This is a genomic window from Streptomyces sp. R44, assembly GCF_041053105.1.
In the GTDB taxonomy this organism is placed as follows: domain Bacteria; phylum Actinomycetota; class Actinomycetes; order Streptomycetales; family Streptomycetaceae; genus Streptomyces.
The window spans coordinates 8678782-8735774 of the sequence record NZ_CP163444.1; the positions used below are offsets into that span (position 1 = coordinate 8678782).

50 protein-coding genes and 3 pseudogenes (2 of these 53 only partly in view) are annotated in these 56993 nt (G+C 70.9%); 24 read left to right on the forward strand and 29 right to left on the reverse strand.

All coding sequences use genetic code 11. The features are described 5' to 3' along the window. The 6 genes from AB5J54_RS40140 to AB5J54_RS40165 form a co-directional block, all read left to right on the forward strand. A protein-coding gene (locus tag AB5J54_RS40140) for a class I SAM-dependent methyltransferase (RefSeq protein WP_369148950.1) crosses the window boundary here: on the forward strand, positions 1 to 1407 show its 3' portion. It extends 27 nt beyond the left edge of the window; only the last 1407 of its 1434 coding nucleotides appear in the window; the start codon falls outside the window, past its left edge; it ends in the stop codon at positions 1405 to 1407. Then, positions 1404 to 2615, forward strand: a complete 1212-nt coding sequence (locus tag AB5J54_RS40145) for a hypothetical protein (RefSeq protein ID WP_369148951.1) — start codon at positions 1404 to 1406, stop codon at positions 2613 to 2615. Before AB5J54_RS40140 ends, AB5J54_RS40145 begins: the two co-directional genes overlap by 4 nt. 115 nt (positions 2616 to 2730) lie before the next feature. Further along, positions 2731 to 3510, forward strand: coding sequence for a metallophosphoesterase (locus tag AB5J54_RS40150; protein WP_369148952.1), 780 nt, complete (start codon positions 2731 to 2733; stop codon positions 3508 to 3510). Next, positions 3507 to 4256 (forward strand): SDR family NAD(P)-dependent oxidoreductase, encoded by a 750-nt coding sequence (locus tag AB5J54_RS40155; protein WP_369148953.1) that lies wholly within the window; start codon positions 3507 to 3509, stop codon positions 4254 to 4256. The genes AB5J54_RS40150 and AB5J54_RS40155 overlap by 4 nt, the downstream gene beginning before the upstream one ends. After that, positions 4253 to 5278 (forward strand): hypothetical protein, encoded by a 1026-nt coding sequence (locus AB5J54_RS40160; protein ID WP_369148954.1) that lies wholly within the window; start codon positions 4253 to 4255, stop codon positions 5276 to 5278. Before AB5J54_RS40155 ends, AB5J54_RS40160 begins: the two co-directional genes overlap by 4 nt. A gap of 41 nt (positions 5279 to 5319) precedes the next feature. Continuing rightward, positions 5320 to 6396: a nucleotidyltransferase family protein gene (locus AB5J54_RS40165; RefSeq protein ID WP_369148955.1), complete on the forward strand. Its 1077-nt coding sequence runs from the start codon at positions 5320 to 5322 to the stop codon at positions 6394 to 6396. A gap of 105 nt (positions 6397 to 6501) precedes the next feature. On the opposite strand, the gene AB5J54_RS40170 is transcribed toward AB5J54_RS40165, so the two are convergent. Further along, complete coding sequence (locus AB5J54_RS40170; RefSeq protein ID WP_369148956.1) at positions 6502 to 8352, reverse strand: nucleobase:cation symporter-2 family protein; 1851 nt, start codon at positions 8350 to 8352, stop codon at positions 6502 to 6504. Between the two features lie 314 nt (positions 8353 to 8666). Here AB5J54_RS40170 and AB5J54_RS40175 point away from each other — a divergent pair, with 314 nt between their 5' ends. Together AB5J54_RS40175 and AB5J54_RS40180 are read left to right on the forward strand one after the other, a co-directional pair. Beyond that, positions 8667 to 9398: an XRE family transcriptional regulator gene (locus AB5J54_RS40175; protein WP_369148957.1), complete on the forward strand. Its 732-nt coding sequence runs from the start codon at positions 8667 to 8669 to the stop codon at positions 9396 to 9398. A 379-nt stretch (positions 9399 to 9777) separates the two neighbouring features. Beyond that, a complete protein-coding gene (locus AB5J54_RS40180) occupies positions 9778 to 11097 on the forward strand; it encodes a nucleobase:cation symporter-2 family protein (protein ID WP_369149613.1) in 1320 nt (439 codons plus the stop codon). A 150-nt stretch (positions 11098 to 11247) separates the two neighbouring features. Here the strand turns inward: AB5J54_RS40180 and AB5J54_RS40185 are convergent, their stop codons facing one another. From AB5J54_RS40185 to AB5J54_RS40205, 5 genes are all read right to left on the reverse strand, one after another. After that, the gene (locus tag AB5J54_RS40185; RefSeq protein ID WP_369148958.1) at positions 11248 to 11991 is read right to left on the reverse strand and encodes an amino acid ABC transporter ATP-binding protein; all 744 of its coding nucleotides are present in this window, start codon (positions 11989 to 11991) and stop codon (positions 11248 to 11250) included. Next, positions 11988 to 12878, reverse strand: a complete 891-nt coding sequence (locus AB5J54_RS40190) for an amino acid ABC transporter permease (RefSeq protein WP_369148959.1) — start codon at positions 12876 to 12878, stop codon at positions 11988 to 11990. Before AB5J54_RS40190 ends, AB5J54_RS40185 begins: the two co-directional genes overlap by 4 nt. A gap of 10 nt (positions 12879 to 12888) precedes the next feature. Then, positions 12889 to 13767 carry an ABC transporter substrate-binding protein gene (locus AB5J54_RS40195; RefSeq protein WP_369148960.1) on the reverse strand — a complete coding sequence of 293 codons (879 nt, stop codon included), beginning with the start codon at positions 13765 to 13767 and terminating at the stop codon, positions 12889 to 12891. Positions 13768 to 13818: 51 nt separating this feature from the next. Further along, a complete protein-coding gene (locus AB5J54_RS40200) occupies positions 13819 to 14655 on the reverse strand; it encodes an SAM hydroxide adenosyltransferase (protein WP_369148961.1) in 837 nt (278 codons plus the stop codon). A gap of 453 nt (positions 14656 to 15108) precedes the next feature. Next, entirely contained in the window at positions 15109 to 15504 is a 396-nt protein-coding gene (locus AB5J54_RS40205) for a hypothetical protein (RefSeq protein WP_369148962.1), read from the reverse strand. 81 nt (positions 15505 to 15585) lie between these two features. Here AB5J54_RS40205 and AB5J54_RS40210 point away from each other — a divergent pair, with 81 nt between their 5' ends. Further along, on the forward strand, positions 15586 to 18876 hold the full coding sequence (locus tag AB5J54_RS40210; protein WP_369148963.1) for a caspase family protein: 3291 nt from the start codon (positions 15586 to 15588) through the stop codon (positions 18874 to 18876). A gap of 28 nt (positions 18877 to 18904) precedes the next feature. Here the strand turns inward: AB5J54_RS40210 and AB5J54_RS40215 are convergent, their stop codons facing one another. From AB5J54_RS40215 to AB5J54_RS40225, 3 genes are all read right to left on the reverse strand, one after another. Further along, complete coding sequence (locus tag AB5J54_RS40215; protein WP_369148964.1) at positions 18905 to 21268, reverse strand: SpoIIE family protein phosphatase; 2364 nt, start codon at positions 21266 to 21268, stop codon at positions 18905 to 18907. Between the two features lie 499 nt (positions 21269 to 21767). Then, entirely contained in the window at positions 21768 to 23042 is a 1275-nt protein-coding gene (locus tag AB5J54_RS40220) for an extracellular solute-binding protein (RefSeq protein WP_369148965.1), read from the reverse strand. Between the two features lie 498 nt (positions 23043 to 23540). Beyond that, positions 23541 to 24341, reverse strand: coding sequence for an SDR family NAD(P)-dependent oxidoreductase (locus AB5J54_RS40225; RefSeq protein WP_369148966.1), 801 nt, complete (start codon positions 24339 to 24341; stop codon positions 23541 to 23543). Positions 24342 to 24594: 253 nt separating this feature from the next. Between AB5J54_RS40225 and AB5J54_RS40230 the strand changes: the two genes are divergently transcribed. Beyond that, positions 24595 to 25469 (forward strand): IS5 family transposase gene (locus AB5J54_RS40230; RefSeq protein WP_369148967.1). Its coding sequence is split into 2 segments (ribosomal slippage): positions 24595 to 24988 and positions 24988 to 25469, totalling 876 coding nucleotides; the frame shifts between segments, so codons are not numbered across the junction. 587 nt (positions 25470 to 26056) lie between these two features. Here AB5J54_RS40230 and AB5J54_RS40235 read toward each other — a convergent pair. From AB5J54_RS40235 to AB5J54_RS40260, 6 genes are all read right to left on the reverse strand, one after another. Continuing rightward, complete coding sequence (locus AB5J54_RS40235; protein WP_369148968.1) at positions 26057 to 26437, reverse strand: toxin Doc; 381 nt, start codon at positions 26435 to 26437, stop codon at positions 26057 to 26059. A gap of 3 nt (positions 26438 to 26440) precedes the next feature. Continuing rightward, the gene (locus AB5J54_RS40240; RefSeq protein ID WP_369148969.1) at positions 26441 to 26689 is read right to left on the reverse strand and encodes an antitoxin MazE7; all 249 of its coding nucleotides are present in this window, start codon (positions 26687 to 26689) and stop codon (positions 26441 to 26443) included. Positions 26690 to 27032: 343 nt separating this feature from the next. After that, positions 27033 to 28289, reverse strand: coding sequence for a methyltransferase, FxLD system (fxlM, locus tag AB5J54_RS40245; RefSeq protein WP_369149614.1), 1257 nt, complete (start codon positions 28287 to 28289; stop codon positions 27033 to 27035). Next, positions 28177 to 29397, reverse strand: a complete 1221-nt coding sequence (locus AB5J54_RS40250; RefSeq protein ID WP_369148970.1) for a methyltransferase — start codon at positions 29395 to 29397, stop codon at positions 28177 to 28179. The genes fxlM and AB5J54_RS40250 overlap by 113 nt, the downstream gene beginning before the upstream one ends. A gap of 126 nt (positions 29398 to 29523) precedes the next feature. Continuing rightward, complete coding sequence (locus AB5J54_RS40255) at positions 29524 to 30972, reverse strand: phosphotransferase (RefSeq protein WP_369148971.1); 1449 nt, start codon at positions 30970 to 30972, stop codon at positions 29524 to 29526. 366 nt (positions 30973 to 31338) lie between these two features. After that, positions 31339 to 31902: a dihydrofolate reductase family protein gene (locus AB5J54_RS40260; RefSeq protein WP_369148972.1), complete on the reverse strand. Its 564-nt coding sequence runs from the start codon at positions 31900 to 31902 to the stop codon at positions 31339 to 31341. A gap of 225 nt (positions 31903 to 32127) precedes the next feature. On the opposite strand from AB5J54_RS40260, the gene AB5J54_RS40265 reads away from it, so the two are divergent. Then, complete coding sequence (locus AB5J54_RS40265) at positions 32128 to 32910, forward strand: SAM-dependent methyltransferase (protein WP_369148973.1); 783 nt, start codon at positions 32128 to 32130, stop codon at positions 32908 to 32910. Between the two features lie 24 nt (positions 32911 to 32934). Here AB5J54_RS40265 and AB5J54_RS40270 read toward each other — a convergent pair whose 3' ends face one another. The 5 genes from AB5J54_RS40270 to AB5J54_RS40290 form a co-directional block, all read right to left on the reverse strand. Continuing rightward, positions 32935 to 33753 (reverse strand): isocitrate lyase/phosphoenolpyruvate mutase family protein, encoded by an 819-nt coding sequence (locus tag AB5J54_RS40270; protein WP_369148974.1) that lies wholly within the window; start codon positions 33751 to 33753, stop codon positions 32935 to 32937. 158 nt (positions 33754 to 33911) lie between these two features. Then, positions 33912 to 34598 (reverse strand): hypothetical protein, encoded by a 687-nt coding sequence (locus tag AB5J54_RS40275; RefSeq protein ID WP_369148975.1) that lies wholly within the window; start codon positions 34596 to 34598, stop codon positions 33912 to 33914. Positions 34599 to 34845: 247 nt separating this feature from the next. Then, the gene (locus tag AB5J54_RS40280; RefSeq protein ID WP_369149615.1) at positions 34846 to 35871 is read right to left on the reverse strand and encodes a TolB-like translocation protein; all 1026 of its coding nucleotides are present in this window, start codon (positions 35869 to 35871) and stop codon (positions 34846 to 34848) included. 5 nt (positions 35872 to 35876) lie between these two features. Further along, a complete protein-coding gene (locus tag AB5J54_RS40285) occupies positions 35877 to 37190 on the reverse strand; it encodes an MFS transporter (protein ID WP_369148976.1) in 1314 nt (437 codons plus the stop codon). Position 37191: 1 nt separating this feature from the next. Beyond that, positions 37192 to 38073: an alkaline phosphatase family protein gene (locus AB5J54_RS40290; protein WP_369148977.1), complete on the reverse strand. Its 882-nt coding sequence runs from the start codon at positions 38071 to 38073 to the stop codon at positions 37192 to 37194. A gap of 358 nt (positions 38074 to 38431) precedes the next feature. On the opposite strand from AB5J54_RS40290, the gene AB5J54_RS40295 reads away from it, so the two are divergent. Further along, positions 38432 to 38890: a group II truncated hemoglobin gene (locus tag AB5J54_RS40295; protein ID WP_369148978.1), complete on the forward strand. Its 459-nt coding sequence runs from the start codon at positions 38432 to 38434 to the stop codon at positions 38888 to 38890. A gap of 141 nt (positions 38891 to 39031) precedes the next feature. Here AB5J54_RS40295 and AB5J54_RS40300 read toward each other — a convergent pair whose 3' ends face one another. From AB5J54_RS40300 to AB5J54_RS40320, 5 genes are all read right to left on the reverse strand, one after another. After that, on the reverse strand, positions 39032 to 39925 hold the full coding sequence (locus tag AB5J54_RS40300) for a GyrI-like domain-containing protein (RefSeq protein WP_369148979.1): 894 nt from the start codon (positions 39923 to 39925) through the stop codon (positions 39032 to 39034). Positions 39926 to 40167: 242 nt separating this feature from the next. Continuing rightward, positions 40168 to 40545, reverse strand: coding sequence for an FKBP-type peptidyl-prolyl cis-trans isomerase (locus AB5J54_RS40305; protein WP_369148980.1), 378 nt, complete (start codon positions 40543 to 40545; stop codon positions 40168 to 40170). A gap of 153 nt (positions 40546 to 40698) precedes the next feature. After that, positions 40699 to 41208 carry a hypothetical protein gene (locus AB5J54_RS40310; protein ID WP_369148981.1) on the reverse strand — a complete coding sequence of 170 codons (510 nt, stop codon included), beginning with the start codon at positions 41206 to 41208 and terminating at the stop codon, positions 40699 to 40701. Between the two features lie 121 nt (positions 41209 to 41329). Next, positions 41330 to 42028, reverse strand: coding sequence for a nucleotidyltransferase domain-containing protein (locus AB5J54_RS40315; RefSeq protein WP_369148982.1), 699 nt, complete (start codon positions 42026 to 42028; stop codon positions 41330 to 41332). 94 nt (positions 42029 to 42122) lie between these two features. After that, the gene (locus tag AB5J54_RS40320; RefSeq protein ID WP_369148983.1) at positions 42123 to 42863 is read right to left on the reverse strand and encodes a class I SAM-dependent methyltransferase; all 741 of its coding nucleotides are present in this window, start codon (positions 42861 to 42863) and stop codon (positions 42123 to 42125) included. A 191-nt stretch (positions 42864 to 43054) separates the two neighbouring features. Here AB5J54_RS40320 and AB5J54_RS40325 point away from each other — a divergent pair, with 191 nt between their 5' ends. The 6 genes and pseudogenes from AB5J54_RS40325 to AB5J54_RS40350 all read left to right on the forward strand — a co-directional run. Beyond that, positions 43055 to 43393 (forward strand): thioredoxin family protein, encoded by a 339-nt coding sequence (locus AB5J54_RS40325; RefSeq protein ID WP_369148984.1) that lies wholly within the window; start codon positions 43055 to 43057, stop codon positions 43391 to 43393. Between the two features lie 177 nt (positions 43394 to 43570). After that, a complete protein-coding gene (locus AB5J54_RS40330; protein ID WP_369148985.1) occupies positions 43571 to 44221 on the forward strand; it encodes a helix-turn-helix transcriptional regulator in 651 nt (216 codons plus the stop codon). Further along, the gene (locus tag AB5J54_RS40335; RefSeq protein ID WP_369148986.1) at positions 44218 to 45981 is read left to right on the forward strand and encodes a sulfatase-like hydrolase/transferase; all 1764 of its coding nucleotides are present in this window, start codon (positions 44218 to 44220) and stop codon (positions 45979 to 45981) included. Before AB5J54_RS40330 ends, AB5J54_RS40335 begins: the two co-directional genes overlap by 4 nt. A gap of 175 nt (positions 45982 to 46156) precedes the next feature. After that, positions 46157 to 47053: an alpha/beta hydrolase gene (locus tag AB5J54_RS40340; RefSeq protein WP_369148987.1), complete on the forward strand. Its 897-nt coding sequence runs from the start codon at positions 46157 to 46159 to the stop codon at positions 47051 to 47053. 25 nt (positions 47054 to 47078) lie between these two features. Continuing rightward, a complete protein-coding gene (locus tag AB5J54_RS40345) occupies positions 47079 to 48257 on the forward strand; it encodes a serine hydrolase domain-containing protein (protein WP_369148988.1) in 1179 nt (392 codons plus the stop codon). Between the two features lie 259 nt (positions 48258 to 48516). Then, a pseudogene (locus AB5J54_RS40350) lies at positions 48517 to 49165 on the forward strand (IS5 family transposase); the annotation flags it as partial. Between the two features lie 497 nt (positions 49166 to 49662). Here AB5J54_RS40350 and AB5J54_RS40355 read toward each other — a convergent pair. Beyond that, a pseudogene (locus tag AB5J54_RS40355) lies at positions 49663 to 50232 on the reverse strand (transposase); the annotation flags it as partial. Between the two features lie 53 nt (positions 50233 to 50285). Here AB5J54_RS40355 and AB5J54_RS40360 point away from each other — a divergent pair. Further along, on the forward strand, positions 50286 to 50903 hold the full coding sequence (locus AB5J54_RS40360; RefSeq protein WP_369148989.1) for a hypothetical protein: 618 nt from the start codon (positions 50286 to 50288) through the stop codon (positions 50901 to 50903). An 89-nt stretch (positions 50904 to 50992) separates the two neighbouring features. Here the strand turns inward: AB5J54_RS40360 and AB5J54_RS40365 are convergent, their stop codons facing one another. After that, positions 50993 to 51352, reverse strand: a complete 360-nt coding sequence (locus tag AB5J54_RS40365; protein ID WP_369148990.1) for a hypothetical protein — start codon at positions 51350 to 51352, stop codon at positions 50993 to 50995. A gap of 490 nt (positions 51353 to 51842) precedes the next feature. On the opposite strand from AB5J54_RS40365, the gene AB5J54_RS40370 reads away from it, so the two are divergent. Further along, positions 51843 to 52136, forward strand: a complete 294-nt coding sequence (locus AB5J54_RS40370) for a putative quinol monooxygenase (protein ID WP_369148991.1) — start codon at positions 51843 to 51845, stop codon at positions 52134 to 52136. Between the two features lie 93 nt (positions 52137 to 52229). After that, the gene (locus tag AB5J54_RS40375; RefSeq protein ID WP_369148992.1) at positions 52230 to 53030 is read left to right on the forward strand and encodes a hypothetical protein; all 801 of its coding nucleotides are present in this window, start codon (positions 52230 to 52232) and stop codon (positions 53028 to 53030) included. A 34-nt stretch (positions 53031 to 53064) separates the two neighbouring features. On the opposite strand, the gene AB5J54_RS40380 is transcribed toward AB5J54_RS40375, so the two are convergent. Further along, complete coding sequence (locus tag AB5J54_RS40380; protein WP_369148993.1) at positions 53065 to 54240, reverse strand: pentapeptide repeat-containing protein; 1176 nt, start codon at positions 54238 to 54240, stop codon at positions 53065 to 53067. Between the two features lie 387 nt (positions 54241 to 54627). Between AB5J54_RS40380 and AB5J54_RS40385 the strand changes: the two genes are divergently transcribed. From AB5J54_RS40385 to AB5J54_RS40395, 3 genes and pseudogenes are all read left to right on the forward strand, one after another. Then, entirely contained in the window at positions 54628 to 54897 is a 270-nt protein-coding gene (locus tag AB5J54_RS40385; protein WP_369149634.1) for a hypothetical protein, read from the forward strand. Beyond that, positions 54780 to 55780: pseudogene (locus tag AB5J54_RS40390) on the forward strand (transposase); the annotation flags it as partial. The gene AB5J54_RS40385 and the pseudogene AB5J54_RS40390, both read left to right, overlap by 118 nt. 51 nt (positions 55781 to 55831) lie before the next feature. Further along, positions 55832 to 56706 (forward strand): IS5 family transposase gene (locus AB5J54_RS40395; RefSeq protein WP_369148994.1). Its coding sequence is split into 2 segments (ribosomal slippage): positions 55832 to 56381 and positions 56381 to 56706, totalling 876 coding nucleotides; the frame shifts between segments, so codons are not numbered across the junction. A gap of 24 nt (positions 56707 to 56730) precedes the next feature. Here AB5J54_RS40395 and AB5J54_RS40400 read toward each other — a convergent pair. Next, a protein-coding gene (locus AB5J54_RS40400; RefSeq protein WP_369148995.1) for a DUF5713 family protein crosses the window boundary here: on the reverse strand, positions 56731 to 56993 show its 3' portion. The gene runs 79 nt beyond the window's last position; the window shows 263 of its 342 coding nt (coding positions 80-342); its start codon lies off the right edge, out of view — the gene reads right to left on this strand; its stop codon occupies positions 56731 to 56733.

The following is a 56993-nucleotide window of genomic DNA, read 5'->3' on the forward strand; positions in this document are numbered from 1 at the left end:
GCACCGGCAGGGACGGACGTTCGCACGGTGCTCCTCGCGCACCCGTCCGTGGCCACGGTGCCGGAAGCACCGCTCCCCGGCGGAAGGCCCCTCGCCCGTGTGACCCTGGCGGCGCCCGGACAGCCGCCGGGGGCACGCTGGTGGAAGCGCGCGTTCGACCTCGTCTACCGCGCCGACGCCTCACCGTACGCGGGCTGGCGGTCGAGCCTGGACGGGCAGCGCTATCCCGCCGAGCACATGGCCGAGTGGGCGCACTCCGGAGCGGCCCTGGCCCGCGAGTCGCCGTTCCGCACCGTCCTGGAGATCGGGGCGGGAACGGGCCTGCTGGCCCGACGACTCGCCCCCCTCGGCGAACGGTACGTCTGCACCGACGCCTCCGCGGCGGCCCGGGACGCGCTCCGGCGGACCGCCGCCGAAGATCCGTCCCTCCCCCTGGAGGTGTCCGACTGCCCGACCGAGACCATCGGCGAACTCGCGCTCGAACCCGACCTGGTGATCCTGCACTCGGTGATCCAGTACTTCCCCGACCTGGGCCACCTCCTCCACGTCGTACGCCAGGCGCTCGACCTGCTGCGCCCCGGCGGACGCCTGCTCATCGGCGACGTACGAGCCCTGGAGGTCGCCCCCGCCCACTTCGCCATGCTGCACCAGCACGCACGGGAAGCCGGCGACGAGGACGCCACCGTGGCCGACATCGTCGGCGCGGCCCTGTCCGCCGAACGCGAACTGCTGGTCGACTCCGCCTTCTTCCAGGCCCTCCCACGGCTGCTGCCGACCGCCGCCTCGGTGGAGGTACGGCACCGCAGGGCCCGGCTCTGGAACGAGATGGCGGCCTTCCGCTTCGACGTGGTCGTACGCAAGCAGGGCACGGCCCGCGCACGCGTGACCGGCCACGGCGCGGGCCTCGCCGACACGCCCGCGCCGGTCCGGCCCGTACGAACCCTCGACCAGTGGCACGACACCAGCGGATGCGTCCTGCTGAGCGGAGTGCCGAACAGCCGGCTCGACCGGCCGACGGAGCTCCTGCGCCGACGGCTCGCGGCGGAGAGCGGCGCCGGAGCCCCGAGCCTGCCCAAGGGCGCCTCATGGCACCCGGACCACCTCCAGGAGCGGCTCGACCGCTCGCGACCGGGGACCCGGGTGCGCTGGTCCGGGGTTCCCGGTGCCATCGACGTCCTGGCCTGCGAGAACCCGGCGACGCACACCCGACACGCGCGGCCCGCCTCCCCACCCGTCCCGCTCCTGACGAACCGATGGGCCACCGACGACCCGGCGCTGCGCGCCTGGTTCGAGGACGAGCTGGCCCGGTGGGCGGCCGCCCACGGAAACGCGGGGCTGCGCGTCGAGGTGGCGGACGGCCCCGCTGCCACGCACGGGCCGGACCGACCGGGAAGCGGGGACGCATGACCCGCCCCGCCGGATACGGGGAGGCCGGCATCTGGCTCGCCTCCCGCGCGCCGGGAGGCGACGACGCCTACCGGGTCACGCGGACCTTCGAGGTGCCGCCCGAACTGGGTCGGATCACCGCCCGGGAACTCCGCACGGCAGTGGACGCCGTCGGCGAGCGCCACCCCCAGCTCCGCGCCCGTTACCTGCTCGTGGACGGCGAGGTGCACAAGGCCTTCGCACCGCGGATCGAGATACGGACGGCGGGCGCGGGCGAGTCCCCGCCGACGGGCCCCGCCCCCGAAACCGGCACCGTCGACGCCTGTCACGACCCGTCGGGTGCGCTGCTCTCCCTGCGTGTCACCCTTCATCACGCCGCCTGCGACGCACACAGCCTCCACGTGCTCCGCGAGGACCTCGGCAGCGCCCTGAGCAGGGTCGCGGCCGGGGCCGAACCGCACTGGGAGAGTCGGCCGCCGTCCTACGACACGGTCGTGCGCCGGCCCGGAGACGGGCCGGCCGATCCGGCCCGGCGGGCCCACGAGGAGTACTGGGAACGCTGGGCGGCAGCAGCCGCGCGGGTGGTGTCGCCGGCCGGCGCGCACCCCGCTGCCCGTACCGCCGCGTGGCGCCCCGTGGACGTGGCAGCTCCGCGTGCTCGTCGCGACGTGCTGCCGGTCAGCGTCTACCTGGCCGCCGCCTACCTGAGCGCGGCCCGGCTGCTCGACCGGGGAGCCCTGGTGGTGGGCTTCTCCCGCAGCGGGCGCACCCCGCGCACGAAGGACGTCGTCGGATTCCTCCTCCAGCCCGTGCCGCTGCTCCTGGACCACGACGGCGGCACCACCCTCGGAGACCTGCTGACCCGGACCCAGGAGACGCTGCTGCGCGCCGACGCGCACGCGCCCGGCTACTGGCCGGTCGTCCACCGGCGCGGACACCGCCCGCCGGACGTGCACTGCCAGTACGTCGGAGCGGCGGGCCGCACCGGAGCCGTACCCCTCCTCAGGACCCGGGAGGACGCGGGTGCACCCTCTCGGGCTCCCCGCGCTCCGGTGGAACTGCGACTCACCGCCGTCGGACGCGAACGGGTGCGGGGCTGGGCCGGTACCGCCCGCACTCCCGGTGGCACGGCCGACGACTGCGCCGCCCTGTTCCGTCATCACGTGCGTCTGCTGACGACGGCGCCCGGACTGCGTGTCCACCACGTCCTCGCCGGGAGCGGCAGTTGAACCAGCCGAGCCGGGCGCGGCAATTGAACCAGCCGAGCCGGGAGCGGCAGTTGAACCAGTCGAGCCGGGAGTGGCGATGAACGAACCGACGCCCCTTCAGAACGGAGAGACCCCCGTGCCTACCCCCGCCCCCGACCGTGTGCTCCTTGCCGGCGACAGCCACGGAGACGCGGCGTTCGTCGAGGAACTGTGCCGGGTCGCGGTGGACCAGGGGTGCCGCCTGATCCTTCAGCTCGGCGACTTCGGCTACTTCCCCCGTACGGAAGCCGGCCGCGCGTTCCTCGCGTCGGTCGGCCGCAGCTGCACACGCGCCGACGTGGATCTGTGGTGGCTGGACGGCAATCACGACGACCACGACACCCTCGCGACCCTCGCCGCGGATCCGGCACACGCGGTGCCGGTGGCCGAGCGCGTGCGTCATCTGCCTCGCGGACACCGCTTCACCCTGGGCGGGGTCCGGTTCGGCTGCCTCGGCGGCGCCCACTCCATCGACCGGGCCCGCCGCACCCGGGGCGTGGACTGGTGGGAGGACGAGAACCCCCGGCCCGAGGACCTCGTCCGGCTGGGCACCGAACCGCTCGACGTGCTGCTCAGCCATGACGCGCCCCTGGGCGTGCCCGAGAGCAGCGTCCTGCGTTCCCTCCCCGAGGACGACCGGAGCACGGTACAGCGCGGAAGAAGCCTGCTCCGCCGCGCCGCGGTGGCCACCCGGCCACGGCTCTTCGTCCACGGGCACGTCCACCGCGCCTCACGGGCCGAGGTCCACCTGGAGGAGGCGGCGAACGGTGGCCTGAGGCTCCCGGTGGTGAGCCTCGCGGCCAACGGAGCCGGCGACGCCGCGTGGCGGGTCCTCGAACTGCCCTCCCTCGCCCTGCTCCCCGGCGGTGACCGATGACGGCGAGCACCGCGGAGGCCGCCTCCGGAGACGTGGTGCTCATCACCGGAGCGGGGAGGGGACTGGGCCTCGCGCTCGCCGAGGAGTGGCTGGCCAGGCCGAGCACCCGCACGGTACTCCTGGGGGTCCGGGACCCCAGGACGACCACCGTCCGTGAACTGCGCGCCCGCCACGGGGACAGGGCGGTTCCGGTGCCGATGGACGACACGGCGCGACTGCGGCGCCCCGGGGATCTCGCCTCACTCCTGGGCGAACCGGCGCGGATCGATGTGCTCGTCAACTGCGCCGGAGCGAATCAGGATCCGGCGCTCCCCGGGGAAGCCTCCAAGGGACCGGCTCCGCTCCTGGACCCCGACGCGGTCCGCGCCGTCCACGACGTCAACGTGCTCGGTCCGCTGACCGTGGTGCAGGCCTGCCTGCCGTACCTGCGCAGGTCGCCCGACGCGGTGGTGGTCAACATCGGGAGCGCCCGGGGATCGCTGCGGGCCTGCCGGGACGCCCGCTCGTACGCGTACGCGATGAGCAAGGCCGCCCTGCACATGCTCACCCGAAAACTGGCCTGCGAACTCCCGGACATGACCGTCCTCGTCTGGTCACCGGGCTGGGTCGCCACCGACATGGGCGGGGTCGGCGCACCGGCCACCCCACGGGAAGCCGCGCGGTCCCTGCTGGCCCTCCTCGCACCGGAACAGAGGCCCGCGAGCGGACAGTTCGTCGACCGTGACGGTGCGAGGATTCCGTGGTGACCCCGCACACGGCGGCGATCGGAGCGCCGACGGCGGCCGAGGCGTGCGCGGTGAGGCCCGTGGCTGTCCTCGACGCGGCCCGCCGTACCACCGCGTGTCCCGGCCGCGACCTCGTGATCGCCTCGGACCCGGAATTCAGGCTCGGACTCGCCACGGTCGGCGCGATCACGGGTGATCCGGTCGCCTTCGCGTCGACCCACGCCCTGGTGGTCTTCAAACCGGACAGCCTGATCACCGGCCAGGCGCTGCGACTGCTCGCGCTCCTGACCGAGGGCGGTTTCACGCCGACCGCGTTCCGTACCGGAAACATCTCCTCGCTGACCCAACGCGCTTTGTGGCGAAGGCAGTTCGGCTACTCCTCTCCCGAGCGGATCGCGCTGACGGAGCGGTACTTCGCCCTCGGCCCCAGCGTGGTCGCGCTCTTCCGCGCGACGACGAACGGCGACACCCTCCCGGCCTCCGTCCGGCTCACCGAGCTGAAGGGGTCCACCCATCCGGAGCGGCGCGGACCGCATCACTGGCGGAGCGTGCTCACCCCGGTCAACCGGCTGCTCAACCTCTTCCACGCCGCTGACGAACCGGCCGACGTACTGCGCGAGGCGGCGGTACTGAGCGGCGGCGGCGCGCGCCTCGCGGACCTCGTCCGCGACAGCACGGCCCGGGCAGCGGCCGGCCCATCTCCCGCGCGGGCGCTCGAAGCCCAACTGCGCGCCTTCGAGGAGCGGTTCAACGCGGCCGTGCCCGCCGCCTCCGAGCCGGCCTGCGCCGCGACCAGGCACCTCCGGGACTGCCAGGCACCGTCCTTCACCGACCTCGTCACCGTCGTACGCCATGACCACGGCGGGGAGTTCTGCCTGGAGTGCTTCGACACCAGCCTCGACGCCCTGTGCGCACCCCCCTCCGAGTGGGCACGCCTGGCCGTGGCCGGTGACGAGATCCCCGCCTTCGACCCGGCGATGCGCGAACTGGCCGACACCCGCAAGGCGTCGGCCGACGACTGGCGCGCCCGAGCCCTCTCCTGACCCCGTATCCCGTATCCGAACCGAGCGAAGAGGACCGACCCATGCCCGACAACCTCAGCGGCCCCCTGCTGGAGCTCGCCGACTCCGTCATCACCGGCAAACCGCGCCCGGGCCTGCCCCCGCAGTGGGACGCGGACGACTGGAACGAGTTCCCCGGGGTGGTCCTGCGCGGTGAACTCGACCCCCTCGTGGGCCACTGGTTCAGCGAGGAGTCCCTGAGGCCGCCGCGCTGGGCCCGGCACGCCTTCCGCGCGAGCCTCCACTACCACCGGCAGCGCAACACGGCGATGGTGGCCGAGGCCCGCCGCGTCCAGGAGGCGGCAGCCGCCGCCGGCGTACCCCTGGTCTTCCGCAAGGGAGCGGCTGTGTGCACCGACTACCCGGATCTCGGACTGCGGCCGTTCACCGATCTCGACGTCCTCATCCGGAAGGAGGACGCCCCCGCCGTCGCCGAAGCGCTCGCCGGCATCGGCTACCAGCAGGCCAGCAACGTGCCGGGCAAGCAGCTCGACCGGCAGACCCGTCTGTTCTACGCCCTCGCCACCACCGCGATACCTCCCTTCTTCCGTACCAGCGACGACCCCTTCCTCCCCTTCCTGTCGGTGGACTGCGCAACGACCATCCACCTTCCGCGATCCGAGTACGGCTTCGACTTCGACGACACGTACCGGACCGCCCGCGTGCACGAGGAGACCGGGCTCACCGTGGCGGGCGGTCTGCACCTGGCGATCGACCTCTGCGCCAACCTGTTCATCACCAACACCACCGTCCACTACCTCCGTCAGGAACGGCACCACCGGCTGACTCCGTTCCTCGACCTCCATCTCACGCTGCACCGCAACACCGGACTGCTGGAGGAGCTCGTCGACCACGCGCTCCGCCACCGGAACGTCGAACCGGTGGCGTTCTCGCTCGGGAACCTCCACAGGCTCTTCCCGTCCGACGAGCTGAACCGGGCGTACGAACGGCTCGCGCCGCACTCGGCCGACAGCCGGCTCCTCGACCGGTACGCCCAGATGGAGGTCGCCCCCGGCCTGGTGTGGGACAAGGATCTGCGCGCGAGGATGTTCAGCACGGCGACCCCTCCGGAGCTGCCCGAGGCTGCGGTGGCCCTGTAACCGGAGGGGTGGCCAGGACGACCTGCGGGACGCGGGGGCCGTGCCTGCGGTACGACGAGGTCCGGGCCGGGGTCGCCGCGCCCGGACGGCGACCGTACGGGCACCTCAGCCGGATGTGGTGTCCCGGCCGTGCACGGTCGGGTCGTCGGGGTGTCCGGTCCGGTGCCGCAGCGGGTGCAGCGGGCCGGGGAAGCCGAGGGCTTCGCCCGCGGGGTCGTAGGCCGCGCCGGGAACGTCGTCGGTCTCGGGGCCACTGGTGACGAGGTCGGTGTCGTAGGCCGGCCAGTCTCCGTCCGGCGCGGTGTGCGGCGGGGGCTGGGTGACGGGCCGGGGGCGCGGCGGTGCCGTGTCACCGAAGGGCGACCAGGCGGGCCCGGGGGCGTACGAAGGGACCGCGCCGACGGGGGGAGTGCCGTCGAATGCGGTGACCTGCTCGGCGGGTATGGCGTCGAGGTCGGCTTCGGTGCCGCGGCCGAGGTGGTTGAGCAGGTAGTTCAGCAGGATGGCGACCAGACAGCCGGCCGTGATGCCGGAGCCCAGCACGGTGGCGGCGGGGGCGGGCAGGTGCTCGTAGAAGTCGGGGTGGGCGACGGGGAAGAGCCCGAAGGCGAGGGTGACGGAGACGATCAGGCTGTTGTGGCCGGTGCCGAGGGCCGCCTTGGCGAGGGTCCGTATGCCCGCCACCGCCACCGATCCGAAGAAGACGACGCCGGCGCCGCCGAGGACGGGCAGCGGGACGAGGGCGACCAGGGAACCGAGGACCGGGACCAGGCCCATCAGGACGAGGAGGGCGCCGCAGAGGGTGACGACGTAACGGCTGCGGATCCGGCTGAGGGCGACCAGACCCACGTTCTGGGCGTACGACGTGCTGATGAACGAGCCGAGGACGCCGCCGAGCGCCGTGGTCAGGCCCAGCGCGCGGAGGCTGCCGGTGAGGGTGCGGTCCTGGGTCGGGCGGCCGGTCACGGCGCCGAGGGCGAGCAGGGAGGCGGTGGACTCCATCATCGACACGAGCATGACCACCACCGTGGTGGCGATCACGGTCGGCACGAGGCGGGGCATGCCGAAGGCGAAGGGTTCGGGCAGGGCGAACAGGGACGCGTGCGCGAGGGAGCCGGCGTCGACCTTGCCGAAGGGGATCGCGATCAGGGTGCCCGCGACCATGCCGAGGAGGATCGCGACGCGGCCGAGGAAGCGGCCCGACAGCGCCCGGTGGATGACCAGGGTGATGACGAGGGTGGCACCGGCGAGGGCGAGGTTGGAGGGGGAGCCGAAGTCCGCGGCCTCGGTGTCGCCGCCGCGGGCCCAGACGCTGGCCACGGGCAGCAGGGAGATGCCGACGAGGGTGATGACGCAACCGCTGACCACGGGCGGGAAGAACCTGATGAGCCGGCGGAAGGCGGGGGCGAGGAGCAGACAGACGATCCCGGCGATCACGGTGGCGCCGAAGATCTCGGCCAGGCCGTCGGTGCCCTTCGACGCGGTCGTCGCCAGGGCCGGGGAGACCACGGCGAAGGAGACGCCGTTGGTCATGGGAAGCCGGGCGCCGATGCCGAACAGGTCGAGGGTCTGGGCGATGGTGCCGAGACCGGCGACCACGAGGGCCGCCGCGAGCAGGGTGGAGAGTTCGGCGGAGGTCAGGCCGAGGGCGCTGCCGATGATCAGGGGCGGGGCGGTGAGGCCGGCGTACATGCTGGCCACGTGTTGGAGCGCGGCGGGTACCAGACGGCGGGCGGGAAGGATCTCATCGACCGGGTGCGGGGCCGTGGCCGCGGTTCGTGCAGAGGCGCGGGGCGACAAAGTTGTTCCTTGCGACACCACCCGTCGGAAGGCGGTTTCCGGCAGGTGCGCGGGGTCAGGGGCGGGCTGGACGAGGAACGGCTCATCCCGGGAGTGAGCAGGTGGCGGTGGGCCGCAAGGGATGGAAGAACAGCCTCCCGCCACCTGGGTCCGCATCGTGGAAAATAAATTCCACTGACGGACGCAGCGGACTCTAGGGAGCCGTGCGGGCAGTCGTCAACAGCCCTTCTCGCCCCGCCAGTTCGAGATCAACTTTGGATGATCTGCCAGTTCGGGACCGGCGCCGGATGTCCGAGGAACTGCTCGGTGGCGACGAAAGAGCAGGTGGCGGGCGGTCGCCAGGCGTGGAGGATGCTACAAATAACTGTCCGTCATGTTGTGCGTTCAGCCTGTTGGGCCGCGCCTGCACCGCCGTGGACATGATCCCGAGCCCTTGGCGAAAGCCTGACAGCTCCTTACGGTGTGCCGCTATGTCTTCCGCAGACGACCCTTCCCCACTCCCACCCTTCCACCCCGCCCGTGCCGCGGCGGTCCGAAGACGGCTGGGGCTGACGCTCGGCCAGGTCGCCTGGGCCATCGCCGCCTACCGCGGCGAACCGCTGCATCCCTCCGCCCTCGAGGCCTGGGAGGCAGGCGCCCTCGTACCGGACGCCGCCCACATCCAGGCGCTCGCCGCCGCGCTGTGGTGTTCGCCCGTCGACCTCGTCGGGGAGGCGACGACCCTCGCCCAGTGCCGTGCCGTCGCCGGACTCTCGGTCGGCCAGACCGCGGCCGCACTCGGCATGACCCATGCCCGCTGGGAGGAGGCCGAGCGCCGCAACCGGTGGCGGGGCACGGCCGACCAGACCCGTGCCCTGCTCCACACCCTGCGCCCGCCGCCGGCCTGCTTCGTGGCCGCGTGCGGCAGGACCGGTCAACTGCGGGTCCTGTTGCGCGAGGCGGTGAGCAGCTGGTGGCCCAACTACGTCTCCCCGGTCAGCCGGATCGTGCCCCTTCCGCGCGAGCTGATCAGCCGCGCCCTGGAGCAACTCCACCTGATCTACCAGCAGTTCGAAGGGTCCCTCGGTGCCTCCCCCCGAGTGGCGGCCGCGGCCGAAGCGCAGGCCGCCGACTTCCTGGACCGCATCGACCTGCACCTGTGGCAACAGGTCCGCGCCGCGAGCCGGCAAGCGGCTCCGGACCCGGACTTTCCCGCCTCTTGACACCCGAAGTCCAGCCATGAGCAACTAGAAGAACTCCACGATGCGGAGAGCAAGTTCCGAATCGTGGATGAATGCGAAGTGATCGTTCGAAGCCGCGGGAACGTACGGGACACGATTCCGCCCCCGCAGCCACAGAACCACCCGCCGGCCCCAGCAGCCGCACGCGCTGCCACCGGCCGCCTCCCGACGCAGCCCCTCTGTGTCGCCCCTCAGCAATCCCCCCGGAGCAGGCCCCTCGCGGGCCGGCTCCTTCTGCCCGCGACCCGCCAGCCCTGCTGCCAGGAGGCACGCCACCATGTCGGAAACCGCCCCCGCGGTCGAGCCCTCGCCCGAGGCGAGACCCGCCGCCGAGCCGGCCGCTCCCCACCCCGTCGACCAGATGCTCCCGCCGCTCAAACTCCTCGGCGCCGGTCTCCAGCACGTCGCCGCCATGTACGCCGGCGTCGTCGCGCCCCCGCTCGTCGTCGGCATCGGAGTGGGCCTGTCCACCACGGAGATCGCGTTCCTGATGAGCGCGAGCCTGTTCACCTCCGGCATCGCCACCCTGCTGCAGACCCTCGGCTTCTGGAAGGTCGGCGCACGCCTCCCGTTCGTCAACGGCGTCTCCTTCGCCGGCGTCGCCCCCATGCTCGCCATCGCGAAGGCCGAAGCGCCCGAGGACGCCCTGCCCGTCATCTACGGCGCCGTCATCGTCGCCGGAGTCTTCGGATTCCTCCTCGCCCCCTTCTTCTGCAAACTCATCCGCTTCTTCCCACCCGTCGTCACCGGCACCGTCATCACCCTCATCGGCGTGTCCCTGCTGCCCGTCGCCTTCAACTGGTCCCAGGGCGGCAACCGCCAGGCAGCCGACTACGGCAGCCTCACGTACATCGGCCTGGCCGCCGCCACCCTCCTGATCACCGTCGCCCTGCGACGCCTGCTGCGCGGATTCCTCAAGCAGATCTCCATCCTGCTCGGCCTCGTCGCCGGCACCCTGATCTCCTTCCCCCTCGGCGTCGCGGACTTCAGCGCCGTCACCGATGCCGACATCGTCGGCATCCCCACCCCCTTCCACTTCGGTGCTCCCCAGTTCGCGGCCGCAGCGATCATCTCCATGTGCATCGTGATGCTCGTGTCGATGACCGAGTCCACCGCCGACGTCCTGGCCCTCGGTGAGATCGTCGAGCGGCCCGCCGACGAGAAGACCCTCGCCGCCGCGCTGCGCGCCGACGGCCTCGGCACCGCCCTCAGCCCCCTCTTCAACGGCTTCGCCGCCAGCGCCTTCGCCCAGAACGTCGGTCTGGTCGCCATCACGAAGGTGCGCAGCCGGTACGTCGTCGCGGCCGCAGGCGGCATCCTCATCCTGCTCGGCCTGTGCCCGGTGCTGGCCTCCGTCGTCGCCCTCATCCCGCAGCCCGTCCTGGGCGGAGTCGGCATCGCCCTCTTCGGCACCGTCGCCGCCAGCGGCATCCAGACCCTCGCCGGCGCGGCGCTCGAACGCGGCGACAACGTCCTCATCGTCGCCATCTCGCTCGGCGCCGGCATCATCCCGATCGCGGCCCCCGACTTCTACCACGCCTTCCCCGAAGGTGCCCGCATCGTCCTGGACTCCGGCATCAGCACCGGCTGCGTCGTCGCGGTCCTGCTCAACCTCGCCTTCAACCACCTCGGCCAAAGGCCCGCCACCACCGCCGAAGCGGCCCCGGCCCTTCACCACTGACAGCGAGAGCCGGTCTTCTCCCCCCGGACACGGAGGGAGAAGACCGGCTTCGGTCGTACGCGTAGACGAGTGCACGGAGTACACACGGTCGCAGCGAGGCAACTCCTCGAACAGCTGCCCCGGTGGTTCGGTCCACACACCTCGCCGGGATCAGCTGCGGTGGAGTGCCCGTGCGAGGAAGCGCTGGGTGGCTTGTTCGCGGGGTGCGGTGAGCACTTGTTCCGCGGTGCCCTGTTCCACGATGACTCCGTTCTCGAGGAAGCAGACCTGGTCGGCGACCTGTCGGGCGAAGTCCATTTCGTGGGTGGCCATGAGGATGGTCAGGCCCCGCTGCTTGAGGTCGGCGACGACGTCGAGGACCTCACCGACGAGTTCGGGGTCGAGGGCGGACGTGATCTCGTCGAAGAGGAGGAGTTCGGGTTCGGTGGCCAGGGCGCGGGCGATCGCCGCGCGTTGCTGCTGTCCTCCGGAGAGCCGGTCGGGGTGTTCGTCGGCCTTGTCGGCGAGCCCGAGGCGGGCGAGGAGTTCGCGGGCCGTGGCTTCGGCCTGCTTGCGCGGGGTGCGGTGGACCTGGCGTGGGGCGAGGGTGATGTTGTCGAGGACGGTGAGGTGGGGGAAGAGGTTGTAGGCCTGGAAGACGATGCCGATGCGGCGACGCGCGATGTCGGGGTCCAGACGGGGGTCGGTGAGTTCGCTGTCGCCGAGGTGGATGGTGCCGTCGTCGACGACTTCCAGCAGGTCGGCGCAGCGCAGCAGGGTGGACTTGCCGGAGCCGGAACCGCCGATGAGGCAGACGACCTGGTGTTCGGCGACGTCGAGGTCGATCGAGCGCAGGACGAGCCGTGATCCGTACTGCTTGCGGAGTCCGCGGATGCGCAGGAGGGGCTGGCTCATCGGCTGGTCTCCGCCCAGGTGCGCTGGGCCGCACGCCGCTGGAGCCGGTCGGCGAAGCGGGTGAGGGGGATGGTGACGGCGATGAACAACAGGGCCGCTCCGAGGTAGGGGGTGTAGTTGAAGTCGTAGTCGGCCTTGATCTGGGCTGCGCGCAGGGCTTCGAGGGGGCCGAGGACGGAGACGAGGGCGGTGTCCTTCTGCAGGGCGATGAAGTCGTTGAGCAGGGGCGGCAGGACGTTGCGGACGGCTTGGGGCAGGACGACGTGCCGAAGCGTCTGGCGTTCGTTCAGTCCGAGCGCACGTGCGGCGTTGCGCTGTGCGGGGTGCACGGAGTTGAGCCCGGCTCGCAGGACCTCGCCGACGTAGGCGGCGTACGACAGGACCAGGGCGATCACGCCGAGGACCCACGGGTCGGAAGGGGTTCCCTGCAGCTGCAGCGCCGGCAGCCCGAAGCCGACGAGGAAGACAAGGAGCAGGGTGGGGACGCCGCGGAAGACGTCGACGTAGACGGTCGCGGCGAGGCGGAGGGGCTGCAGCCCCGGCGCCCGGGTCACCCGCACCAGCGCGATCAGCAGTCCGAGGACCAGGATGAGGACCTCGGCGACCAGGAACATCTGGATGTTCAGCCAGAAACCCCGGAGGAGTTCGGGGAACGCCGTCCGCAGTTCGGTCCAGTCCAGGAACAGGCTCCGGACACGGTCCCAGCCGGGTGAGGCGACCGCCCCCGCACCCACCGCGACCAGCGCGGCGAGGGTGCACAGGGAGGAGGTCCAGGTCTGACGGCGCTTGCGCAGGCGCCGGAAGCGCTGCCGCTCCAGCTCATGGCCGCTCGGCACGTAGGTGTCGTCGTCCGTCGCCGGGGACGCGGGTGTCTTTGTCAGTTCCACTGTCGGCCCGTCACTGCTTCAGCTCGGGCACGTTCGCCGACGCGGACAGCCACGTCGACGTCAGCTTCGCCAGGGTCCCGTCCGCCTTGAGGGCGTCGAGGGCCTGGTTCACGCAGGAGGTGTAGCCGCTGTTCTTCGGCAGCAGCAGGCCGAAGTTCTCCGGCGTGCCACCCGCGTAGCCGAACTGGCCCACGATCTTCCCGTTGTCCAGCTCCGCGCCGGCCAGGTAGAACACGGTCGGCAGGTCGGTGACGATCGCATCGATCTGGCCGTTCGTCAGCGCCGTGACCTCGTCCTTCGTAGTGTTGAAGACACTCGGCTTCTGCGACGGCTTCAGCCGCTCCAGCACCGCCTGGTAGCTGGTCGTGGCGACCTGCACGCCCATCTTCGCGTCCTTGAACGCGCTCAGCGAGGTGGCGCCGGCGAACTTCGAGCCGTCCAGGGTCAGGATGGCCTGGTTGGCGGTGTAGTAACTGGAGGAGAAGTCGACGGCCTTCGCGCGCTGCGGGGTGATGGAGATCTGGTTGATGTCGAAATCGAAGTTCTTCGCGCCGGGGGCATAGGAGTGCGAGAAGGGCTCGACGACCCACTTCACCTGATCCTTCTTGAAGCCCAGCTTCCCGGCGACCGCGTAGGCCACCGCGCTCTCGAAGCCCTTGCCGTTCGACGGAGTGTTGCTGTCGAACCACGGCTCGTACGCCGGAGAGTCCGTCGCGATCGTCAACTGACCCGGCTTGTGAAGACTCGCGCTGTCGGTCGCGCACGCGGCAGCGGGTGCGGCGGAGCCGGACGCCTTGGGAGTCGCCTGCGGCTGCGGCGCGCAGGCGGCTGCCGCCAGGACGACGACGGTGGCGGCGGAAGCCGAAAGAGCTATTCGGGTACGGGACATCAGAAGTCCTTAGAAAGAGAAGTCCGGGAGGGATGAGAAGAGGGAAATGCGTCAGCTGGCGAGGCGGAGGACCTGGTCGCCCTGGTTGAGGCCGAAGAGTTCGGCCGCGGAGCCGCCGCGGACGACGAGTTCGGCGAAGCCGATGCCGGAGCTGCCGATGGTGATGCCGGGTTCGCCGAGGGGGACGTCGGGGAGACGGTCGTAACAGCGGACCTCGATGTCGCGGCCCTCGTGGCGGTTGTGGACGAGCAGGCTCTTGGCGGTGGTGTAGCCGGGGAGCTCGGTGGCGGGGCGGTCGAGCTTGCAGTTGCCGAAGTTGTCCACGACCGCGACCCGGACATCGTCCTCGGCGGGCTGGATCACCGCCGTCGGCTGGGCGGGGACCGCGCGGCCGTCCGCGAGCCAGCGGGCCAGCAGCGGCACGTACCACAGGCTGCGGAACTGGGTCCGTACCATCTCCTCGATCTCGGCCGGCGTGAGCTCGGCCCATCCGGCGGCTGCGGCCTCCAGGACTTCGCGGACGTCGGTGACGTGGACCTCGGTGATGCCCAGGTACGTCGCGAGCGGGGCGAGGACCCGGTGGTTGAGGGTGCTGATGACCAGGTGGTCGCCGTGGCGGAACCAGCAGAACGGCACACCGTTGGGCCAGTGCCCGTCCCTCGGCGCGATGTTGACCAGGACCACCACCGGCTGGGTCGGACCGCCGATCAGATCCGTGGAACGCAGGAGGTCGAGCAGGGTCAGGGCGGCGGCGCCCTCCGGGTCCGGTCCGCCCAGCGGCAGAACCGTGGGGGTGGCGCCGAAGAGGGTCGCGATCCGGGTGGACTGCCGGGCCAGCGCGTTGGGGTCGGCACAGTCGGTGAGTGAAACGACCGGCAGGAGGGTCATGGCAGATACTTCACATTTCTGTCGAATGAGGGCGGGGGAGGTGGGGGGACGGGCGGGGTGGGGCTGATTCGGGGTAACAAAAAAGGACCCTCCGTCTCCGGAGGGTCCGTCGCATCCTGTGCGCACACGGCTTCGCTAGCGAAGCGCCTCCGAGGTTCGGGGCATCATTCGCATCATGGCGAGGCCGGTGATGTTCTGCATGGGTGGCACGCTAGCACCAGAGGGAAGCGTCTCAAACCACTGTCCACACTGTGGACACTCGCCGCCGTGCGACCCGGCCGTGCCGGCTCTCCTGCCTGCTGCGCTCGATCACCGTCGGCGGATCCGCCTGCCGGCCTGATCGGCTCGTGGCGTGCCTTCCCGCGCCGGTACGGGCGGGCACCGCCAGGACCGCGAGAAGGACACCGCCCGGTGGGCCTCACGCCGAGGCCCTTCTCTTCCGCCCTCGGTCCGTCACGCGGAGGCGGCGGGCTGCTCCTCTGCGGCGGGCGGCTCCTCCTGCCCGTTGAGGGCCGCCGCCAAGACGTCGTTCGAGATGGCGTCCCCCTCGATCCGAACCACCTTCCCGGTCTCGGTCTCGGTGACGGTCACCGTCACCGATCGCCGGCGGTCCCGCTGCAGCCAGGCCTTCACGATCTGCACGACGGCGGTGGCACCGCCAGCCCCGGTGAGCCCCATGACCAGCTCCGAGGCCACGCCCTTGGCCCCTTCGGTCGGGACGTCCCGCTCCATCACCCGAGCACCCGCCGCACCACGCAGGTCGGCCATCAGTTCGGCGCGTGCGTCGAGCACGGCCTCGTGGTCGGCGTCGAGCCCTGCCAGTCGGCCCTCGATGCCAACTTCCGTCACACGTGACATGGTTGCCCTCTCCCGTTCTAAGCTGAGGCCCGGCGCATATCGCGGGTGACAGCCGGGGGTGGACAGGATCGCATGTACCGGGCCTTGATCGTCTGCAACTCCCGATACCCCAAAGACCCCGGCATCCTGCCCGAGCTGAACGGACCGAAAGCGGACGGGATGCTGCTCCGGGACGCCCTCACCGATCCGGCCACAGGACTCTTCGACCGCAGCGAAGTGAGGCTGCTCCCGGAGGCCGACGCGCCGGAGATCCTGGACGTGGCCGACGAGTTCTTCGGCGAGGCCGAGGCGGACGACGTCCTGCTCTTCTACTTCAGCGGTCACGGCCGCAGCCTGAGCCAGGAGTTGTTCCTGTGCGCGGGCAACACCAGGACGAACCGGTTGGAGTCGTCGGCCGTCGCGTCGAGCACCCTGTCCCGGATCATCACGCGGAGCTTCGCCCAGGTGAAGATCGTGGTCCTGGACTGCTGCCACGGCGGCGGTTTCAAGGGCGGCGATCTGATCGGAGGGCTTTCGGGGAAGGGCCGGTTCGTCATCGCGGCGGCGTCCGCCACGGACCAGGCCGGCGACGCGGAGACCCGCGGCGAACCGAGCCCGTTCACGAAGGCACTGGTCGCAGGACTGCTCGCGGAGGCACGGGACGGCGACGGAGACGGCGCGGTCGATCTCGACGACCTGTTCACTCATGTGTCGGGCACCCGCTTCAACGGGCACGAGCCGCAACGCAAGTTCGACGGCGCCGGGGCGGTCCCCATCGCCCGTCGGGCGCCGGAGGCCGTCCCGGCCTGCTTGCCGCCCGCCATCGATCCGGGCGGCCGACCCGCGCCGGAACTTCTCCCGCAGCCGACCACCACCGTCATGCCCCCGCGCGCATCCGCCCCCGCGCGAGACAGCGTCGACAGCCTGGAGGCCGCCGCACCGCAGGCGGTCCTCGACCACGCCCGGGTCCAGGCGTTCCGCAGCGAGCTGCGGGAGGACGTGGCCGCCGCCTACCCTCCCCAACTGACGATGAACGAGTTCCTCGCGCGGTCAGGGCTGGTGAAGGAAGGCGTGCCGACGCTGTCGGGCGCGCTGCTCTTCGGCGAGAACCCCACCGCGGTCCAGCCCACCGCCATGGTCCGCTGCGTGCGCTTCCGGGGCACCGACAAGACCGACCCGACGACCAGCGCGGAACTCCACGGGACCCTTCCCGAACTGATCGTGCAGGCCCGGGACTTCGTCGCCGCCGCCGCCCGGCTCGGGGAACTGCCGACGACCGAGGCCGCGCACGCCGACGCGCTCTACCGATTTCCGATGATCGCGGCACGCGAGATCATCGCCAACGCCCTCGTCCACCGCGACTACGCCCGCACCGACGCGTGTGTCGCCGTGCACGTCTACGACGACCGCGTCGAGGTGATCAGCCCCGGGGCGTGGGGCGGCGGCGACCGTCCCGTGCCCGACGGTCTGCAGCGGCTCGGCATGCTGGAGAGCCATTCCCAGCCGCACAATTTCCGGCTGGCGCGGGTGCTGACCTGGGCGAAGCTGGTGGAGTCGGTGGGGGCCGGGCTGCCGCGGTCGGTGGCCGACTGCCGCGCGGTGGGGGCGCCGGAGCCGGTGGTGAGGCTCCGGCACGGGATGGTCGCGGTGACCCTGTTCCCCCTGGCGGACCGTACGGTGGAGCCCGCCCGGTCACCCCGTGCGACCGTCGTACCCCCGGAGCGGACGGAGCGAACGGAGCGGTCGCGCGGCATCGATCCACGCCGGATCGCGAGGGTGTTCTGCGACACCACGCGCTCCTTCGGCACGGGATACAGGATCTCGAACGACACCGTGCTGACGGCCGCTCACCTCGTGACGGAGGGAGCTCGGTGCCTCCTCGGCTTTCCGCTCGGATCGGCGACCTGGGAAGCGACCGCCGACGTGGCCGTTCTCGACGAGACCACGGATCTCGCGGTGCTGCGCTTCTCGCCGCCCGGCGAGGCCGAGGTCGTCCCGCCCGTGCGCTTCGGCCGGGTCACCCGGGAGGCCGCCGTCCTGAACGTGGAGACGGCCGGATTCCCCGACTTCAAACGTCGTGACGTGGGTGGCAGGGAGTACCAGGATCTGGTTCATCTCTTCGGCACGACATCGAGTCTGACGAACGTCAGCAGCGGCACGCTGAGCGTCCAGTTCCCCGCGGCGCCCCAGCGGGACAAGTACGCGTCGAGCCCGTGGGGAGGCATGGCCGGTGCTCCGGTCTGGTCCGACGGCGTGCTCATCGGAGTCGTCAACGCGGATCTGTCCCATGAGGGGCAGGGAACACTGGGCGCGGCCCGAGTCGACCGCTTCCTGGCCGGTGCCGCCCCCGACCTGTCGGGAATCCTCGGCATCCCCGGCCTGGGCGACCTCCCCGAGGTCCCGGCACCGCGGCTCCGTCCCGTCTCGCCGTACCTGACCCACGTCCAGGACATCGCCCCACAGCGCCTCGTGGGCAGGGACGGGGAACTGGCCGCGCTCGCGGAGTTCTGCCACGGTGACCAGCCCTATGCGCTGTGGCGAGGAAAGCCCTGGTCGGGCAAGACGGCACTGATGGCATGGTTCGCCCTGCATCCCCCTCACGATGTGGACGTGGTCTCCTTCTTCGTCACCGCCCGGCTGACGGGCCAGAGTGACAGCGGCGCGTACACGGACGCCCTCGCGGACCAGCTCAGCTGGTACCTGGGCCAGGAGCCCGCCTCCTCCTCGCTGTATTCCGGGGCGATGGAGAGGCTCCGTAGCCAGCTCCTCGACACCGCCGCCCGCAAGGCGCAGCAGGAGGGCCGCAGGCTGCTGCTCGTCGTGGACGGAATCGACGAGGACCGGGGGCCGGCGTCCGGCCTGCCGAGCATCGCCTCCCTGCTGCCGGGGAATCCGCCCCCCGGTCTGCGCGTTCTGGTCACCGGCCGGGAGCTGCCGCTGCCCGATGACGTCCCCGCCGGGCATCCGTTGCGCCGGTGCGTGGCTGGCTTCCTCGCCCCCGGACCCCTCTCCACGCAACGCGAGGTCACCCATGAGCTGCTGAATCTGCTCGCCGCCTCGGAAGCCCATCGCGACGTGCTGGGCCTGATCGCCCTTGCCGAGGACCTGCCGCTGCCGGAACTCGCGGAAGTGGCCGGCCTGGCGCCGTACGAGCTGGCGCGGCTGATGCAGGGGCCGCTCGGCCGCGTGCTGACCCTCTCCGACGGCGGAGCGCCGACGAACGGCCTCGTGAGGTTCGCACACCCCGCACTGGGGGAGGAGGTGAAGCAGATGCTGGGCGCGCGGCTGTTGCGCGCGTACGCGGGGCGGCTCGAAGCCCACAGCCAGGAATCGTGGGGCCGACCGAGCCAGGATCCGTGGATCCCGAAGAGCCCGGGCCAGTGATCCCGGTGCGCGGCCGGCCGCACGGCTGTCAGGCTTCCGGCAGGTTCTGCTCCGTCCAGATCGTCTTGCCGCGCGCCGTGTAGCGGCTGCCCCAGCGGGACGTCAGCTGGGCGACGAGGAACAGCCCCCGACCGCCCTCGTCCGTGGCGAGCGCGCGGCGGAGGCGGGGCTGTGTGCTGCTCGGGTCCGACACCTCGCACACCAGCACACGGTCCCGCACGAGCCGGAGGGTGACGGGCCCGCCGGCGTACCGCATGGCGTTGGTCACGAGCTCGCTCACGATGAGCTCGGTGCTGAACAGCAGCTCCTCGAGCCCCCATGCCTCCAGCCGCGCCTGGACGTGCGCGCGTGCGTCGGCCACCGCGGAGAGGTCCGCGGGATACTCCCACACCGCCGTGGACTCTTCCGCCACCACGTGCGTACGGGCGAGCAGGACGCTGATGTCGTCCACCGGGTTCTTCGTGTGCGGACTCCGCGCGACGAGGGCGTCGCCGAGGGCCGCCGGCGTCCCATGAGCGCCGCTCAGCGCGGCGAGGTCCGCCTTCAGGCGTTCCGTGCCGGCGGCCACGTCCCGCCCGAGCAGACCGTCGGTGTAGCAGACCAGGGTGCTTCCCGGGGGCAGGGTCAGGGTGGTGACCTCGAAGGGATTGTCACCCACCCCGAGCAGCGGCCCCGGCGTGACGGGCACGAAGGACACCTTGCCGTCGGGCGTGACGAGCGCCGGGGGAGGATTGCCGGCCGACGCCATCTGACAGGTGCGCCCGACCGGGTCGTACACCGCGAACAGACACGAGCCGCCGACGGTGTCCGGCTGCTCGGCCTCGATCTGCATGCGCCGGACCAGGTCGTCGACGCGCGTCAGCAACTCGTCGGGAGGCAGGTCGAGTTCCGCGAGCGTCTGCACCGCGGTACGCAGCCGGGCCATGGTGGCCGCCGCCTCGAGCCCGTGCCCCACGACGTCACCGACGACGAGCCCGACCCGCAGCGAGGACAGGTCGAAGGCGTCGTACCAGTCACCTCCCACGCTGACCGAACCACCGGCGGGCAGGTAGATGCCCGCCGTCTCGGCGGCGGTGCTGCGCGTCGCCGCCGGGGGCAGCAGGCTCCGCTGGAGGACGACCGCCGTCTGGTGCTCGCGGGCGAAGCGGAAGGCGTTGTCGATGGCCGTCGCGGTACGCGCGCACAGATCGTGCATCAGCTTGACGTCGGTCTCGTCGAAGGCCGCGGCGGTGCGCGTCCGGTGGACCACCGCGTACCCGAAGAACCGCCCGCGCCGGTAGAGCGGGCAGCCGAGGGAGGCGTGCACGCCCTCGGGCAGGAACCTGGCGATCACCTCCGGATCCCCGCCGAAGATCCGCCGGGCCTGCTCCGCGTCGGCGACGAGCACGTCGCCGACGAGCTTGGCCGCGATATCCGGCGTCTCCGCCACCGGGGGGATGGCCTCGCCCACCTGGATCAGCCGGGCCGGCCACACGCCGTCGGCTGCCCGCACCGCCACCCGGCGCGGGGCGGACGCCTCCTGCCCCGGGTAGCCGGTCGGCGGGTCCCGGCCCTCCAGTACGTCGTCGGGGTAGTCGACCGTCGCGTAGTCACCCAGCGCCGGCACCAGGACGCGGGTGAGATCCTGCGCCACCTGGACCACGTCGAGGGACTGCCCGATCTCGAAGGCCCCGCGGTACGCGGCGTCCAGCTGCGGGCCCGTGCCCGTGACCCTGGAGGCCTCGACCATGATGCCCAGGGGTGCGCCGAGGACGTCGTCGATCCGGAAACAGGACATCGACAGCGCCACCGCGCCGCCGTCGGACCCCAGGTCGTAGACGCGTGCCGCGAGTGGCGTCCCCGTCGCGGCGACCCGCTCGAACGCCGCCCGCGCCGAACCCCCACCGTCCCGTGCGGCCAGCCCGTCCAGCCAGTCGTCCCCGGCCCCCGGTGGACGCAACGCCTCCATGGCCGCGTTCGTCCGTACGAGCCGCCCCGCCATGTCGTACTGGGCGACGCCGATGCCGTCCTGCGCCAGGAGAGCCCGGGCGATGTCCCGCTCCTGGTCCCAGCCGCCGGGCTCGCCGGGCAGCCGCATCAGCACCAGCCGCGCGTCCGAGCCCTCCGCCTCCGAGACCCGCACGTCCGCCTCGACGACGTGCCCCGCCCGGTGCCGCAGCCGTACGCGGCGGACCCCCGCCGAGGATTCCGGGTACGTCTCCACCTCGCCGAGGACGTCACGGGCGGACCGCCCGGCCACCTCCTCGCCGCTCCAGCCGAGCAACCACCGCGCGGTCCGCGACCACCACACGACCCGGCCGTGGGCGTCGAGCAGCGCGGCCGCCACGCCCTTGAGCGCGGAGCCGCCCTCAGCACGGGAGCCGTCGCTCCCCGCCTGGTCCCTCGGTCCCACACGGCCTCCTCGTCGGCCAGGAGGAATCCGCCCCTGCTGCCAGGATGCGCCCCGTCGGCCGGGCGGGCACCTCAGGAGGCGGGGGGCGGCGGGGGAGATCGGCAGGAACCTGACCCTGTCGGCGGGCGCACCGGTGCTGAGGACCCCGGGGTGCGAGCCCCCGCTTCCGGCCGACACGGAGGAGCGGCATGCACGCGCCGGACGGCTGTACGCACGCCTCGCATGCGACCCTCGGCAGAAGGGGGAAGTGGGCTGTCTTCCTGGAGAACGGTTCCGAGAGCAGTTCTACGGGGCGTCCGGCGGCGGCATGCCGCGCGCCCCATGGGCGCTCACGAACCGTCAGAAGGTGCATGGCGTCGGCGTGCGCTCACCGTGACGGGAGGATCCTCGACGCGCGGACCGCTGTGCGGGAAGGTGGATGGTCGTCGCTCGCGCACCTTGTGGGTGCTTGGTGAGCGACGGGAAGGGCTTCATGGGCCCGGGGAAGCGGAGACCGCTCCTACCGCTGGGTTGCGTCCTTGGCCTGCTGGGCGATCTGCTCCAGCACCGCCTTCGGGTCGGCGGACGGCGCGACGGCCTTGCCGATGTTGCGCTTGATGGTGTTGCTGATCTCGAGCCAGGACGGCTCGTCGACCGGGTAGAGCTGGGCACTGCGCAGGGCGGCCAGGAACTGCTCGGCGCTGTGGTCGGCCGCCGCGTACTGGGAGGCCTCGGTGGCGGACACCGTCGCCGGCAGCAGGTGGTAGCGGCCCGCGAATTCGTTGAGGTTCTTGTCCTCGTAGACGAAGTTCAGGAACTCGGTCACCAGTTCGCGGTTGTCGCCGTGCCGGAAGGCCATCATCCAGTCGGCGACGCCCGCCGCCGGCGGGGTCTCCTCGTCAGCCAGCGTGTCCGACACCGGCATGCGCAGGGTGCCGACCTTCATGCCCTTCGCCCTCGCCTCGTGCAGGAGGGAGGGGTAGCCGTTGACCATGCCGACATCGCCACGTAGGAAGGCGTCGAAGGCGTCCTGCCGGTTGAGACTGGCGGGAGCGACCGGGCCGGTGAGCCCGGGCACGACCAGGTTCTCCTTGATCCAGCGGAACGTCTGCGCGTTCTGCTCGGAGGCGATGTTGTAGCCGCCGCTGTCGTCGGTGTACCCGCCGCCGTTGCTCAGCTCCCAGATCAGGGCCTCGGCGTGCGCCTCCTCGGGGCCGAGCGGCAGGGCGTACGGGTAGCGCACGCCCCGCTTCTTCAGCGCCTCGGCCGCCTCCTTCAGCTCCGACCAGGTCTTCGGGGGCTTGGCCCCGGCCTTGTCGAACAGCTCCTCGTTGTAGAAGAGCAGCCGGCTGCTGGCCACGAAGGGCAGGCCGTAGAGGCTGCCGTCGACCGAGCCGGCGTCCGCGAGCGGCCGCAGGAAATTCGCCTCCGCTCGCACCGACATCACCTCATCGGCGGGATAGAGGCTGCCCTGCGCGGCGAAGTCGGAGTAGGCGCCCATCAGGGCCACGTCGGGGGCGTCGTCCTCCTTGACCATGCGCGTGACCTCGCGGTCGACGTCGGCCCACGGGTAGACCGTCACCTCGACCTTCTTGTCGGGGTGGGTGGCGGTGAAGGCGGAGATCAGTTTGTCCCAGTACGCCTTGGAGCTGGTCGCCGGGCTGGTGCCGTACTCGGGGACCACCAGCCGCAGCGTGGTCGCGTCGCCCTCGGACGAGCCGCAGGCGGTGGCGAGGGAGCCGAGTAGTCCGAATGCGGCCAGGGAGGCGGTCATGCCGAAAGGTCTTGGGCGCATGGGTCGTTCCTCTTGTTCTTTCTGGACAGTGCGTCCGAAAGTCTCTCCCGGCCCGGGCTTGATTGGGCTCCTGGGGGAACGGTTGTGGTCGAAGATCTAAACGGGCGCTTTCCGAATGGTGCTTTCCGATAAAAGGGCGCTGCATTCCTCGCGCGTAGAACTCTCCGCGATGTCCAGAAAGGCTCCGGCCAGGAGCATTGACATCAGAGTGCGGCGATCGGCCATTCCTGCCCGTCCGAGCAGTCGCCCAGCATCTGGACGGCCCTCACGCACGAGGTCTTCCAGCTCGCCGACCGTGACGCCGTCCGGAACCTCACGGCCGAGGACGTCACGGACATCGCGCTGCGGGTGCGCGCCGGCGACCTCGTAGGCGCCGCACCGGGAGCCTCCTCATGGTCCTCACCAGCACGCCTCCTGGGGTGCGGAAACCGGGATGAGACCGGCGGGCCGGCGGATCGCAAGCTCACGACCCGAGCGGGCGCATACGTACCGAAGCCCTCAACGTCCCCGCTCCGCACCGCCGTTGACCTGGACGATCTGAGCCGTGACATGCCCGCTGTCGGGGGACGCGAGCCAGTGCATGGTGCGAGCGATGTCGTGCGGGGTGGCGGCGCGGCCGTTGAGGGTCTGGTCGATGAGGGTGCGCTCACGCTCCGGGGCGAGCTGGCCGCGGAAGAACTCGGTGTCCGCGACGTAGCCGGGGGCGACGGCGTTGACCGTGATGCCGGTCGGGCCGAGCGATGCGGCGAGGTCGTACATGTACGGGTGGAGTGCCGCCTTGCTGGCGCCGTACGAACCGGAGCCCGATCCCCGGTAGGCGGCGATCGAGCTCACGAAGACCACTCGCCCGCCTGGGGCGGTCAGCAGATCGCGCAGTGCCTCGGTGAGCAGGACGGCGGTGAGGACGTTGGAGCGGAAGTTGCCCACCCAGTGCTCGGCGGCCTGCTCGACGGCGTCGCCGTCCCCGGCCGGGGAGCCCAGGGCGGCATTCCCGCCCGCGCTGTTGACGAGCACGTCCACCCGTCCGAAGCGCTCGCTCACGACATCCCGTACGTGGCGTGCTCCGTGCGTCTCCGCGACGTCGGCGGCGATCGTGACCACCTCGCCGGTGCCTGTGCCACGGGGGCCGTCGTCCCCGGGGTGGCGGGCGAGGGCGTCGGCGAGTTCGTCGGCCGTGCGCTTGAGGACGTCGGAGCGCCGGCCGACCAGGACGACGCGGTCCCCGGCACGGGCGAAGACATCCGCGGTGGCCCGGCCGATGCCGGTCCCGCCACCACTGATCACCACAGTTCGGGACATGACTACCTCCTTGCGGCCGGCCACCCGGTCCGGACCGTCGGCTCGATCGACCTGTCGCTCGGCGGTGTCGAGCCTGTGCGCCTTGACGGCGAGCCGGTCCCCGACCCCGTACCGGAAACGATCAGACCACCGAGGCTACCGCCCAGCCGCTACACGCGGGTGACGATCCACAGGAGGTTCTCGTGTGTGCCTGGTGGGCCCGGAACTAGGGTCTGTTGTGAAAGTGGATCTTGGTCATGAATGATCACCTTCTGTGGGACGCGGGGATCTGACGAATGGCCAGTGGGCCCGGCTTGAGCCGTTGCTGCCGCGGGGCATAAAGCCGGGCCGTCCGCCGGTGTGGACGCGGCGGCAGCTGATAGACGGCATACGGTGGCGGACCCCGGACCGGCGCCCGTGGCGGGACGTGCCCGAGAGGTACGGCCCGTGGGACAGGGGCTACGACCTGTTCCGGCGCTGGCAGCGGGACGGCACCTGGGCCCGGATCGTCACCCGGCTGCAGGCCGAGGCGGACGCGAAGGGCCTGATCGTGTGGGACGTGAACGTCGACTCCACGGTCTGCCGGGCCCATCAGCACGCCGCCGGGGCGGCGAAAAGGGGGACCTCCAGAAGGAGCCGCCGGGCGGGATCACCGTCGAGCCGGCCGACCACGGACTCGGACGGTCACGCGCCGGCCTGACCAGCAAGATCCACCTCGCTGTCGAGCAGGGACAGAAGCCGCTGTCCGGCGTGATCACGGCCGGTCAACGGGGTGACTCCCCGCAATTCGAGCCGGTCCTGGAAGCGATCCGAGTTCCCCGCCTCGGTGTGGGACGGCCGCGCAAGCGACCGGACCGAGTCCGGGCCGACAAGGCATACGACTCCCGCAAAAACCGCTCCTACCTGCGCAGACGCGGTATCAAGGCCACGATCCCGGTCCCTGCGGACCGCGTCCGCAACCGGCAGAAACTCGGCTCCCGCGGCGGTCGGCCGCCGAGGTTCGACAAGACCGACTACAAGCAGCGGCACGCGGTCGAGTGCGGTATCAACCGGCTCAAGCGCCACCGCGCGGTCGCCACCCGGTACGACAGACTTGCCGTCCGCTACGAAGCGACCGTGCTGGTCGCGGTCCTCAACGAGTGGCTGTGACGTACTTCGTCGGTCTGTTGCCCGTCAGCAGCGGCTCTCGGGCTACCTTCCGCTGCCGTCCCCGTGCAGCGCGGCACGGACCAGAGCAACGTCCGCAGCGGGAAGGGCGAGTTCCCAGTAGCGATCAGCGGCGTGCAGGGACAACAGACGGAACACCCCCTTGTCAACCACCCCGCTTCCAGGGCCGGCGACCGGACCCGTCCCATGAACGTGGAACGGAGCAACCAAGGCGACCTCTTGACCGGACCTGCCGAGCACTCGAAACGGCCGCCACACCACTGGCGACGCGGCGGCAGGATCCAGGATCAGCGACCCTTGCCGGAAACGATGGTCGTCACGGACGAACGCGGAGACCTCGCGAGCCTCTCCAGCGTTCAACGCTGCGACGTCCGCCTCACCGCGGTGTCGCGCGTCCCCTACGAGCTGGTCGATGAGGCGACTCGGATGCAGGAGCAGGTCCGTGAAGGACTGCGTCCCGGCGGCCCGTCGTGCCTTTCGTCCCACCCTTGCCCCCAGCGTCGCGGTCATATCCAGGGTAGCGACGAGGGCGTGTGGGATCGCCTCCTCAGCCACTTTCACAACAGGCCCTAGGCCTGCTGCGCGAACGACCGGAGGCGGTCGGCGATGTCGTAGCTCGTGAGCCGCAGGGCCTGGATGTCGCGGATGAGGTCCCGCCAGGGCTCGTACGAGGTGTCGACGCGGTGGCCGGAGGCTTCCAGGTAGGCGATGGCGACGCCGTAGCCGTACAGCTCATTGCGGGCGGGCAGCGGGCGGAGCAGGACGCACTCCTGCAGGAAGACCGCGGCGCGCCAGAACGCGTCCGGGTCGGCCTGGTCGATGTGCGGTGTGTTCACCCGGTGGCGGGCGGCCATGCCGGCCAGGACCGAGTAGTCGCTGACCGTGAGGTCCCGGCGGAGGATGTCTTCCTGGCGGTCGAGCAGCCAGCGCGCGTCGACGAGCAGCTGCACGGGTCAGGCCGCCCGCGGAGTCTCGTGCTTGGCCGGCGGCAGCCCGCCGAAGTCGGCGTCGAAGCGGCTCACGATGCCGGGGGCGTCGATGGCACGGCGGAAGGCGGCCGTGGCGGTGTCGAGGAGCTGCTCGCGCTCCTTCTCGTCGGCGACGCGCTCCAGGTAGTCCTTCACGGACAGTCCGGCGGCGTCGGCGAGGGCCTTGAACCGGTCCCGCGTGGCTTCGTCGATCCTGACGCTGGTGTCTGGCATACGGAAAGTATGCCGCAGAGTATGCAGCCGTGACCAGATGCCGGTCACGCGGGAGGCCGCGACCATCGCGCCCAGGGGGGGATCACCCGGTAGCGGTACGGAAGCGTCGGTCGTCATGGCTCCTCGAACTTCGTCGGGCCGGCGCTACCAGGTGTGCGAACCGGTGAGCTCGGTGACCGGCCGACTCGCTTCGGGGACCTCGCGGCTGGAGGGGGAGACCCAGCCGACCGCGAGGCCGCGGTTGACGGTGTTGGCGTTGCCGAGTTCCTCCTGGACTTCGCGGACGGCGGCCTGGGCGGGGGAGGGCAGGCGACGACGCCGGGGGGTGTCGGTCGGTGTGGGGTCAGGCGGTAGCGGGGGGACGTCCTGTGCAGGGGGCTACGGGGGAGGGCAGGAGGGCGTCACGGCCGGGCCACTGCACCACGATGCGGCAGTGGTCCTTGTCCACCACATCGCCCCGGGGCAGCAGGCGGTCAGGTGTGTCGGCCGGATGCACGGTGGCGGCCGGGTCGGTGCTCCTGTCACCGTCGCCCCGTACGTCCCGGTCCCAGGCCCTGACGGTCTCCGCGAACTTCTCCGCGAGCTGCGGGCCCTGGGGGCCGAAGGCGTGGACGTGCCACTCCCATAGCCGCTCCGTACGGATCTCGCTGTGCCGGGTCTGCACGTACGTGACGTACGCGAGCGAGGCGTCCCCGAGGACCGCCGGGGCATCGGATCCGGCGTTGATCCCCACCACCGATGTGCCCTGGCCGGGAGCGGAGACGAGGCGGCAGAACCCGGGCGACGTCGTGGCCGCGTACAGCAGCAGCGACCCGAAGTCGAGGCCGGGACCCATGGTGACCCCGGTGGCGATCTCGTGCCGGCGCCCGCGCAGCGCCTCCTCCAGGCCTTCGGCGCTCCGGGCGGGGCCGTCGTCGAAGCGGAGCTGCAGCTGCCCGTCCAGAAGCCCGACGACGGGTGCCGTACGGGCGTCCGCCCCCTGGGCGGGGACGAACCCGCAGTGCGTGAACCGCCGGGCGACCAGCACATCACCCCGTCGCTGGAAGGTGATCGCACGCGTGTAGCCGCCGACCTCGAGCGGCAGCACCAGGCGGCCGCCCTCCGCCAGCTGTTCGCGCCACGCCGGGGCGACATCCCAGCAGTTGTACGTCATCACGATGGCGTCGAACCCGCCGCGGGGGACCAGACCGGCCGGCGCTCCGTGGGCGGCGTCGCCGTGGACGACGGTGACGCGCCCGCTGCCGGCCTCGGTGGTGAAGCGGCGCGCGCGGCGCACGACATAGGGGTCGATGTCGCTCGTGACGACGCGCCCGCCGGGGCCGACGACATGGGCGAGCAATTCGGCGTTGTACCCGCCGGATCCCGCCTCCCACACGACGGCCCCCGGCTTCAGATCGAGACCCTCGATCATGTCCGCCTGCAGCCACGCCGCGGACACCGAACTGGTCGCCCTCCCCGACTCGTTCCTGCGGGTGACGATCGCGAAGTCACCGGCGTCGTAAGCCGTCCTCAGGTTCTTCTCGGGGGCGAACCGGTGGCGGGGCACCGACCGAAGCGCCTCCCGGACCGGCGCCGACGGGGCCCAGCCGTCGGCGGCCACGGTCTCCGCCATGACCTGCCGGAGCCGAACGGCCTCGGCAGGCTCGCCGGGCACTGCTGGTTGTGCCGCGTCGATCGCGTACCGGGTCACCGGGGGCAGGTCCGGGAGGATCCCGGGCCAGACGGCCTCCAGCGCCTGCGCGGCCGGTGCGAACACGTCCCCGGCGCAGGCCAGAGCGTTCGAAGAACTCCCAGCGGACGAACCCGTCGTGCTCGGGCCTGCTGAGCGCGCCGGTCCAGCTGGTGATGCGGACCACCGCCGTGAGCCGGGGGACGTCGCCTACGGCGTCGCCGAGCATCGTGACCACATGCGCGTCCTCGACCTCGGCGGCGAGCCCGGTGTCCTCGGCGAGTCCCCGGACCGCTGCCGCCGCGAAGGTCTCCGAGCCGACGCCCTCACCACCGGGCAGTTCCCACACGCCCCGGCGCGAGCGCCCCAGAAGAACCCGGCCGGTCTCGTCGGTGACGACGGCGAGCGCGGTGGCCGCCTCCGGACCGGACGGCGCCGGCCGCCGCTCCACAGCCCGGGTGCCGCCATGACAGGGGCCACGCAGGACCAGGACCGCGAGCCGGTCGGCGTCGAACCGCTCCGCCCGCTCCCAGTGCCCGGTCAGCAGGACGATCTCGTCCTCGTCCAGCGCGGTGCCACGCCGCTCCTCCGGGGTGTGCTCGGCCACCGGAGTGATGACGACGAGCGCACCACCGGGCCGCAGCCGCTCGCCGAGACCGTGCAGGGTGGACACGCGGTTCGCGAGGAACGGGATCACCAGACGGAGCACGATCAGGTCGTAGCCGCCCTCATGGAGGGCCACCGGGTCGTCACGCTCGACGTCCATGCGGATCCACCTCACCCGCGGGGCGTCCGGATGTTCCTCCCGGGCGCGGGCGATCGCGCTGTCGGCGAAGTCGACGGCGTCCACGGTGTAGTCGAGCGACGTGAGGTGGACGGACAGCTCGCCGGTCCCGCACCCCACTTCCAGCGCCCGCCCGCCTCCCTCCGGTGCGGGCACGTGCGTGGCCAGCAGCTTCCGCTCCACGTCCCCGAGCAACCGGAACCCCTTGCCCTCGGCGTAGTGGCGGTGCCACTCGGTGCGCTCGACGTACTCCAACGGGTCTCTCCTCATGTGACGGTGTCGAACAGGTCGTGGCGCGGGGCGGTCGGGCGCATCGGACAGACCGGGCACCGGCGCACCGCGAGCGCCGTCAGCGGCGGGCGCTGCTGGCGCGGCGGGGACTCACGAGGTGTCCGCAGCCGGCGCGCCGATGCCGGGATTCATCGCGGGACTCCCTGTGGACGGAGGGAGGGCCAAGGTGAGTCCGGTACGGAGCCGGGCGAGGGTGCGGCGGCCGCGCTCGACGAGTTCCGGGTCCCCCGCCCGAGTCCCGAAGGCGATGCCGGAGACCGAGTCCAGTGCGGCGCTCGCGACCAGATGCGCCTCCTCCGAGTCGTCCAACGGGCGGCCGTAGCCGGCGAAGAACGCCGCGGCGAGGTCGGGGCGGCCGTCGAAGTGATCCAGGATGCGGACGAAGTCCCGTACCCGGGGCTGGGGTTCACTGCGCTCGAAGTCGATGACCCGCACCGTGCCGTCGTCACCGAGGAGCAGGTTGCGCAGCTGGAAGTCGCCGTGGGTCACCACCGGCGTCAGCGGCCCGAGCTCCTGGGCAGCGGCGACGGCCGAGCGGACGAGCTCCTCGTCGCCCGGTGCGAGCAGCGGTCGCGCAGCGTCCACATGGCGGTCCATCCGGTCGTACGGTCCAAGGGGAGCGGCACCAGGCGGCTTCTCGGGGGCAGGGCTTGCGTGGATGCGGGCCGCGAGGGTGCCGATGGCCGTGAACACCGCGCGCTCCTCGGCGCCGTTCAGCACCCTGCCGTGCAGGGTCCGGCCCTCGACCGCGGTCACCACGACCGCCAGGAGGCCCGGGTCGGCGGCCACGAGGCGGGGCCCGCCACCGCCGAGACCGGGTACCCAGCCGCGCAGCGCGGACGTCTCGCGGTGGTGGAACTTCTCATTCTGGTGAAGCTTCACGAACCACGTGCCGCCCGCCGCCCCGCGCACGCGCCACACACGGCTGTTCTCCCGGGCCCAGGACACATCCGCCCAGGTGGCGATGCGGCCGACGGTGCGCTCGGCGAAGTCCCGCACGGCCGGCTCCGGCCCCCGGTCCGCAGGCCCCGGGCCGTGGACGAGGCGGAGGCGGTCGAGCTCCGCGTCGTAGGCGATCGGATCGTCCGGGCTCTGGAAGTGCAGTGCCACCGGCGCACCGGCCCGGTAGGCATCGAGACCGGCACGGCAGTAGGCGACCATCGGCTCCGGGAGCCGGTCGAGCGGGAACCACCGCATCGCGTCGCACTTGTCCCGCTCCCGCACCCGCGCGGTGCCCCGCCACCGGCGGACCTCGAAGAAGAACCCGACGCGCTCCTTCCCGCCCGGCGGCCGGTGGTGCACCGTGACAGCCGCGCGCACGTCAGCCGGTGCCACGACGAGACCGGTCTCCTCCAGCGTCTCGCGCACGACGGCGTCCACGACGGTCTCCCGCTCCAAGTGGCCGGACGGGGCGTGCCACAGGCCCGAGGCGTAGACGTCGCCGGCCCGCCGCGACAGCAGCACTTCCGGCCCCTGCGCTCCGTCACGTACGGCGATCAGGTGCACGTCCACCGGCACGGTGTGCCGCCCGCCGCTCACGCGCCGCCTCCCGGCAGCAAGGAGAGCAGCAGGAGCCGGAGGTGACGGCGATGGATCCCGGTCAACATTGGTCCCCCTGACGGTCGTCCAGCGTGGTCGTGAAGCTCAACGACCGGACCGGGATATCGAACGCACGTATTTCGGTCGGTCCCTGGCCCCCGGGACAGAGCGCGTGTCGAAGGATGGGGAATGCATGGACCCAGCCTTTACAACAGGTGTGCGGGTCGGAGGGGTTGGCCGAAACGCCGATGACCGTGCGATGGCCCGCGCGCGTCGGTGCGCCGCGGTGCGCCGATTTCCGGGGTCGTCGGGGCGACGTCGAACAACCACACGGCGTGCTCGACGGCCGTGAGGTGAAGAACCCCGCTAGCGCGCCACGCGGTAGTGGAGGTAGACGACGTTCGAGCTGAAGTTGCGGGTCTCGACGAGTTCGAGATCCACCCGGCGCTCGTCGCGGGGGAAGAACGGAGTGCCACCGCCGACCAGCACCGGATGGACCATGGCCCGGTACTCGTCGATCAGACCCGACGCGGCCGCCTCGGCCGCCAGCGTCGCGCCGCCGATCGCGATCTCGCCCTCCCCGGGCTCGGCTCGCAGCCGCTCGATCTCCTCCGCCAGGCTGCCGGAAGCCAGGCGGGCGTTGCCCTGCACCTCCGACAAGGTGGTGGAGAACACCACCTTCGGGAGCGGATTCCAGAGCGAGATCCACTCGCGCGTGGCGTCGTCGAGCGAGGGATCCTGGTCGGCGGTCTCCCAGTAGAGCATCGTCTCGTACAGCCGTCGTCCCAGCAGGTGGACGTCGACCTTTTTGATGTCCTCGATCCAGAAGCGAAACACCTCGTCGTCGGGAGCCGTCCAGTCGAATTGTCCGTCCGGCCCGACGATGTAGCCGTCAAGTGAGGTGCCCATCGAATAGGTCACGCTGCGCATCAGAAGTCCTCCTCGGTGACGGGCTTCGACAGTACGACCGCCGGGCTGCGGGACTCATCACGGCTCGCGGGGCCGCTGCGCCGAGTCACCTCACGGCACCATCGCGTCGAGAGAACGTGCGATCGGTCGTACGGGGTGTGGCGGCGGAGGTGGATGAAGTGACGAACGAGGTCAATGCGCCATCGCGCCACGGGAGTTGCCGGAGCGCTGCGATACGTTGGAGACGTGACCGACATCGAATCGCGCATTGACACGTCCCGGCCGCACACCGCCCGGATATGGAACTACTGGACCGGCGGCAAGGACAACTACCCGGTCGATCGGGAGGCCGGCGACCAGATCCGTGCGCTGCATCCCGGCATCGGGGAGTACGCGAAGGCGGACCGGCTGTTCCTGGGGCGGGCGGTGCGGTACCTGGCGGAACAGGAGGGCATCCGGCAGTTCCTGGACATCGGCACGGGGCTGCCGAGTGCCGACAACACGCACGAGGTCGCCCAGCGCGTCGCCCCCGACGCGCGTGTCGTGTACGTGGACAACGACCCGCTCGTCCTCGCGCACGCCCGCGCCCTGCTGGTCGGGACGCCCGAGGGCCGCACCGACTACCTGGACGCCGATCTGCGGGACGTCGACACGATCCTGGCCGCCGCGGCGAAGACCCTCGACCTCTCCCAGCCGGTCGCGCTGATGCTGCTCGGGGTCGTCATCTTCGTCGAGGACGACGAGGAGTCGTACGCGATCGTCCGCCGGCTCATGGACGCCCTCGCCCCCGGCAGCCACCTCGTCCTGTCCCACACGGTCACCCACCCCGACATGCCGGACGTCGACGCGGCCGTGGCGTTCTGGAACGAGCACGGCACCCCGAAGCTCACCCAGCGCACCCCCGCGGCCGTCGCGCGCTACTTCGACGGCCTGGAGCTGCTGGAGCCCGGCGTGGTCTCCTGCTCCGCGTGGCGGCCGCAGACGCCGACGCCGGACGTCGCGATGTACGCGGGCGTCGGCCGCAAGTGAGGTCGGGCGACTGCTCCTGCGTGGTCAGTGAGGGGCGCGGAACAGGCCGTTGAGCTGAGGGAAGGGGATGGCGTCGGCGAGCGGCTGGTAGCCGCCCGCGTCGTACAGCTGCTGCGCGGCGTGGCGGGTGGCGGTGTAGGCGGTCTGGGCGACACCCGCGCCGAGGCTGACGCGGGCGACACCGAGGCCGCCGAGCGCGGTGACGTCCGGTGCTCCGGGGCCGGCCATGACGTTCAGCGGGGCGGAGATGCCCGAGGCCAGCTCCGTGATGGTCGCCGGGTCGGTCACGCCCGGGACGAAGACGCCGTCGGCGCCGGCGTCGATGTACCCACGCGCCCGCTCCAGGGTGTCCTCCAGTCGGGTGGCGGGGTCGCCGAGGCCGAACAGGTACGTGTCCGTACGGGCGTTGAGGAAGAGGGCCACACCGGCTCGTTCCGCGGCGGCCCGGGCCGCCGCGAGGCGTGCCCTCAGCTCGGCCGGGGGACGCGTGCCGTCCTCGATGTTGATGCCCACGGCACCCGCTTCCAGCACCCGTGCGACGGTGTCGGCGACGCCCGCCGCGTCCTGTCCGTATCCGCCTTCGATATCGGCCGTGACCGGTACGTCGACCGCCGCGACGATGCGGGCGATCAGGTCCACCGCCAGGCCGGGGGAGAGGTGGTCCCCGTCCGGAAGACCGAGCGACCAGGCGATCCCGGCGCTGGTGGTGGCGATCGCGGGTGCCCCCGCAGCCTCGATGACACGGGCGCTTGCCACGTCCCAGGCGTTGGCGAGCGCGAGGGGGCGCGAGGAGCTGTGGAGGGAGCGGAACAACAGGGCCTTGTCCACGTGTGCGGTGATCATGCGGTCAGCCAACCAGCGGCCCGAGCCTGCTGTCTGGCAGGTTTCCGACACCACCGTCCTCGGAGCGTTTCGGCGTTGCCGTGCGGGCGAGAGCCGCGGCCACACGGAGAACGCTCACGCATCGCTCCTGGTCGGTCGTGTACAGCGCCGTATCGCCGTCAGCGGGGTGGTGGGGGCAGGACACCGAGCCGGACACCGTGGAGAGCCCCCAGCCGGTGGATTTCCCACAGGGCGATCAGGGTGGCTGTCGCGGCCCCGCCGAGAGGGAGCAGCGGTGAGACGTCCGGCCATTGCAGGAAGGGGAACAGCAAGTCCTGCGCGGCCATCTCCCAGACGTATCCGATGGTGATCAGGGCGGGCAGGGCGGGATGGATCTCCATCGTGCGGAACATGTACCGGTGGATGGCCGGTATGGCGTGGATGAAGAAGCCGATCATGCGGGCCGTCGCGTAGATGGCGAGGACCGCCGCGGCGATGAACAGCACCGCGCCCAGCGCCTCGGGGAAGCCGTCCACCGTGATGCGGCCGGTGATGAAGACGGCCAGTCCGACCCAGAGCGCGCACACGACCAGCAGGTGCCCGAAGAACGCGGTGAACGCGGTCAGCGGACCCCATAAGCGGGAGAGTAGTTCGCCGTGGATCTGGTGGCGGACGAGTGTGAGAAAGACCGTCACGGCGACGAGCGCGGACAGGGCCAAGGCCACGGGTGCCATGAGGAGGCGCAGTCCGGCGTCCGCCGCCCACGTCAGCAGGTGGACCTGGCCCTGGAGGGCCAGCGGGACCTTGATCACCGCCATGATCGCAAGCCCCGCCCAGAAGCGAACGGTCGGCAGCATGCTGGTCATCGCCGGAAGCACGGTCTGCGGCAATGGCTCCATCCAACGGCGCGCCAGAACCCCGTCCTTGTCCAGGACCCGACCCCCGCCGCCACGCCGATCACTCGTGTCATCGTCCACGGGCCGATCGTGGCATCAGGGATGGCCCGGACGGAATCGCTCCGCAAAATCGCCCCGGAGCGGAGCGCTCGTCATGCCTTACACCTTCCCGTCCGCTGCTCCGTCTGCGCTGTGCAGACGCGGCGACCCCCGCTCCTCACTCCAGGAACGCCGGTGCCAGTGCCGCCGTCATCAAGCGTTTCGGGCTGCCCGAGCCGTCGGCCGGGACGGTGTAGAGGTCGGCGCCGTAATCCCCCGGCAGGGAGTACGAGACCGTGTGGTCGTCGAGCCAGACGGCCTGGTCGTCGACACTGCGGGGCTCGGCGAGCGCGGTCTCCCGCAGGGTGGCCAGATCCAGGACGTACTCGTGCCAGGGCGCGTCCGCGGAGGCGCCCGCGACGCGCTTCTTGTAGACGATCCTGGTCTCGTCGGGGGAGAGGGACGGGCACTCGACGTTCCGGTGGACCGTGGTGACGGTACGGGCGGTCAGATCGCCCCGCACCAGGTAGGTCTGGCCGGCGGTCGCCATGGTGGCGTAGAAGTGCCGGTCGTCGCGGGAGAAGGTGACGCCCCAGAAGTTGGTGTCGGCGGCGCGGTGGTCCTTGCCGTCCTTCACGACCCGGAACTCCTCCAGGGACGTGGTGAGCCGGCCCGTCGTGGTGTCCAGGACGGCCGTACGGGTGGAGAAGCTGGCGCTGGCGTACGAGTCGCCGCCGACGAAGACCGTCCACGCGACCAGCCGGCCCGAAGGCGAGACCCGGGCGCGGGTCGGGATGCCGGGGAGCGGGTAGTGGGCCCGCTCTTTGAGCGCCGCGTCCAGGACGACCGCCCGGTACGCGTCCTCCACCGTGCCGCGCACGGCCTGCAGGCAGATGCCGGTGCCGCCGGCCGCGTGGAAGCGCAGGCACTTCACCCCGGACGCGGTCCGCGGACCTGCGGGGACGCCCGCCGGCACCGTGGCCAGCTCGTCGCGGTGCGGGCCCCAGGCCATGTTGCGGAACACGATCCGGCGGTCGGCCCCGGCCGCGAGCGAGATCCGCCCGGACCCGATCGCCGGCCCGCCCGCCTGCGGGCGGTCCTTCTCGGCCGCCCGGTCGGCCGCGTGCAGCAGCGACGCGACCGCCACACCGCCGAGCACGGCGAGCGCCGCGAGCAGGAGGAGCAGCTTGCCGCGCAGGGTCAGCGGGGTCATGCGGGGGTTTCCTCCGAAACCTTGTCGGTGGTGGTGCCGGCGTGCGGGGGCGTGGCCGACGGTCGCAGGGCGAACGCCGCCGTCGCGCACACCGCGAGCACGGCCGTCGCCGCGCCGACCGCCCAGCGGTCGCCCCACGCGGTCCAGGCCGCGCCGAAGGCGATCGAGCAGCAGAAGCGGGCGAGCGCCTGCCCCGTCTGGATCAACGCGAGACCGGACGAGCGCAGTTCGGGCGGTACGAAGCCGGCCGCCGCGGCCATCAGGACACCGTCGGTCGCCGCGTAGAAACCGCCGTGCAGCGCCAGCACCAGCCAGGGGAGCGCCGGGCTCTGCCAGCCGCTGAGCAGCAGCCCGTACACGAGCAGCAGGGCGACATGGCCGCCCAGGAACACCCGCCAGCGGCCGACCCGGTCGGCGAGCCGACCCAGCGGGACCGCGAGCAGCAGGAAGGCTGCGGCGGTGCCGATCGGCAGCAGGGCGAACCAGCGGTCGGCGACGCCGAGGCGCCGCTGCAGCAGCAGATAGACGAAGGAGTCACTGACCGTCGCGAGCCCCAAAAGGAGGGCGCACAGGGCGAGTCGGCGTACATCGGGCAACCGGAGCAGGGCGAGTGCGGCCTTGAGGGAGGCGCGCGGCGCGCCGTCCGGCGCCGGGGTCGCGGGGGGACGGGGACGCGAAGGTACGAAGAGGAGCAGGATGAGCACGCCGACCGCGGCCACGCAGAAGCTGACCGTGAACACGGCGTCGTAGCCGTCCACCGCCTGGCGGAGGATCAGAAAGGCGACGAGCGGGCCGATCAGGGCACCCGCGGTGTCCATCGCCCGGTGCACCCCGAAGGCGCGGCCGCGCGACTCCTCCGGCGACGCCAGCGAGATCAGGGCGTCGCGCGGCGCGGTCCGCAGGCCCTTCCCGGTCCGGTCGGCGGCGAGCACGGCACCGATCAGCGGCAGCGAACTCGCCACCAGGAGCAGGGGCTTGCACAGCGCGGAGAGCCCGTAGCCGAGAGCCGCGACCGTCTTGTGCCCGCCGCCGCGGTCGGCGAGATGGCCGCCGACGAGCCGTACGAGCGCGCTGAAACCGTTGTACACACCGTCGAGCAGGCCGAAACCGAGCGGCGAGAGGCCGAGCCCGGCGACCAGATAGAGCGGCAGCACCGCCGTGACCATCTCCGAGGAGACGTCCGTGACGAGGCTGACCGTACCGAGCGCGAGCACGGTCGGTGCGACGGCGGCGCGCCGCCCGGGACCACGGTCCCGGGCGGCGGCCGTCGCGGCCGTCGCGGGGGTGCTGCGACTGTCCGCCACGTACACGTCAGGGCGTCCAGATGCCGGTGATCGGGGTCGCGTTGGCGGCCTGGCCGGCGTGCGTGGTGCCGTACATGTCCTCGATCGTGCGCAGCAGGTTGTAGTGGTTGTACGTGGTCGAGGACGTCGAGCCCGGGACCACCTGCTGGCCGTAGAGGACCGTCGCGATCTTGTTGCCGGCGAGCCGGTTGTCCTCGTCGAAGGTCACGACGAGGAGGCTGTTGTGGGTCTTCGCCCAGGTCGCGTAGGCGCCCAGGTTGTTCTTCAGCCAGGTGTCACCGGTGCCGACCGAGCAGTCGTGCATGTCGTTGCACAGGTTCGGGACCACGAAGGACACCTGCGGCAGCGTGCTGTAGTCGGTCGGGAACTGCGCCATGGTGTACGCCGACGAGGTCGGAACGTTCGAGAAGCCGAACCAGGGGTTGTGCTTGCGCGCGTACTTGCCGCTGCTGCACGTGGTCGAACCCTGGCTGGGGAGCGTCTCGTTGTAGCTCTTCCAGGACTTGCCCGCCGCGATCAGCTCGGAGGCCAGGTTCGGTGCGGACGAGAAGCCGGGCGTGTAGCAGCTGTCGTCCGTGATGCCCTGGGTGGAGCCGGAGAACATCGCGAAGTAGTTGGGCTGGCTGGGGTGGGTCTCGGCGTACGACTGGGTGAGGTTGGCGCCGCCGGCCTTCAGCGAGTTGATGTACGGGGCGCTTGAGCTGCCGATGATCTGGCTGTACGCGTGGTTCTCGAAGACCACGACGACCACGTGGTCGGGGGTGGGGACGGTCGCCGCGGCCTGGGCCTGCGACGTGCCGCCGAAACCGGCCCAGAGGCCGATCGAGGCGGCCGCGAGGCCGAGGGTGGACAGAAGGGCGGTGCGGCGTTTTCTGGGCGCGCCGGACACGACTACCTCCGGTTGAGGGTGATGACTACGGGAGCGGTGCAACCGGCAGGTTAGGAGTGGGCATGTCAACCCGGAAGGTCTTCCGGGTGAAGACCCGGCAAACCTTGCTCCCCTTCTCGGCCGCGGCCTCCTTGTCCTCCGGTTTCCCTCTCCACCAGTGTCCGCCCTCTCGGCGTCTGCCGCAGAGCGCGGCCGCGGCGCCCCGCACCGTTCCCCTCCTCGGTCCCCTTGCCGACCCCCGAGGCGACGCGACCGGACGGGGTGCTCACCGCCTCGCTCCGTGAGTGAACATGCGGGGATCCGGGCCGTGTTGTGTGAAGGTGGGGGTGACACACACCGTGGATCACTGGAGGGCTCCATGAGTGCCGAGCACACGAACACTCTGTACGAGGCTGTGGGTGGTGCCGACGCGCTGCGCCGGCTCTCCGAGACGTTCTACGAGGGGGTCCTGGCCGACCCTCTCCTCGCACCCGTCTTCGCCGACTTCACCGCCACCCACGTGGAGCACGTGGCCGTGTGGCTGGCGGAGGTCTTCTCGGGACCTGCCGAGTTCACGGCGGAGCTCGGCGGGCACCAGGCCCTGCTCCGTGCCCACCTCGGGCTCGGCATCACGGAGGAACAGCGACTGCGCTGGATGGAGCTCATGGCGGCGGCCGTGGAGAAGGAACTGCCGGACGACGCCCTGCTGCGTCGCCGGGTGCTGGAGTACTTCGACTGGGGTACGCGGATCGCCAAGGACGTCTCGGCCTCGGCCCCGGGCACGGACCTCGGCGAGCCCGGCCCCACCCCGCGCTGGGGCTGGGACGGGCTCGCCTGACCCCGGCAGAGGACCGGAGCAATGCGCACCGGGGTGTCGCCCTCCGGGATGGGAAGGCGACACCCCGGTCGCGCAGGTCGCGCAGGTCGCGCAGGTCCCGCAGGTCCTAGAGGTCCCGCAGGTCCCACACGTCCCGCTGGATCAGCCTCCGGCGTTCCCGCTCATCCGCTCGACCGGGATCCACAGCTGGGAGTCGGTCTCCGCACCGATGTCCACCGGCTGCGTCCGCAGCAGCTCCGGACCGGGCCGGCTCACGTACGGGTTCGAGGGGAACCACTGGGTGAACACGTCCCGCCACAGCTCCTGGAGGGCGCTGGGGTAGGGGCCGTGATTGTCGAAGACCGCCCAGGTCCCGGCCGGCACGTCGAGGGAATCGAGCTCCTCCGCGGCTGCCCCGGGGCCGGTGACCACACCGATCCAGTAGTCCACCTCGGCGCCTTCCTCCCGGCTGTCGGTCAGGTGCACCACCGCCGACAGGACCCCCTCCGGGTCCCCGTCGGCCAGCTCCTTCATCTGTACGATCGCCTGCTCGTCCAGGCTCTCCACATGGGCCGCGGCGGCCGCGTTGACACCCTCGTGCACGAGCGGAACCCGCGCTTTCCTGCCGACGACCCGAAACGCTTCCTTCTCGACGATCCGGTACCGCATGGTCGTACTCCCTTCGACGACGACACGGAAGGACATGCGCGGCTGCGCCGTGAGCGTCGCACCCGTGCGCCGGGCCTCGCCCGGACCGATGCCGTGCACCGACCGGAACGCCCGCGCGAACGCCTCGCCCGAGCCGTAGCCGTACCGCACGGCCACGTCGAGCAGCGTCCGCTCCCCGCCCAGCACCTCGGCCCCGGCGAGCGTCATGCGCCGGCGCCGTACGTACAGGGAGAGCGGCATCCCGGCGAGCGCCGAGAACAGGCGTCGGAAGTGGTACTCCGACGTCATCGCGATCCGGGCGGCCTCGGCGACATCGACCTCCTGGCCGGCCTCCGCTGCGAGGCGGCGCTCGATGTGGTCGAGCGCCTGGTTGAGCTGCTCCAGCACGGGTGCGTGTCCTTCCTTCTGACGTCTTCACCGTAGGAATCGCCCCCCTACCAGGGCCCGACCATCCGTGCCCGGAACGATCGGGTGGCCACCGACGGCGTGACGAGCCCGGAGCGAGGGGCCCTTGTACGTGGTGCGCGAGGCCGCCGGACAGATGAGGCGACGCCGGGCGGGCACCGGAAGGCCCACGCGAGGTCGCCGCGAAGAAGCGCCGACTCCGCGCGGGCACCGGGAGGCCCACCTCAGACCACGGAGAGCAGGTCCACCACGAAGACGAGCGTCGAGCCCGCCGGGATCAGCGGCGTGGGGGACTGCTTGCCGTAGCCGAGGCGCGGGGGAACGATGATCTCGCGCCGGCCGCCGACCTTCATCCCCCTGATCCCCCGGTCCCAGCCCTTGATGACCCGGCCACCGCCCACCGCGAACTTGAATGGCATGCCCCGGTCCCAGGAGGCGTCGAACTCCTTCCCGGACTCGAAGGTGACCCCGACGTAGTGAACCTGGACGACCCTGCCCGGCTTCGCCTCGGGCCCGTCCCCGACGACGAGGTCGCGGAGGGTCAGCTCGGTGGGAGGCTCACCCTCCGGACGGTCGATCTCCGGCTTCGTCAGTTCACTCATTGCAGCCCCATCACTCTCCACCGGAAGCCCTCGTACGGGCCGGCCGGGCGCATGGTCACTCCATGCGGCAGACGATCACGCTACCGAGAACGCTGATCCCCAGCAGTCCATGGCACCCGACGCGGCACACCGCTCGCCATGAGGGGCGGAGTCCTAGGTCTCCGGCGTCGCCATGGTGAGGCCCGAGCTGACCGGGTGCTCGTCGTCGACAAGGATGAGCCGGTTCCGGGCCCAGGTGTCGAGCCGGGAGCACGCGAAAGCGGGGTCGTACGCGGCGGTGGGCAGCTGGGGGACGCGTGTGCGCCCGGTGTCGTCGAGCCGGTACGGGACGTCGAAGGCCCCCCTCCAGCCGTCGAGGTCGGCCGCGAAGCGCTCTTCCGCTTCCGCCGGGCCGATCCCCAGATACTGGCCGATCTCCGCCCAGGAGCTGCCCCGCTCCCGTTCGTAGGTCACGGCCGAGACCAACGCGCGCTCCGCGAGTTCGATGAGCTGGAACGCCTGGCTGACCCGGCCCCCGGGGCCGGAGTCGGGGTCGTTCCCGGTGGCGACCAGGCCCGCCGCGCCATCGGCGACGTCCGCGGCGTGGTCGCAGAGGACGAGGCGTGCCAGCGCCTCGCGGGTGAATAGGGCACGGTCGGCGTCATAGGGGGTCGTCTCGGTCACGCGCACAGGCTCCCAGTCCGTGCCCGAGGCGGGTACCCGATTTCCGACGGACGCCGGCCGCGGGCCTGCCGATCCGCGGTGGACGCGTGGCGGCGGACGGCCGCCCAGGCCTGCGAGGCGGTCATCGGATGGCGTACCCGTCCCACAACGGGCCGCCGGCCAGGTCCAGTACCTCTGTCACGGCCGCGACGAAACCGGCCGTGTCCCCTGCGATCGCCTGCGGGGCGGTTTCGGACAGGGCGCGGTGCACGGCGGGGGCGGCCGCAGCCAGCCGACGTGACAGCCACTTCCCTGAGCCGAGCCAGTGCCCGCCGACCAGCAGGACCAGCTCCGAGGCACGCTGGAGCAGGTGTGAGACCAGGTACACCCGCTCCGCGGGGTCCGTGCAGCCCCGCAGGTCATCGAGCAGGTCGGTCAGGATGTACCGCTGGTAGTCACGCTCATGGTCCGAGAGCGGCGGCGGGCCCGCGGCCCGACGCGTGCGGGCCTCGGCCTGAAGCGAGGCGCCCAGCCCGTCGGTGTCCACCAGGAGCATGCCGTCCGCGCACATGGCGAGCAGGGGTGATCTCCGCTTCGCGGTCTCCTGCTCGACGAAGCCGTGCCAGGCGGCCTCCGTCTGCACGAACAGCTCCACCGGCCAGCCGCGGTACACGAGGTTCTCCCGGTAGGGCGCGGGCGGCCCGTCCAGGAGAACCACGAGGTCCAGATCGGAGGTGGGCGTCCGGCGATCGGTCAGCACGCTGCCGGCCAGGAAGGCCGCCCGGGCGGCGGGGAATCTGTCCCGCACCAGGTCGCGGGCCGTGAGTACGGGGTCGTTCATGATCGCAGCCTACGTGCGGCGTCGCTCCCGCAGGAGGCCCGGGGCCGCCCCCGTCGCCTCCCGGACATGGTGTCGGAGCCGACCGCGGCACGACTCAGGTCGGCTTGCGCCACACGGAGATGTGCTTCGCGGAGTCCTGGGTGAACGGCGCCCCGTCCCAGTCGGCGACGCGACGCTCCAGTTCGAGCCCGGCGATCCGCGCCATCAGGTCGAGCTCCGCCGGCCAGGCGTACCGGTGCCGGGAGTGGTCGCGGCGGTAGCGGCCGTCGTCGCCGTCGCGGGTGAGGTGGTGCGACACGAGGATCTGCTCGACCAGATCGAAGGTGTCGAAGCCGATATGCCGCTCGGAGACGTCGAAGGGCACCGCGACCTGGCCGGGCGGCAGGAACCGCAACGGCGGCACACCCAGCTCGATGACGAATCGGCCGCCGGGCTCCAGATGACGTGCGGCATTGCGGAAGCACTCGACCTGCTCGTCCTGCGTGAGCAGGTTCGTGATGGTGTTGTAGACGAGGTAGACCAGGGTGAACCCGCCGGGGACGACGGTGCTCGCCATGTCCCCGATGACGACCGGGAGCGTGTCCCCGTCGACCTTGCGCCGCAGCACCGCCGCCATGTGCTCGGACAGTTCGATGCCCACGACGGGCACGCCGCGCTCCCGGAGCGGGACGCCGACTCGTCCGGTCCCGATGGCGAACTCCAGCGCCCGGCCGTCTCCGGCGAGGTCGGCGAGGAAAGCGAGAGTCGGTCCGAGAACGGCGGCCGAGGACATCTCGGTCTCCTCGGCGTCATAGCGGTCGGCGGTCGCACGGCTCCACAGCTCACTGCTCGTCATGGGCGGCCACTCTGCCGGGCGGCGAGCGGGGCTGTCGACGGAATTACCCCCCACCGGTTCCGGTCGCACGCCGCGGTACGAGCGATTCCTCCGGTCACACGCCGCAGTACTCGCCGTTCCTCCGGTCACACCCACCTACGCCCAGCAGGGATGATGGGACGGAACGACGGAACGCGAGATCAGGAGCTTCCATGGCGAAGCGGTTTCACCAACCCCGTGAGGACGCGGAGTTCGATTTCATCCTCCGGATGAGCACGGTCCCGGTCCTCGCGTACTTCACCGGGACATGGCCGAAGGCGATCGAGCCCTGCCGGGCGATGGACCTCGTCGTCGGCGACATCGCCGAGGAGTACACGGGCCGCCTGACGGTCGTCCGCACCGACATCACGCGCTGTCCGGCCGCGACCAAGCGATACGAGGTCACCGGAGCCCCCTCCTACGTTCTGCTGAAGGGAGGAGAGGCGGTGGCGCACGGCACGGGGCCCATGACCGTCGCAGAGGTACGGGAGCTCCTCGACGGCCACCTCTGACGGATGCCCCGCGAGACCGGCGCGACCGCACCCGAAGGACCCGAGGGACACCCCACCTGTTCGTGAACGGCTTGATACAGCCTTGATAAGCGTGCGCCGGATCCATTGCCCCGGCGTTCCGAGGGCCCTACAACACTCATCACATAGGTGAGGGTGCACATAGGGAGAGGCCGGCGGATGGTGAAGTTCGACCGCGTCCTGCTCGCGTTGCTCGCCGGACGGCCCCGGAGCGGTTTCGACCTGGGGCGATGGATGGAGACGGAGGGCCAGTTCCTCCGGTCGCGGGCCCACCACAGCCAGATCTACCGGCTGCTCGCCCGGATGACGGACGACGGCTGGGTGGCGTTCGAGGTCGACCCGCGCGAGAGGCGACCGGACGCGAAGGTCTACCGGCTCACCCCGCGCGGAGAGGGCGTGCTGTGGGAGTGGGTGCGATCGCCGTACGAGCCGACCAGCCGGTTCCAGGACCCCGACTTCCTCGCCAGGTTCGCCTTCACCGCCCCGCTGGACCGGCAGGCCGCGATCCGTCTGATCGACACCGAACTCGCCTACCGGCGGGACCAGATCGCCCGCAGCCGTGACCGCGACCGCACCCTGCTGTTCGAGGACCCGCTCCCCGAGCTGGACCAGAGCCTCGCCCAGGAGCTCTTCGACGAGCTGCATGCACACGGAGCCTCGGCGGTCGACGCCTGGCTCGCCTGGCTGCAGGCCATGCGTGACCGCCTCGCACCGGAACACGTACAAGAACACGCAGAACACGCACAGGAACACGCAGAACACGCACAGGAACACGCACCAGAACCCGACCGAGAGGGGCCCTCCGCATGAAGGCCGTCATGGTGATGTTCGACAGCCTCAACCGGCGGATGCTGCCGCCGTACGGCGGCGACTGGACCCACGCCCCGAACTTCGCTCGCCTCGCGGAGCGGACCGTGACCTTCGACCGGGCCTACGCGGGTTCGATGCCCTGCATGCCGGCCCGCCGCGAGCTGCACACCGGCCGGTACAACTTCCTGCACCGCAGCTGGGGCCCGCTGGAACCGTTCGACGACTCGATGCCCGAACTGCTCAAACAGAACGGCGTGTACACGCACCTCGCCAGCGACCATCCGCACTACTGGGAGGACGGCGGCGCCACCTACCACGGCCGGTACAGCTCCTGGGAGTTCTTCCGCGGGCAGGAGGGCGACCCGTGGAAGGGCCAGGTGGCGGAGCCGGAGATCCCCGAGGACCTGAAGCGGATGCGCAGCGCCGTCTACCGCCAGGACTGGGTCAACCGGCCGCACATGGCGACCGAGGACCGGCATCCGCAGACCCTCACCTTCGACGCCGGCCTAGAGTTCGTCCGCACCAACCACGCCGAGGACCGCTGGTTCGTGCAGATCGAGACCTTCGACCCGCACGAGCCGTTTTTCAGCCACCAGCGGTACAAGGACCTCTATCCGCACGCCTACGAGGGGCCGCACTTCGACTGGCCTGACTACAAGCGGGTGGTCGAGACCGACCAGCAGGTCGCGCACGCCGGATACGAGTACGCCGCCCTGCTCTCCATGTGCGACCACTCCCTGGGCCGCGTCCTCGACGCGATGGACGAGTACGGCCTGTGGGACGACACCCTCCTGATCGTCAACACCGACCACGGGCTGCTGCTCGGCGAGAAGGGCTGGTGGGGCAAGTCCGTCCAGCCCTGGTACAACGAACTCGTCCACCTGCCCCTGTTCGTCTGGGACCCGCGCGCCGGGCGAGCGGGCGAGCGGCGCGACGCCCTCGTGCAGACCATCGACCTGGCGCCCACGCTCCTGGAGTACTTCGGCGTCGAGCGCCCGTCCGACATGCAGGGAGCGCCACTGCCCGTCGCCACCGACACGCCCTTGCGCGAGGCGGGCCTCTTCGGCATCCACGGCGGGCACGTGAACGTCACCGACGGCCGCCACGTCTACATGCGCGCCCCCGTCACCGCCTCCAACACCCCGCTGGAGGAGCACACGCTGATGCCGACGCACATGCGGGGCCGCTTCACCCCCGCCGAACTGGCGGATGTGGAGCTCACCGAACCGTTCGGCTTCACCAAGGGCGTCCGCACCCTGCGGATGCCGGGGCGCACCTTCGTCAATCCGTACCAGCACGGCACCCTGCTCTTCGACCTGGAGACCGACCCCGAGCAGCTCACGCCGCTCGTCGACGACGAGGTGGAACTGCGGCTCGCGACACAGCTCGTGGAGCTGATGCGGAGTACGGAGGCACCACCGAGCCAGTTCGTACGCCTGGGGCTGCCGGCCGAGGGCCCGGTGACCGCCGACCACCTTCTCGTACGAGCACAGCGGGGTCAGGCCGAGAAGGCCGCCGTACCGCTGCCGCGCGCCGAGGAGTACCCGGAGGGACGGCTCTCCCTGCGGACCCCGGTCGCGGCGCTGATCGCCGACCCGGTGGCGGTGGAGGTCCTCAAGCGGCACCTGCCCGGCATCGCGGACTCCGAGCTCCTGCAGTTCCTGGGACCGACCCCGCTGATCGACATCGCCGCGATGGCGGCCGGTCTGCTGCCCGCCGAGAAGCTCCGACTGGTCGCCGAGGAGCTCGCGAAACTCTGACCCGGCCCGTCGGCCGACTGGAGGACGCCGTGGCCGTCGAGCAAGACGACGGACCACGGCAGCCGGCCAACGCCCTCCCGGTCGTCGACGTGCGCGCCGGGTGGCGCGAGTTCGGGCTGGTTTGCGCGACGGATGGCGGATGATCCGTCGGCGGGCGGCCGCCAGGATGACCGTCATGGATCCCGAACTCCAGGCATTCGTCCCCCTGTTCCCCAAGGCGGACCTGACCGACCCGGTCGCCGAACGCAAGCAGTACGCCGAGCTGGCCGCCGCCCGGCCCGCCCCGGACACCACGGACCTTGAAATCGAGGACCGTCTGGTGCCCGCCGAGCACGACGTGCCGGTGCGGATCTACCGTCCGCGTGAGGCGCGCGGCGCGGTCATCTGGCTGCACGGCGGGGGATACGTCGTCGGCGACGTGGACACCGAGCACGCGTGGGCCGCCCGGGTGGCTCAGGGCTCCGGCGCGGTGGTGATCTCCGTGGGCTTCAGGACCGCCCCCGAGGACCCGTTCCCGGCCGCGCTGGACGACGTGTACGCGGTACTGCGCTGGGCTGCCGGGCACGCCGCCGAACTCGGATTCGACCCCGAGCGGCTCGCGGTCGCCGGGCACAGCGCGGGCGGAGGCCTCGCGGCAGCCGTGGCCCTGCGGGCGCGGGACGAGCAGGGCCCGCGCATCTGCTTCCAGCTGCTCAACGAGGCCCAGCTCGATGACCGCCAGGAGACGTGGTCGCAGCGGAACTTCACGGATACGCCGTGGGTCACGCGGGACATCGCCACCCAGTCGTGGCGCCACTACCTGGGCTCGACCACCGCGACGCCGTACGCGGCGGCCGCGCGGGCCGAGGACCTGTCGGGCCTGCCGCCGGCCTACATCGCCACGGCGGAGTACGACCCGAACCGCGACGACGACATCACCTACGCGCTGCGGCTGCTGCAGGCGGGCGTGTCGGTGGAGCTGCGCCAGTGGCCCGGCACCTTCCACGGCTCGCAGGCGATTCTCTCCGCCGAGGTCTCACAGCGACAGATGGCGGCGATCGCGGACGCGCTGCGACGTGCGCTGACCCACTGACGATGAGGAAGAAAGGACGACAGTCATGAAGATCCGCATGGCTCTGTGCGGGGGCATGGCCGCGCTGACCCTCGGTGCGGGGTCACTGGCGGCGGCTCCGCCGCAGGACACGTCGGGCGAGGGGGCCGGGCTGCGGACCGCCCTGAAGGGGGTCCACGAGGCGGGCGTGCCGGGGGTGTTCGCTGAGGTGCGGGACTCCGGCCGGGTGTGGCGCGGGGCGTCGGGCGTGGCGGATGTGGCCACCGGCCGCCCGGTCACCCCGGACATGCTGCAACGCGTGGGCAGCATCACCAAGACCTTCACGGCGGCGGCGATCCTGCAGCAGGTGGAACAGGGCAGGATCCGCCTGGACGCGCCGATAGCCGACTATCTCCCCGACCTGATCCCCGGCGAACGCGGCCGGAAGATCACGGTCCGCATGCTGCTGAACCACACCAGCGGCATCCCCGACCACATCCGGTACGCCTTCCCGTCGCTCCAGGTGCCGTCACCGAAGAGCCTGGACGACAACCGGTTCCGGCAGTTCAGCCGGGCCGAGCTGATCGAACTGGGCCTGTCGGCACCGCCGGCGGCGGAGCCGGGCACCGCGCCCGGGGTCTACTCGAACACCAACTACCACATCCTGTGCGAACTGCTGGAGACGGTGACCGGTGAGCGGGCCGAGGACTACATCACGAGGAACGTGATCCTGCGCGCGGGCCTGAAACACACCTACTTCCCGACGGGAACGGACATCAAGGGCCCGCACGCCCGGATGTACGAGTCGCTGTGGGGCCTGATCGACCCACCACGCGACTACAGCGTCTACAACATGTCGTGGGTGGCGGGAACAGCGGACCTGGTCTCCACCATGAACGACCTCAACCGGTTCTTCGGCGAGCTGCTCGACGGCCGGATCGTGAGCCGGGCGTCGCTGGCGGAGATGCAGCGCACGACTCCCGTGATCGCGCTGGACGGCTCGACGGTGGCCTACGGTCTCGGCCTGGAGAGGTTCGACATCCCGGGCTGCGGCACCTTCTGGGGCAACACGGGGACCGTCTGGGGCGCGGGAACGATGTCCGTGACCCGCTCCGACGGCACCCGCCAGATGTCGATAGCAATCAACCGGATGAGGTGGAGCAAGCCGGCCGGGCAGGGGAACCCGCAGCCGCATCCCATCGACGGCGCGCTGAAGGCATGGCAGGAGCAGTCGATGTGCGGGTGAGGACGAAGCGGACATCGAGCACTGCTGGTCCGCTGCCCACCGGCGTCCCGACGGCACGGAGCGGTCCCGCCCCCTCGACGAACCGCTTCCGGGGCCGTCGGCCGTGAGCGAGGCCAACCGGCTGAGGCACAAGGAGTTGAGCCGGCACCCGAGAACGGGCGGCGGCTCAACTCCTCGCGCCCGCGGTGCCTGCGACGCCCGAACCTGAGCTGCGACTACAAAGGCGGCTACCAGCGTGTCCGTGCCTACCTGCGAAGAGTCGGTGGAATCCACCGTCTGCCGGGCTCACCAGCACGCCGCCGGAGCCAGGAAAGAAGGGGGCTCCAGGTCGGACCGGAGCCGCCGACCATGCGCTCGGACGCTCCCGCGGCGGCCTGAGCACGAAGCTCCAACTCGTCAGCGACAGCCGTGCACGGCCCTTGGCCCTTCGCGTCTCCGCGGGCCAGGCAGGCGACGCACCGACTTCCGAAGTCGTCATGGCAGGCATCCGTGTTCCGCGAAATGGACCCGGAAGACCGAGGACCCGGCCGGAGGCCGTCCTGGCCGATCGGGCTTACTCCTCCCGTGCGATCCGGAGCCACCTCCGCCGGCGCGGGATCCGCGCGGTCATTCCTCAGCCGTCCGACCAGATCGGCCATCGTCTGCGGCGCGGCCGCGCCGGCGGCCGCCCGCCCGCTTTCGACGCAGAGACATACAAGCAGCGCAATGTAGTCGAACGGTGCATCAACCGGCTCAAGCAATGGCGCGGCCTGGCTATGCGAACGGACGAGCTGGCCATCACCTACCAAGCTGCACTACATCTCGTGAGCATCCTCGTCTGGGCACGACGCTGCCTACAGAGACGGAACGCAGCCGGAGCGAAGTGGCGCGCGTCACCCAGACTCACCGGTGAGGCAGGCGTGACATAGGCATCGGTCCGGGTGAGGAGCGTACGGCGCCGTCTCGGCTCGGTGCCGGCATGCGTACTGCTCCAGCGTCGCGGAGATGTCCGCTGCGTAATCCGCTGAGACGAACCCACGTGCACGTCGGGCCTCTTGCAGTCGCTGCAAGACCCGCGGCGTGTGAACGAGCTTCGGCCGGAAGCTATGGAGGTGGCGCGTCGCCATGTCGATGACGATCCACCGCCCGGTGTGCCGCTCGCGTCCCACGGACGTGATCCGCTCACCCCCTGGACCCCAGTACGCGTCGGCGACGTACACCTTCGCCCCGCCCTTGAAACACTTTGTCCCGGGGCGCAGCTCCTGGCCTCCCACTCCGCATCGGCGCCATGCCACGACGTTCGCAGCCACCAACCAGACTGGCTCCAGTTGCGGGCCGTTCGACTGGTCCACGCGTCCTCCTCCAGATCCGCAGCAGCCATCGTAATTCGGCTGGCACGATGGCCGCGCTTGGTTTTGCTCTCGTCCTTGAGGCGGCAGTCGCGGAGGATCTTCCACGTCTTCATGCGTGCGAAGGCGTGCTCGACGCGAGCTCGGACCTTGCGGTGGGAGGTGTTGTGCTCCTCTTTCCAGGCCGGTAGTTCGGTCTGGTCGCGTTCACGGCGGTGCGGGATGACCAGGCTGGTGCCGCGGTAGCCGCCGTCAGCGATCAGGGTTGTCCTGCCGACGGGGGCCTTGGCACCGGATTCCTCCCATTCCTTGCAGTCGTTGCGGTTCCCGACACCCGCCCGGCCGACCACGACGACCGGGCGGGTGTCGGTGTCGATGACGACCTGGTGGTTGGTGGAGTACCGGTAGTTCTTCGACCGCTCGGCGCTGGCGTGGTCTCGGGTGGGGACCAGTGTGCCGTGCACGATGAGCACGGTGTCCCTGGCAAACCGCTTGCGGGGCTGGAGCGCGAGGGGAGGTCCGAGGTGGTTGATGACTCGGTTAGCCATGGACTTCGAGACGCCGAACAGCGGGGTGAGCTGCCGCAACGTCAGGTTGGGAGGCCAACAGGCCGTGACCAGCAACAGCCGGTCCTCCAGCGGCAGACTCCCACAGCTACGCTGATCGGGGGAGTCCAGAGCGAGCAAAGCCGGGGGAAACCGTGAACCGACCGCTGCTGTTCCTCGACGTGGACGGGCCGCTCAACCCTTATGCGGCCCAGCCGGAGAGGCGTCCCGACGGCTACACCACACTCAGAGTGCCCCGGAACGGCGCCCATGAGGACGACAGGGGCCTTTTGTCCCGACGGCGCCCCCTACGTGTGTGGCTGAACCCAGCGCACGGCCGACTCCTGCTCCAGCTCGGCTTCGAGCTGTGCTGGGCCACCACATGGATGGACGACGCCAATCGGTGGATCGCACCGGTCCTCGGCCTTCCGGTACTTCCCTTCGTCGACTTCGGCGACGCGCTACTCCAAGAACGCCCTGATGGGGTCCACTGGAAGACCGGACCGCTGGTGAAGTACGCCAACGGCCGTCCTTTCGCCTGGGTGGACGACGAGCAGAACGAGCTGGATCAGACGTACGTGACCGCCCACCATCAGGGGCCCGGGCTCCTGCACCATGTCAACCCGCGGATCGGCCTACGGGAGAACGACTTCCACGCGCTCGCCGACTTCGCCGGCTCCCTGGGCGCCTCACGAACCGAGCTCAAACGCCAGATGCTCGGCCGCGCCGGCTTCGACCACCTGCGTAAGCGAGCCCGAGTCCTGCTGGTGTGACGACCTATACCGGCTCCTCGTACACATCGATCTCGGAGGGCACACGAGCAAGCAACAGTTCGAGGTGCCCCTCCATGGTGGCAATCCACTCATCGAGGACCGCACTGGTGTCGTGGGAAGAACCATGAGTTGAAGCTTCCCAAGGCGTCCAGGGCAGGTTCGCACTCATAGCGGAGCTCGCAGTGAACCTGTACGTAGTGGTCGTGCTCACCGTCGTCGTCAGTGATGTCGAATTGTCGCGTGAGATCCACAGTGAACATCGGACGCCCGGTGAAGGCGTACGTGCCGTACTGGAAGAGCAGCCCGTCTGAGTCGGGCGTTGGCGCGGTGGCAAAGCGCCGCCGCGCGAACCGCATGAAGGCCAGCCACGCAGCCCGAGTGGTCAACTCGGTCTTCGTCGATCGCTCAACCTCCATCGCGACGCGAAGGAAATCGAGCGCTTCCTCCATCCGTGGTCTGCCATGCGTGCCAGCTCTCCTCGGTTCGTGAATCAGCACCCTAACCCCGTAGCGTCGGACCAATTCCAGCCCTGACCAGCGAGGGCAGCAGCCTCCCGGCTCGGAACGCTGAGTCATTGCTGCACGGAACCTGAACCCGAACCTGGGTAATCAGAAGAGTGCTTCCTCAAGCTTCTCCGCTGTGTTGGGCGTGGCGCCGACCGGCGCGAACTCGGGCTGTGGATCGGAGCTGTGGACAGGCAGACGCGACGTCCGAACAGCGCGGTCCGGCGGGCGTTGTCGGCGACAATGTCCAGGATGATCTGCGCGCGCTCTGCGGATGCGCTGCGGCGAAGGCGCTGGCGCGCTTCGTATCGCCGCGCACGGGCGTGCCGTGGCGGCGGGGCCGGCGACGCGGGTACGAGCGGCGGCGCATTGTTGCGTCTGGCGCCCAGACATAGACTTGCGCGGCCCGGCAACCACGCAGCGAACGGAGCGCACCATGCCCAAGGTCACCGCGATCGCCCTGCTCAAGGCCGCCCCTGGCGCCGAGGACAAGGTCCGTGAGCAGGCTCTGTCCTTGGTCGCGCCGTCGCGGGCCGAGCCGGGCAACATCAGCTACCAGGCGTACGTCCACCCCGAGGACCCCAGTGCGTGGCTGGTGTTCGAGGAGTGGGAGGACCGGGCCGCGTTCGAGGCGCACCTGTCGAGCCCGCATCTGACCGAGGCGCTCGCGGCGGGTCCGGGACTCCTGGTCGGCCCGCCGGCCGAGCACGTGTTCACCGCTGCAGAGTGACCCGCACGCCGGCGGCCACCTGAGCCGCCGTCGTCTTCGTCGAGGTCCGGCACCGGCACTAATGCCCGGTTCCGCACCTGGGACGATGGGCGCATGTCCCAGGAGTCAAACCAGCTGTCAAGCTCGTGGCCGCTCGCACCGTCCGGGGCAGCCGACTGGTTGCTGGAGCTGTGCGCCGACGGTGTCACCGGATTCATGCCGCCGGCGATGCCCGACGCGGCGTGGGTGCTCAACGCCATGTACGAGCATGAGCAGGGGCCCGCCGGCGTCTCGTACCACGAGTACCACCAGGCACGCCTGGCAGACGGGAGCACCGCGCCCCACATCGTCGCGGGCATCGACCTTGATGCCGTGGGCGTCGCCACGGGTGGAGGGCTGGGCCGCGCCCAGCACCCGGGCCCCGCCTGGCGACGGCTGCGCTGGGCCGAGCTGGCCCGGAGGACCGGCGAGCCGGCCGTGCCCGAGGGGCTGATGCCCTCCTACCGGTGCTTTCCCTCGGCCAAGAAGGAGGGCAGCTGGCCGCTGGGCGTGATCCCGCCGACCGAGGGAAGCCTGGACCGCGAGACCTGGAACCGGCTGATCGCCCTCCTCACCCAGTACAGCCCCGCGGGCCCGGACACCCGATGCCTGGCCTACTACAACCCGCTGATGCTCGGAGCGACCGACTTCGACAGGCTCCACGTGCGTGCGGGTCGGCTCCGCGACGCAGAGATCCTCTACGACCACTCCGAGGCCGACTTCAGCCCGTCCAACCTCTGGGCCGATGAACGCTCCTGGATCCTGTGCACCGACTACGACCTGTGGGCCACCAAGATTTCCGGGCCCCCAGCCCTCATCAACGCGTTGCTGAACGACTCTGACATCGAAGCGGTGCGACTGCCCTGGGCGCATTGACGGCACTCGGTTGCGATCTTCCTGGGCGGTGTGTTCAAGGCGTCCGGCGTCCCTCCACCGTGAATTCCGGCTCCGGCTCCGGTTCCATTCGTGCGCCTTCGAGCTTCGCTCCTGTCAGGTTCGCCCCGTGGAGTTGGGCGCCGACCAGGTTTGCACCACGTAGGTCCGCGTTCTTGAGATAGGCACCCCGGAGGTCCGCGCCGCTCAGATCGGCACCGCTGAAGTCCGTGTTCTCGGCGATTGCCTTGCTGAGGTTCGCGTGACGCAGGTTGGTGCCCGCGAGCTTGGCGTCGCTGAGGTCGGCTCGACGTAGGTCGGCGCGTTGCAGACCGTCGCGCCTCCCGAAGGAAGGGGCGCTGAGATCAGCGCCCCGGAAGTTGGCGTCTTGCAGGACGGCACCGGTCAGGACCGCGCCTACGAACACGGTCTCGGCGAGGTAGGCCCCGCGCAGGTCCGCGCCTGGGAGCAGTGCACGGGAGAAGGTCGCCTTGTAGAGCTGCGCTTCGCGCAGGTCCGATCCGGTCAGGTCGACCCCCGTCAGATTGGCTCTGACACCGCTGGGGGCACTGCCCTGCCGCCGGGCATCGGGCAGGCCGGGGGCGCGGACTTCTCGGGCCAGGTCGAGGTCGCCCATGTCGGCCAGCCCGCGGAGACGGACGTAGCGGAGCTGAAGAATCGTTCGGTCCTCTTCACTGACGGGACGGTTGGCCAGCACGGTCACGGCTGCCTGGAGATCGACGGCCAGGGGTTCGGCAGGCGGCGCGGCGACGGTAGGTGCGGGTCGCTGGAGGCCGCCGGCAGGAAGGCGGGCGTGGGCCCGCACGTACGCAGCGAGTACCGACAGGCCTGTGGCGTTGTCGCGGGGTGAGTCGCGCATGATGCGTTCCAGGGCGTAGATGCCGCCGACCCGTACATCAGCGCTGCCCGATCCCAGGTTGGTCACCGCCGCGTTGTACCGAGCGGTGATCTGTCCTTCCTGGCTGATCCGCAGCTCTTCCGTCGCTTGCCCGACCGAGAACCAGGTGAAGATCACCGCGATCACCGCGGCCAGGCCGGGCAAGGCGTTCACGGCCAGCCCGGCCCAGCGGTGCCGACCCGCGGTCGAGCCCGATGCGGAACCGTCGCCCAGGACGTTGACGCGCCGTCGACGGCGTGCCGCCGCTTGCCGCCGCACGGAACGGTGAAGCCGTCGCACGACACCGGACTGCACTGGGGATGGCCTGACCACGTTCTGATTTCATCGCATAGATGATCTTTACACCGGAAAGGCGCGCTTGTGGTCCCCTGAACGGGCCCCTTGACGGTGTCGCGTGCGCAGACCGAAGCATTCTGGTTCTGGCAGGCTGATCGAGTGAGCGGCCATGCAGAGGCGTCCGGTGACCGGTTTCGAGATCAGCGCGAACGTAAGTACGGATATGACTTCGTCGATGAGGTGCTGGTGCGTTGTCCTCGGTGTGACGGGTGCGCCACTGTCACGCCCCACCCCGGGACCCGCGGAGAGGAGAAGGCCGCCGGCTCCAGGGTCCTGGACCTCCATCGGCGGTTGCGGTGCATGGGATGCGGCTTCTTCCTGGATCGGAAGGTCGACTCTGCTGTCATGGGCAGCCCTGTCGACCCCTACTTCCAGCGACCGGTGTGGTTGCAGGCGAGCTGCTGTGGACACGTGCTGTGGGCGTACAACGTGCGTCATCTCGATCTGCTGGAGGCCTATGTGGTGGCCAAACTGCGTGAGCGCGGAGAGCTTGTGCCGTGGGCTCCGACGAGCCTGGTCGAGCGGCTTCCCACCTGGCTGAAGACTGCGAAGAACCGAACCGAGGTCGTGCGGACGATCAGGCGGTTGCGTTCCACACTGCCCGCGGGTGGCTGAGGGAACGCGCGGCGGTCGTATCGAGCGGCATGGGTACCGTCCACGACCGCTCCCCAAGAACTGTGCCAGGCACGCCCGTGGTGAACGACCGGCGAGTTGACGACGCCACCGGCGAGCGCAAGCGGTTCGCCTTGAAGATCCTCGCGCCGTGGTGCCGCAAGTCGCCGAAGAGCTCCGAGGCGCTGCCGCTGCTCTCCCTGCACGGCCTGTCTTCCGGAGACTCCGTACGTGCCCTGGAGCAGTTCCTCGGCGGCGCTGCCGGCCTCTCCCCGGCCGGCGTCACTCGGCTGACCAGGCAGTGAAGCGACGACCACGCCGCCTTCCAGGACCGGGACCTGTCGGACCGCGATGACGTCTACGTATGGGCTGACGGCGTGCACTCGAAGGTCCGCCTCGGCCAGGCCCACGCGTGCGCCCTGGTCCTGCTCGGGGTCCGCCTGGACGGCACGAAGGAGCTGATCGCCCTGGCCGAGGGGCTGAGTCGTGGGCCGACCTGCTGCGCGACCGTCGACGCCGCGGCATGCGCGACCCCGAGCCGGTGGTCGGCGACGGCGCCATGGGCCTTTGGCGGGTGCTCGCCGAGGTGTTCCCGGCGGCCAGGCCGCAGATCTGCAACGCCGAGGACCGCGAGCACGCCGGGAAGGCGATCGAGGCGTTCGCGACGACCTACGGGGCGAACCTCCCGAAGGCCGTCGCGGAGATCGCTGAGGATCGGGACGAACTGCTCGCGTTCTACGACTTTCCGGCCGAGCACTGGATCCACCTGCGGACCACCCAACCCATCGAGTCGACCCCATCCACGGTCAAGCTCCGTACTAAGATCACGCGAGGCGCGAGGAGCCCGGCGGCGGCACTTGCGATGGTGTTCAAGCCGGTCGAGTCCACTTAGGCCGTGTGTCGAAAGTGAATCTTGAGCTGTGAATGATCACGGTTCATGGGGCGGGGAGATCTCACGGACGAGCAGTGGGCGGTGCTGGAGCCGTTGTTGCCGAAGGGGACGAAGGCGGGCCGGCCGCCCGTCTGGCCTCGGCGACAGTTGATCGACGGTATACGGTTCCGGGTCCGTACCGGTGTGCCGTGGCGGGACGTGCCTGTCGGGTACGGGCCGTGGGGCCGGGTCTACGACCTGTTCCGCCGGTGGCAACGGAACGGCACCTGGCACCGGATCCTCACCCGACTCCAGTGCCTGGCCGACGCGAAAGGCGCGATCGTCTGGGACCTGAGCGTCGACTCCACGGTCTGCCGCGCACACCAGCACGCGGCCGGGGCCCGCAAGCAGGGCGACCTGCAGAAGGAACCACCGGGCGGCATCTTCACCGAGCCCAATGATCATGGGCTGGGACGGTCGCGCGGCGGGTTCACCACCAAGCTCCACCTGGCCGTCGAGCAAGGCCAAAAACCCATGTCGATCGTGGTGACCGCCGGACAGCGCGGGGAGTCACCGCAGTTCGAACTCGTGCTGGAGAAGGTCCGCGTGCCCCGCATCGGACCGGCCGGCCACGCGTCCGCCCCGACCGAGTGCGAGCCGACAAGGCATACGCCTCCCGCAACAACCGCGCCTACCTGCGCCGCAGGAAGATCCGCTGCACCATCCCAGACAAGGCCGCCCAAGCGCGCAACCGCCAGAAGCTCGGTTCCCGCGGCGGCCGGCCGCCGTCTTTCGACCCGGCCGACTACCGCGAGCGCCACGCGGTCGAGTGCGGAATCAACCGCCTCAAGAGACACCGCGCTGTCGCCACCCGATACGACAAGCTCGCCGTCCGCTACGAGGCGACCGTGCTGATCGCAGCTCTCAACGAATGGCTTTGAGCTGAGGTGACTTGCTGTCCTGGTTCACCAGTCTCGGCCGGCGGTCAGCTCCTCCGCATCCGCTTCTGTGAACTCGTATGCCGACGCGACGAAGCAGAACTCGTCACAGATCCACTCCCGCGCGACCGTCTCGATCTCGCTTCCGGCCGCTACGAACTCCCTGTCCAGCAGGTTGAACTCCTCCGTCGCAGCCTGGGTGAGTGCATACAAGCTCTCCAGGTCCGCCGGCCGCTCGGCCTCGATGCGCTCGCACAGCCTCAGCAGGATCGCCTTCCCCCGTGCGACCA

What these genes read in the sequence shown, in the direction of transcription:
- AB5J54_RS40175 (WP_369148957.1), top strand. Translation starts at nt 8,667, where the DNA reads ATGTCTTCCGCAGACGACCCTTCCCCACTCCCACCCTTCCACCCCGCC.
- AB5J54_RS40335 (WP_369148986.1), top strand. Translation starts at nt 44,218, where the DNA reads ATGAAGGCCGTCATGGTGATGTTCGACAGCCTCAACCGGCGGATGCTG.
- AB5J54_RS40200 (WP_369148961.1), bottom strand. Translation starts at nt 14,655, where the DNA reads ATGACCCTCCTGCCGGTCGTTTCACTCACCGACTGTGCCGACCCCAAC.
- AB5J54_RS40340 (WP_369148987.1), top strand. Translation starts at nt 46,157, where the DNA reads ATGGATCCCGAACTCCAGGCATTCGTCCCCCTGTTCCCCAAGGCGGAC.
- AB5J54_RS40195 (WP_369148960.1), bottom strand. Translation starts at nt 13,767, where the DNA reads ATGTCCCGTACCCGAATAGCTCTTTCGGCTTCCGCCGCCACCGTCGTC.
- AB5J54_RS40185 (WP_369148958.1), bottom strand. Translation starts at nt 11,991, where the DNA reads ATGAGCCAGCCCCTCCTGCGCATCCGCGGACTCCGCAAGCAGTACGGA.
- AB5J54_RS40365 (WP_369148990.1), bottom strand. Translation starts at nt 51,352, where the DNA reads ATGGAGGAAGCGCTCGATTTCCTTCGCGTCGCGATGGAGGTTGAGCGA.
- AB5J54_RS40225 (WP_369148966.1), bottom strand. Translation starts at nt 24,341, where the DNA reads ATGTCCCGAACTGTGGTGATCAGTGGTGGCGGGACCGGCATCGGCCGG.
- AB5J54_RS40165 (WP_369148955.1), top strand. Translation starts at nt 5,320, where the DNA reads ATGCCCGACAACCTCAGCGGCCCCCTGCTGGAGCTCGCCGACTCCGTC.
- AB5J54_RS40180 (WP_369149613.1), top strand. Translation starts at nt 9,778, where the DNA reads ATGCTCCCGCCGCTCAAACTCCTCGGCGCCGGTCTCCAGCACGTCGCC.
- AB5J54_RS40375 (WP_369148992.1), top strand. Translation starts at nt 52,230, where the DNA reads ATGTCCCAGGAGTCAAACCAGCTGTCAAGCTCGTGGCCGCTCGCACCG.
- AB5J54_RS40275 (WP_369148975.1), bottom strand. Translation starts at nt 34,598, where the DNA reads ATGACCAGCATGCTGCCGACCGTTCGCTTCTGGGCGGGGCTTGCGATC.
- AB5J54_RS40315 (WP_369148982.1), bottom strand. Translation starts at nt 42,028, where the DNA reads ATGAACGACCCCGTACTCACGGCCCGCGACCTGGTGCGGGACAGATTC.
- AB5J54_RS40170 (WP_369148956.1), bottom strand. Translation starts at nt 8,352, where the DNA reads ATGCGGACCCAGGTGGCGGGAGGCTGTTCTTCCATCCCTTGCGGCCCA.
- AB5J54_RS40145 (WP_369148951.1), top strand. Translation starts at nt 1,404, where the DNA reads ATGACCCGCCCCGCCGGATACGGGGAGGCCGGCATCTGGCTCGCCTCC.
- AB5J54_RS40220 (WP_369148965.1), bottom strand. Translation starts at nt 23,042, where the DNA reads ATGCGCCCAAGACCTTTCGGCATGACCGCCTCCCTGGCCGCATTCGGA.
- AB5J54_RS40325 (WP_369148984.1), top strand. Translation starts at nt 43,055, where the DNA reads ATGGCGAAGCGGTTTCACCAACCCCGTGAGGACGCGGAGTTCGATTTC.
- AB5J54_RS40330 (WP_369148985.1), top strand. Translation starts at nt 43,571, where the DNA reads ATGGTGAAGTTCGACCGCGTCCTGCTCGCGTTGCTCGCCGGACGGCCC.
- AB5J54_RS40295 (WP_369148978.1), top strand. Translation starts at nt 38,432, where the DNA reads ATGAGTGCCGAGCACACGAACACTCTGTACGAGGCTGTGGGTGGTGCC.
- AB5J54_RS40270 (WP_369148974.1), bottom strand. Translation starts at nt 33,753, where the DNA reads ATGATCACCGCACACGTGGACAAGGCCCTGTTGTTCCGCTCCCTCCAC.
- AB5J54_RS40345 (WP_369148988.1), top strand. Translation starts at nt 47,079, where the DNA reads ATGAAGATCCGCATGGCTCTGTGCGGGGGCATGGCCGCGCTGACCCTC.
- AB5J54_RS40210 (WP_369148963.1), top strand. Translation starts at nt 15,586, where the DNA reads ATGTACCGGGCCTTGATCGTCTGCAACTCCCGATACCCCAAAGACCCC.
- AB5J54_RS40240 (WP_369148969.1), bottom strand. Translation starts at nt 26,689, where the DNA reads ATGCCAGACACCAGCGTCAGGATCGACGAAGCCACGCGGGACCGGTTC.
- AB5J54_RS40155 (WP_369148953.1), top strand. Translation starts at nt 3,507, where the DNA reads ATGACGGCGAGCACCGCGGAGGCCGCCTCCGGAGACGTGGTGCTCATC.
- AB5J54_RS40385 (WP_369149634.1), top strand. Translation starts at nt 54,628, where the DNA reads ATGGGCAGCCCTGTCGACCCCTACTTCCAGCGACCGGTGTGGTTGCAG.
- AB5J54_RS40305 (WP_369148980.1), bottom strand. Translation starts at nt 40,545, where the DNA reads ATGAGTGAACTGACGAAGCCGGAGATCGACCGTCCGGAGGGTGAGCCT.
- AB5J54_RS40370 (WP_369148991.1), top strand. Translation starts at nt 51,843, where the DNA reads ATGCCCAAGGTCACCGCGATCGCCCTGCTCAAGGCCGCCCCTGGCGCC.
- AB5J54_RS40260 (WP_369148972.1), bottom strand. Translation starts at nt 31,902, where the DNA reads ATGCGCAGCGTGACCTATTCGATGGGCACCTCACTTGACGGCTACATC.
- AB5J54_RS40320 (WP_369148983.1), bottom strand. Translation starts at nt 42,863, where the DNA reads ATGACGAGCAGTGAGCTGTGGAGCCGTGCGACCGCCGACCGCTATGAC.